The 57,428-nt window shown below is 58.5% G+C and carries 50 protein-coding genes (2 of these 50 cut by a window edge); 17 read left to right on the top strand and 33 right to left on the bottom strand.

From position 1 onward, the window contains the following. On the top strand, positions 1-764 hold the end of the coding sequence (locus F1C16_RS11755) for a carbohydrate-binding protein (RefSeq protein ID WP_185280841.1). It extends 2,728 nt beyond the left edge of the window; the window shows 764 of its 3,492 coding nt (coding positions 2,729-3,492); its start codon lies off the left edge, out of view; its stop codon occupies positions 762-764. 80 nt (positions 765-844) lie between these two features. Here F1C16_RS11755 and F1C16_RS11750 read toward each other — a convergent pair whose 3' ends face one another. The 9 genes from F1C16_RS11750 to F1C16_RS11710 form a co-directional block, all read right to left on the bottom strand. Then, the gene (locus F1C16_RS11750; RefSeq protein WP_185280840.1) at positions 845-2,182 is read right to left on the bottom strand and encodes a discoidin domain-containing protein; all 1,338 of its coding nucleotides are present in this window, start codon (positions 2,180-2,182) and stop codon (positions 845-847) included. 393 nt (positions 2,183-2,575) lie between these two features. Beyond that, entirely contained in the window at positions 2,576-2,965 is a 390-nt protein-coding gene (locus F1C16_RS11745) for a VOC family protein (protein WP_185280839.1), read from the bottom strand. Positions 2,966-3,022: 57 nt separating this feature from the next. Continuing rightward, the gene (locus F1C16_RS11740; protein WP_243900330.1) at positions 3,023-3,433 is read right to left on the bottom strand and encodes a DUF983 domain-containing protein; all 411 of its coding nucleotides are present in this window, start codon (positions 3,431-3,433) and stop codon (positions 3,023-3,025) included. Between the two features lie 153 nt (positions 3,434-3,586). Then, entirely contained in the window at positions 3,587-4,456 is an 870-nt protein-coding gene (locus tag F1C16_RS11735) for a helix-turn-helix transcriptional regulator (protein ID WP_185280838.1), read from the bottom strand. A 49-nt stretch (positions 4,457-4,505) separates the two neighbouring features. After that, positions 4,506-5,210 (bottom strand): DUF421 domain-containing protein, encoded by a 705-nt coding sequence (locus F1C16_RS11730; protein WP_185280837.1) that lies wholly within the window; start codon positions 5,208-5,210, stop codon positions 4,506-4,508. Between the two features lie 89 nt (positions 5,211-5,299). Beyond that, positions 5,300-6,253: an aldo/keto reductase gene (locus F1C16_RS11725; RefSeq protein ID WP_185280836.1), complete on the bottom strand. Its 954-nt coding sequence runs from the start codon at positions 6,251-6,253 to the stop codon at positions 5,300-5,302. Positions 6,254-6,330: 77 nt separating this feature from the next. Further along, positions 6,331-6,618 (bottom strand): barstar family protein, encoded by a 288-nt coding sequence (locus F1C16_RS11720; protein ID WP_185280835.1) that lies wholly within the window; start codon positions 6,616-6,618, stop codon positions 6,331-6,333. 68 nt (positions 6,619-6,686) lie between these two features. Continuing rightward, positions 6,687-8,036, bottom strand: coding sequence for an alpha-amylase family glycosyl hydrolase (locus F1C16_RS11715; protein ID WP_185280834.1), 1,350 nt, complete (start codon positions 8,034-8,036; stop codon positions 6,687-6,689). Between the two features lie 226 nt (positions 8,037-8,262). Further along, positions 8,263-9,753 carry an alpha-amylase family glycosyl hydrolase gene (locus F1C16_RS11710; RefSeq protein ID WP_185280833.1) on the bottom strand — a complete coding sequence of 497 codons (1,491 nt, stop codon included), beginning with the start codon at positions 9,751-9,753 and terminating at the stop codon, positions 8,263-8,265. A gap of 190 nt (positions 9,754-9,943) precedes the next feature. On the opposite strand from F1C16_RS11710, the gene F1C16_RS11705 reads away from it, so the two are divergent. Continuing rightward, positions 9,944-11,941 carry a M1 family metallopeptidase gene (locus tag F1C16_RS11705; RefSeq protein ID WP_185280832.1) on the top strand — a complete coding sequence of 666 codons (1,998 nt, stop codon included), beginning with the start codon at positions 9,944-9,946 and terminating at the stop codon, positions 11,939-11,941. Positions 11,942-12,013: 72 nt separating this feature from the next. Here the strand turns inward: F1C16_RS11705 and F1C16_RS11700 are convergent, their stop codons facing one another. Then, entirely contained in the window at positions 12,014-12,454 is a 441-nt protein-coding gene (locus F1C16_RS11700) for a hypothetical protein (protein ID WP_185280831.1), read from the bottom strand. A gap of 158 nt (positions 12,455-12,612) precedes the next feature. Between F1C16_RS11700 and F1C16_RS11695 the strand changes: the two genes are divergently transcribed. Further along, on the top strand, positions 12,613-12,948 hold the full coding sequence (locus F1C16_RS11695) for a hypothetical protein (protein WP_185280830.1): 336 nt from the start codon (positions 12,613-12,615) through the stop codon (positions 12,946-12,948). Between the two features lie 199 nt (positions 12,949-13,147). On the opposite strand, the gene F1C16_RS11690 is transcribed toward F1C16_RS11695, so the two are convergent. After that, entirely contained in the window at positions 13,148-13,375 is a 228-nt protein-coding gene (locus F1C16_RS11690; RefSeq protein ID WP_185280829.1) for a hypothetical protein, read from the bottom strand. A gap of 280 nt (positions 13,376-13,655) precedes the next feature. Further along, positions 13,656-15,401 (bottom strand): gamma-glutamyltransferase, encoded by a 1,746-nt coding sequence (ggt, locus tag F1C16_RS11685; RefSeq protein ID WP_258048887.1) that lies wholly within the window; start codon positions 15,399-15,401, stop codon positions 13,656-13,658. A 143-nt stretch (positions 15,402-15,544) separates the two neighbouring features. Between ggt and F1C16_RS11680 the strand changes: the two genes are divergently transcribed. Beyond that, positions 15,545-15,973: a hypothetical protein gene (locus tag F1C16_RS11680; RefSeq protein ID WP_185280828.1), complete on the top strand. Its 429-nt coding sequence runs from the start codon at positions 15,545-15,547 to the stop codon at positions 15,971-15,973. A gap of 73 nt (positions 15,974-16,046) precedes the next feature. Further along, a complete protein-coding gene (locus F1C16_RS11675) occupies positions 16,047-18,104 on the top strand; it encodes an alpha amylase C-terminal domain-containing protein (RefSeq protein WP_185280827.1) in 2,058 nt (685 codons plus the stop codon). Between the two features lie 175 nt (positions 18,105-18,279). Here the strand turns inward: F1C16_RS11675 and F1C16_RS11670 are convergent, their stop codons facing one another. Both F1C16_RS11670 and F1C16_RS11665 read right to left on the bottom strand, forming a co-directional pair. Then, on the bottom strand, positions 18,280-18,732 hold the full coding sequence (locus tag F1C16_RS11670; protein WP_185280826.1) for a YdeI/OmpD-associated family protein: 453 nt from the start codon (positions 18,730-18,732) through the stop codon (positions 18,280-18,282). A 49-nt stretch (positions 18,733-18,781) separates the two neighbouring features. Continuing rightward, positions 18,782-20,383 (bottom strand): family 43 glycosylhydrolase, encoded by a 1,602-nt coding sequence (locus tag F1C16_RS11665; protein ID WP_185280825.1) that lies wholly within the window; start codon positions 20,381-20,383, stop codon positions 18,782-18,784. Positions 20,384-20,684: 301 nt separating this feature from the next. On the opposite strand from F1C16_RS11665, the gene F1C16_RS11660 reads away from it, so the two are divergent. Further along, on the top strand, positions 20,685-21,083 hold the full coding sequence (locus F1C16_RS11660; RefSeq protein ID WP_185280824.1) for a hypothetical protein: 399 nt from the start codon (positions 20,685-20,687) through the stop codon (positions 21,081-21,083). 73 nt (positions 21,084-21,156) lie between these two features. Here F1C16_RS11660 and F1C16_RS11655 read toward each other — a convergent pair whose 3' ends face one another. After that, complete coding sequence (locus F1C16_RS11655) at positions 21,157-22,074, bottom strand: glycosyltransferase (RefSeq protein WP_185280823.1); 918 nt, start codon at positions 22,072-22,074, stop codon at positions 21,157-21,159. A gap of 205 nt (positions 22,075-22,279) precedes the next feature. Here F1C16_RS11655 and F1C16_RS11650 point away from each other — a divergent pair, with 205 nt between their 5' ends. Further along, positions 22,280-24,715 carry a glycoside hydrolase family 31 protein gene (locus F1C16_RS11650; protein ID WP_258048886.1) on the top strand — a complete coding sequence of 812 codons (2,436 nt, stop codon included), beginning with the start codon at positions 22,280-22,282 and terminating at the stop codon, positions 24,713-24,715. A gap of 52 nt (positions 24,716-24,767) precedes the next feature. Here the strand turns inward: F1C16_RS11650 and F1C16_RS11645 are convergent, their stop codons facing one another. After that, a complete protein-coding gene (locus F1C16_RS11645) occupies positions 24,768-25,586 on the bottom strand; it encodes an oxygenase MpaB family protein (protein WP_185280822.1) in 819 nt (272 codons plus the stop codon). Between the two features lie 153 nt (positions 25,587-25,739). Here F1C16_RS11645 and F1C16_RS11640 point away from each other — a divergent pair, with 153 nt between their 5' ends. Next, complete coding sequence (locus F1C16_RS11640) at positions 25,740-26,060, top strand: DUF2809 domain-containing protein (RefSeq protein ID WP_258048885.1); 321 nt, start codon at positions 25,740-25,742, stop codon at positions 26,058-26,060. 169 nt (positions 26,061-26,229) lie between these two features. Here F1C16_RS11640 and F1C16_RS11635 read toward each other — a convergent pair whose 3' ends face one another. Next, positions 26,230-28,443 carry a xanthine dehydrogenase family protein molybdopterin-binding subunit gene (locus tag F1C16_RS11635; RefSeq protein ID WP_185280820.1) on the bottom strand — a complete coding sequence of 738 codons (2,214 nt, stop codon included), beginning with the start codon at positions 28,441-28,443 and terminating at the stop codon, positions 26,230-26,232. A gap of 208 nt (positions 28,444-28,651) precedes the next feature. Here F1C16_RS11635 and F1C16_RS11630 point away from each other — a divergent pair, with 208 nt between their 5' ends. Beyond that, positions 28,652-29,515, top strand: coding sequence for an aldo/keto reductase (locus F1C16_RS11630; protein WP_185280819.1), 864 nt, complete (start codon positions 28,652-28,654; stop codon positions 29,513-29,515). 172 nt (positions 29,516-29,687) lie between these two features. On the opposite strand, the gene F1C16_RS11625 is transcribed toward F1C16_RS11630, so the two are convergent. From F1C16_RS11625 to F1C16_RS11615, 3 genes are all read right to left on the bottom strand, one after another. Beyond that, a complete protein-coding gene (locus tag F1C16_RS11625) occupies positions 29,688-30,653 on the bottom strand; it encodes a T9SS type A sorting domain-containing protein (protein WP_185280818.1) in 966 nt (321 codons plus the stop codon). Positions 30,654-30,765: 112 nt separating this feature from the next. Next, a complete protein-coding gene (locus F1C16_RS11620; protein WP_185280817.1) occupies positions 30,766-31,617 on the bottom strand; it encodes a rhomboid family intramembrane serine protease in 852 nt (283 codons plus the stop codon). A 9-nt stretch (positions 31,618-31,626) separates the two neighbouring features. Further along, positions 31,627-32,721, bottom strand: a complete 1,095-nt coding sequence (locus tag F1C16_RS11615) for a hypothetical protein (RefSeq protein ID WP_185280816.1) — start codon at positions 32,719-32,721, stop codon at positions 31,627-31,629. 159 nt (positions 32,722-32,880) lie between these two features. Between F1C16_RS11615 and F1C16_RS11610 the strand changes: the two genes are divergently transcribed. From F1C16_RS11610 to F1C16_RS11595, 4 genes are all read left to right on the top strand, one after another. Beyond that, positions 32,881-33,189, top strand: coding sequence for a hypothetical protein (locus F1C16_RS11610; RefSeq protein ID WP_185280815.1), 309 nt, complete (start codon positions 32,881-32,883; stop codon positions 33,187-33,189). A 36-nt stretch (positions 33,190-33,225) separates the two neighbouring features. Beyond that, positions 33,226-33,606, top strand: a complete 381-nt coding sequence (locus F1C16_RS11605; RefSeq protein ID WP_185280814.1) for a hypothetical protein — start codon at positions 33,226-33,228, stop codon at positions 33,604-33,606. A gap of 12 nt (positions 33,607-33,618) precedes the next feature. Further along, positions 33,619-33,870, top strand: coding sequence for a hypothetical protein (locus F1C16_RS11600; RefSeq protein ID WP_185280813.1), 252 nt, complete (start codon positions 33,619-33,621; stop codon positions 33,868-33,870). Positions 33,871-33,957: 87 nt separating this feature from the next. Then, entirely contained in the window at positions 33,958-35,271 is a 1,314-nt protein-coding gene (locus F1C16_RS11595; protein ID WP_185280812.1) for a serine hydrolase, read from the top strand. Positions 35,272-35,396: 125 nt separating this feature from the next. Here the strand turns inward: F1C16_RS11595 and F1C16_RS11590 are convergent, their stop codons facing one another. Beyond that, entirely contained in the window at positions 35,397-37,589 is a 2,193-nt protein-coding gene (locus F1C16_RS11590) for a TonB-dependent receptor domain-containing protein (protein WP_185280811.1), read from the bottom strand. Positions 37,590-37,661: 72 nt separating this feature from the next. Next, entirely contained in the window at positions 37,662-38,045 is a 384-nt protein-coding gene (locus tag F1C16_RS11585) for a DUF6660 family protein (RefSeq protein WP_185280810.1), read from the bottom strand. Between the two features lie 331 nt (positions 38,046-38,376). Here F1C16_RS11585 and F1C16_RS11580 point away from each other — a divergent pair, with 331 nt between their 5' ends. The 3 genes from F1C16_RS11580 to F1C16_RS11570 all read left to right on the top strand — a co-directional run bounded on the left by F1C16_RS11580 (position 38,377) and on the right by F1C16_RS11570 (position 43,007). After that, entirely contained in the window at positions 38,377-40,914 is a 2,538-nt protein-coding gene (locus F1C16_RS11580; RefSeq protein ID WP_185280809.1) for a PIG-L family deacetylase, read from the top strand. A 240-nt stretch (positions 40,915-41,154) separates the two neighbouring features. Continuing rightward, a complete protein-coding gene (locus F1C16_RS11575) occupies positions 41,155-41,304 on the top strand; it encodes a hypothetical protein (protein WP_185280808.1) in 150 nt (49 codons plus the stop codon). Continuing rightward, a complete protein-coding gene (locus F1C16_RS11570; protein ID WP_185280807.1) occupies positions 41,301-43,007 on the top strand; it encodes a sodium:solute symporter in 1,707 nt (568 codons plus the stop codon). The genes F1C16_RS11575 and F1C16_RS11570 overlap by 4 nt, the downstream gene beginning before the upstream one ends. A gap of 216 nt (positions 43,008-43,223) precedes the next feature. On the opposite strand, the gene F1C16_RS11565 is transcribed toward F1C16_RS11570, so the two are convergent. From F1C16_RS11565 to F1C16_RS11515, 11 genes are all read right to left on the bottom strand, one after another. After that, the gene (locus F1C16_RS11565; RefSeq protein WP_185280806.1) at positions 43,224-44,102 is read right to left on the bottom strand and encodes a DUF2911 domain-containing protein; all 879 of its coding nucleotides are present in this window, start codon (positions 44,100-44,102) and stop codon (positions 43,224-43,226) included. 180 nt (positions 44,103-44,282) lie between these two features. After that, positions 44,283-44,816 carry a hypothetical protein gene (locus F1C16_RS11560; RefSeq protein WP_185280805.1) on the bottom strand — a complete coding sequence of 178 codons (534 nt, stop codon included), beginning with the start codon at positions 44,814-44,816 and terminating at the stop codon, positions 44,283-44,285. A gap of 188 nt (positions 44,817-45,004) precedes the next feature. Then, positions 45,005-46,831, bottom strand: coding sequence for an ABC transporter ATP-binding protein (locus tag F1C16_RS11555; RefSeq protein WP_185280804.1), 1,827 nt, complete (start codon positions 46,829-46,831; stop codon positions 45,005-45,007). Positions 46,832-47,042: 211 nt separating this feature from the next. Next, positions 47,043-47,522, bottom strand: coding sequence for an energy transducer TonB (locus F1C16_RS11550; RefSeq protein ID WP_185280803.1), 480 nt, complete (start codon positions 47,520-47,522; stop codon positions 47,043-47,045). Between the two features lie 67 nt (positions 47,523-47,589). Continuing rightward, positions 47,590-49,074 (bottom strand): sodium:solute symporter, encoded by a 1,485-nt coding sequence (locus F1C16_RS11545; protein WP_185280802.1) that lies wholly within the window; start codon positions 49,072-49,074, stop codon positions 47,590-47,592. 115 nt (positions 49,075-49,189) lie between these two features. Next, a complete protein-coding gene (locus F1C16_RS11540) occupies positions 49,190-50,695 on the bottom strand; it encodes a TolC family protein (RefSeq protein WP_258048884.1) in 1,506 nt (501 codons plus the stop codon). A gap of 21 nt (positions 50,696-50,716) precedes the next feature. Further along, on the bottom strand, positions 50,717-52,099 hold the full coding sequence (locus F1C16_RS11535) for an HlyD family secretion protein (protein ID WP_185280800.1): 1,383 nt from the start codon (positions 52,097-52,099) through the stop codon (positions 50,717-50,719). After that, entirely contained in the window at positions 52,092-53,111 is a 1,020-nt protein-coding gene (locus F1C16_RS11530) for an ABC transporter transmembrane domain-containing protein (RefSeq protein ID WP_185280799.1), read from the bottom strand. Before F1C16_RS11530 ends, F1C16_RS11535 begins: the two co-directional genes overlap by 8 nt. Before the next feature lie 310 nt (positions 53,112-53,421). Beyond that, positions 53,422-54,441 (bottom strand): MBL fold metallo-hydrolase, encoded by a 1,020-nt coding sequence (locus tag F1C16_RS11525; protein WP_185280798.1) that lies wholly within the window; start codon positions 54,439-54,441, stop codon positions 53,422-53,424. 128 nt (positions 54,442-54,569) lie between these two features. After that, complete coding sequence (locus tag F1C16_RS11520) at positions 54,570-55,154, bottom strand: hypothetical protein (RefSeq protein WP_185280797.1); 585 nt, start codon at positions 55,152-55,154, stop codon at positions 54,570-54,572. Between the two features lie 157 nt (positions 55,155-55,311). After that, the gene (locus tag F1C16_RS11515; RefSeq protein WP_185284309.1) at positions 55,312-56,739 is read right to left on the bottom strand and encodes a Glu/Leu/Phe/Val dehydrogenase; all 1,428 of its coding nucleotides are present in this window, start codon (positions 56,737-56,739) and stop codon (positions 55,312-55,314) included. Between the two features lie 475 nt (positions 56,740-57,214). On the opposite strand from F1C16_RS11515, the gene F1C16_RS11510 reads away from it, so the two are divergent. Next, positions 57,215-57,428 carry the beginning of a PA14 domain-containing protein gene (locus tag F1C16_RS11510; RefSeq protein ID WP_185280796.1) on the top strand. It continues 1,103 nt past the right edge of the window, so 214 of the gene's 1,317 nt are visible here — the first part of the coding sequence; it begins with the start codon at positions 57,215-57,217; its stop codon lies off the right edge, out of view.

The following is a 57,428-nucleotide window of genomic DNA, read 5'->3' as shown; positions in this document are numbered from 1 at the left end:
GCTACGACGGGACGGGCGACGTGAAAGCCACCACCGGCGAGGCGCTGCAAGCTTTTGATGCTCAGTTTATCATCAATAAAGTAGAAGTTATTACTAACCTGATTCCGGGCAAAATCAAGGCGGCCAACTTCACCGTCAACAGTGGCCTCGAAACCGAAAATAGCTCCGACACCGACGGCGGCCTCAACGTGGGCCACGCCGACCCCGGCGACTACCTGGAGTACGTGGTGCGCGTAAACCAGTCGGGCATGTACCAGGTAGACTACCGCGTGGCCAGCGAGTCGACGGCGGGGGCGGTGAAGCTCCAGTTGATGGACAGCGGCACGGCGCAAGACCTGCACACGGCCGCGTTTGCCGTCACGGGGGGCTGGCAAACCTGGCGCACCTTCACGGCGCCTACCCTGGTGCCGCTTACCGCCGGGCGCCACGTGCTGCGCGTGCTGATGCAGACCAGCTCCTTCAACCTGAACTGGCTGGAATTCAAGTATCAATCAACGCTTAGCAACAAAACCGCACAGGCTGCGGCTATCCTGTCAGTGTATCCCAATCCCAGCCGCGGCAGCTTCCGGGTGCGGTTCGAAGACGGCCGGCAGCAGCCTACCCGCGTGGTGGTGCGCGACCTCACAGGTAGGGAAATGCTTGTGCAGGTTCCGCCCAAAAACGCTTCCGAAATGACCGTACGGCACACCCTCGCGAAGGGAGTATACCTGCTCGAAGCTGAACTGCCGAACCGCAGCGTAGTGCAGAAATTGATAGTAGAGTAAGCTACCTCTTGCCAATGAAACACAGAAAAGCCCGCTACCAACCAATGGTAGCGGGCTTTTCTGTTTGCTAGACCAGCAGCTTACTGTTTCACCACTCTGGTTTGATACACCACGCCGGTAGCATTGCGCAGGGCCAGAAAGTAGATACCAGTAGGGTAGGCGCGCAGATCCAATACCAAGTTGTTCTGGCCGTATTCTTCCGCCACCGTGCGCTGGGCTACGGCTTTGCCTTGGGCATCGTATACGTGCAGCACAACCGGGGTAGGGGCGGTGGTGGTCCAGGCCAGGCGAGCCTCTTCTGTGGTAGGATTGGGGTAGACGCTGTAGGTAACAGCTGCAACAGCTTTCTGGCGAGTTACTTGCGTGGCTATTACTGGGCTGTACGTAGTGGTGCCGTCGGTGTCGGTTTGGAGCAGGCGGTAGTACACTAGGCCCGTTGGGGCGTTGGTATCCAGGTATTGGTAGGTGCGCGAGGTAGAGGTGGTGCCGGCACCGCGCTGGTAGCCAATACGTTTGAATTCAGTGCCGTTTGCGGAGCGTTGCACCTCAAAACCCTGGTTGTCTTTCTCGGTGGCCGTGGTCCAGCGCAGTTGCACGCCGTTGTGGCTTGCCGCCGCCGTGAAAGACATTAGCGTGACGGGTAGGGGAACCAAGGCGGCGCCGTTACCGGAACCATATACCGCAAACTCGTAGAGCGAATAGCCATACTGAGTGGTGCGGGCGGTGCCGTACATCCGTACGTAGCGGCCCTGCACGCTGAGGCCAGCATAATCGTTGAGGAGGCTGGTGTTGCCGGTCACCTTCCGTACGGTAGTCCAGGTGGTGGCATCGTTGGATACCTGCACCAGAAAGTCTTTGCCGGCTGCAGTTTCCCAGATTAGCTTGATTTCGTTGATGGTATATACTTGGCCCAAGTCCACGTACAGCCAGCCTGGGTCGATGCCGTGGGTACTTTCCCAGCGTGTGTTGTCTTTCTCATCAAATGCGTTGGCTGTGGTGTTGTTGCCGAGGGTAGAGGAGGCAGTGCCAGGCTTCCCAAAGGCTAGATTGGATACATTATACACCCCAATCTCAAACAGCGAATAGCCATATAGCTCTTGGCTGCGGGCGGTGCCGTATACCCGCACGTAACGGGCCATGGCATGCAGCGCCGAAAAGTCGTTTACCAGTTCCGTATTGCCGGTGATAGTACGGATTGTTGTCCAGTTAGTCCCATTATTGGATATCTGAAGAAGGTAGTCTTTAGCATAGGCTCCTTCCCAATTCAATTTCACCCGATCAAATGAAACGATAGAGCCCAGGTCTACATAAATCCATTCCGGATCGTGCTTAAACTGGCTCGACCACCGCGTATTTAACTTACCGTCGGTGGCCGCAGAAGCGGGGTAGCTTGCTTCGTTTTCGAAAGACGAAGCCATAGTAGGCTGATTCAGAGCAAGGTTTACTACAGTCTGAGCACGGGTGCTTCCAGCTAAGATAACAAAGAAAAGTACTGCTAGTAAACGCTGGGTGAAATGCTGCATAACAACGGGTAGAAGAAATACTAATTGGATGCAGCAAAGGTAGAATGCGTATTAATGTATGTACATCTATTTCGGCGAATGTTCAGTTGTGCACGATAAAATGAATAGTAGACTATCTATACGCTATTATTCCTAAAAAGAGAAATAGAAATATAGTAGAGCGGAATATTTTCTTAGCCTGCGCTGAGACAAGAGTATTACAATGAAATATTGCTATATCACCCCACGCAAAAAAGCCAACGAGCGCGCGGCTGTTGGCTTCTGCTGCTAAGACCAGTAGTGGAAAATCTACCCCTCGTACAACTCCAGAGGTAGGCCGTCGGGGTCGGCGAAGAACGTGAAGCGCCGCCCGGTAAACTCGTCTACCCGAATGGGCTCGGTCTGGACGTTGTGCTGCATCAGGTGCGCCACGGCCGCATCCAGATCGGCTACGGCGAAGGCCAAGTGGCGCAGGCCCGCCGCCTCGGGCCGACTGGGGCGGGGCGGCGGGGTAGGAAACGAAAACAACTCGATAATGTATTGCCCATCCAGCAGCAAATCCAGCTTCCAAGAGTCGCGCGCCTCGCGGTACACCTCGCGCTCTACCTGCAAGCCTAGCACCTGCGTATAAAAGTGCTTCGAGACGGGGTAATTGGTGCAGATAATGGCAATGTGATGGACGCGTTGCAGCGCAAGCATAGGCTGTGCTTTTTTACGGTAGGGTTTTGTTTAAGCAACTGCTAGTGAAAGGTTTTGCTAGCCGCGCCGCCGCACGGGCGCGTGGTTGGCCCAATCAGGGTCGTAGCTGATGCCGCCAAACAGGTAGAGCATGAAGGTGCGGGAGTAGCGCAGGCTGAGCGGAGACAGCACCACCGTCACCAAAGCCACCGCCGACACATACACCCACGTGTCGGGGTCGCCGGCGAGGTAGTAGAGCAGCACGCCCACTATCAACATAATGCCCGTGCTGAAGGCAAAGCTGATGTACATAGCGCCCCAGTAGAAACCAGTTTCTGGTTCGTAGGCCTGCCCACACACGGGGCAGCGTTCGGGCATATCGGTGAAGTGCGAAAGATTGTAGGCGCCGTGCGTAAACAGCGGCCCCTGGTGGCAGCGTGGGCAGCGCTGAGCAAGCGAAGCAAGAACAGACGATTGGATAGGTTGCATAGGGCAGCAGGAAAAAAGAACGCGCAATAGCCATTCTACGCGCAATAAGAAGCTGTGGCTGGTTCTTGTAAGAAGAGTACCCCACAACAGGTGCAAAAGTACCTTGCCCGGCCCGAGTCTGCACGGACTACTTGCGGGCAACTACAGGACAAATCAACGGGTCCGCCGAAAGACTTCGGGCGTTTGGCCGCTGTATTTGCGGAAGTATCGGCTGAAGTAAGAGGCATCTTCGAAGCCCAAGGCTGCTGCTACCTGTGCCACCGACTGCGCCGAGTGCGTGAGTAGACGCTGTGCTTCCATCACTACCCGTTCGTGAATGAGAGAGCTAGCTGTTTTATTGAGTCGCTGTCGGCACACGGCGTTCAGGTGGTTGGCCGTGAGGTGCAGCAAGTGAGCGTAGGCGTGCACGGTGCGGTGCGTGCGAAAGTGCTGGTTGAGTAGGCGGCCAAATTCCCGGATTTGTGCTTCGCTGTGGCTGAGGGTAGGCAGAGCGGTATCGGGCTGGGCGTAGTGGCGGGTAGCCAGCTCTAGCAACAAGTGCAGGTAGGAACGAACTACTTCAGCCTGATTGGAATGGGCAGTGGTATTTTCTGCCAGCAGTCGGGCAAACAGCGGGTATAGCTCGGTTTCGTTGGGAACCAGGTAGAGAACGGGCAGCTGTGCGGGAGTGAAAAAAGGGTAATTAAACAGCTGATTCTCCGGATACCGAAACAGGTAGAAATCAGCCGTGAAAAAAACAATAATGCCCTGCACATCGGCAGATAGGTGCCAGCGGTGCACTTGGCCGGGCGCTATAAAAAACAAACTCCCCGGCCGCAGGTCGTACGTAACCAAATCGATGGTGTGCGTGCCGTGGCCGGCCGTTACGTATAGCAGCAGGTAGAAATCGTGGGCATGGGCTGTGGCAACGTGAGGAAAGTTGGCAACGTGTGTCTGTAGGTGCTCCACGTAATAGGGTCGCTGCACAGGTATGCCTGGAAAAGAAGCCAACCCCAGCACGGGAAGCGTTGTCGACAATTTCATGGGTGCAAGGTAGACTGGCGGCGCTATAGTAACGTAGCGGCCTAATTGCCTATGTCTCTCGCTGGCGGGTGCAGGCGGGTACCCAGCAGTTCTGGTGGCAGCCGGTGCAAACGGATGTAGCCGCCGGCAGCTCCACAACACGGCCGCATTCGGTGCAGGCATAGCTGCCGGGCTCCGTTACGTGTGCTTGCGCTGTTTTCAGCACCTCGGGCCAAATAGGTAGGCCAGGGCGCACGGGTTCGGTGGTGGGATAGAAAAAGACGCTGATTTCGCCGGTAGCCTCCATATACATTTTGCGCACCTGCCCCAGGTGCTCTACCTGCCGCTGGCGCAGCTCACCAAACAGCTCCTTATAGGTAAGGTTGTGCTTGCGAAACTCCTCTATGTCAATCACGCCGTCCTCAATCAGGCAGATGGTAGCACCTTCCAGCCAGTTGCTGAACTTTACCGACTTCTCGGTTATCCGGTTGAAAATCAGGTACAATGTGGGCACTACCACGAACACCACCGCCACGTGCAGCAGGGGCACATCTTGGTAGAACATGGCGTCGCCGCCGGCCGAGCCCAGGGCCAGAATGATGCTCAGCTCAAAGATGGACAACTGCCGCACGCCGCGCCTACCCGTTACGCGCAGAGCACCCAGCACCAGAAGGTAGGTGATGACGCAGCGCAACACAACTTCCCACAAAAAAGCCGGCGGCGCATCCTCGGACCACAACATGCGGTGCCAATCGAAAGGAGTAATCTGCTCCATAATAAACAAGCAAATAGCTACAAAACCCAACGGCCCGAACCACGCACGTGCGGATTCGGGCCGTTGGGTAGGGCTACTACGTAAACTCCTCAGTAAGCGCTGGCGTCGGTCAGGATTTTTACGTCGTCGGGGCTGAGCGTGAGGATGGTCGCCTTCATAATGTCACGCACCTGCTCCATGTTGGTAGCACTGGCAATGGGGGCCGTGAGGCCGGGTTGGGCCATAATCCAGGCGAGGGCCACCTGGGCCTGGGTGGCGTGGTGGCGTTCGGCTACCTCATCCAGAGCGGCCAGCACCTTGAAACCCCGGTCGTTCAGGTATTTCTTGCCGATGCCGCCACCGCGCTGGCTTTTCTGCAAGTCGTCTTCTGAGCGGTATTTGCCCGTGAGGAAGCCCGAAGCCAGGCCGTAATACGGAATCACGCCGATGCCGAACTCCTGCACCACAGGCAGCAATTGCTTCTCGAAGTCTTCCCGGTCGTAGAGGTTGTACTCGGGTTGCAGCGACTCGTAGCGGGGTAAGCCCTGGTCGGTGCTGGCTTGCAGGGCCGCACGCAGGCGCTCAGCCGAGAAGTTGCTGGCCCCAATGGCCCGGATTTTCCCTTCCTGAATCAGCTCGGCGTAGGCCTGCAAGGGCTCCTCTACGGGCAGCGTCTCGTCGTCTTTGTGCGACTGGTACAGGTCGATGTAGTCGGTTTGGAGGCGGCGCAGCGAGGCTTCCACCGACTTCTTAATGTAATCTTTGGCCAGGCCCTGGGAGCCGTCGCCCATCTGCATCCCTACCTTGGTGGCGATAATGATGTCGTCGCGGCGGTGGCGTTGTTGCAGCCACTTGCCAAGTATGGTTTCCGACTCGCCGCCCTGGTGGCCAGGCACCCACGCCGAGTACACGTTGGCCGTATCGATGGCGTTGCCGCCCTCGCCCACAAACGTGTCGAGTACGCGGAAAGAAGTTTGTTCATCGGCGGTCCAGCCAAATACGTTGCTGCCCAGCACCAGCGGGGCGATATACAGGCCAGAGCGGCCCAGTTCGCGTTTTTCCATGAGAAAGATTGAAAGAATAAGTGGGTAGGAACCGGGTAGGGCTCCGGGTAGTAGTACCCGATAGGCGAGCAATAAGTTTAGGCCGACGGGTCCAGCTCTATGCGCTTGCCGGGCACGTAGTCGTTGTAATCAGCCACTACCTGCCGCAGGATTTCCATGTCCCGCGGGCAGGCCGCGGCGAAGTCCTGCCAGTGCTGCAAGGTGAGTATGATGGGCATATCAGCAATGGCCACAATACTGTCCCAGAAGGCATCCCAGCTGACACCGTACCAGTCTTCAAACGCCAATTCCCGCTTGAAAAACATATGCAAATCGGCCTTGGTGGTGAGGCCGCGGAGGTCGAGGGTGAGGTGGGGAACGGGCATGGGCGGGTGGGTAGTTTCAGGATGTAGAGACGCATACTTGCGTCTCTACAGGGTATACAAATGACTTTTTACGCTACGTACTCCAGCACCCGCCAGCCGTGAGCTTCCACCGTCAGCGCCCTACCCGGCAACAGCTCCTCCGTGAGGCCGCTGAACACGTCGTACCAGGCATTGGTTACAGTGTCGGGTAGTTCCCATTCCAGCGGGGTAGGGGTGCTGTTTACCACCACCAGCACAGCCGCTTCTCCATGCCGACGCACAAAAGCATACGCCGTGTCCGGCGCCGGCAGCCGCTCGAATCGGCTTTCGCGCACGCCGTTGTGAAGCGCTGGGTGACGCTTTTTAAGCTGGAGTAGCGTGGTGTAGAAGGCCTGCAATGGGTAGTCATTCCAGTCAATGGTATCCCTGTCGAAGAAGGCGAGACGCTTGTTCAGGGCGGCTTCCTGACCGGTGTAGACCAGCGGCATACCCGGTAGCAGGGTGCACAGCACGGCGAAGGGTAGGGCGTTTTCGCCCAGGCGCTCGTACTCGGTGCCGTCCCAGCTGTTCACGTCGTGGTTGCTGGTGAAGTGCATCAGATACACATTACGCGGGTATTTGGCCCGTTCGGCGGCGAGGTAGGCATCTACCTCGCGCAGCGGTTGCTTGCCCTCAGCCACGTGGTCGAGGAAATAGTGGAGGCGCAGACCAAAGGTCATGTCAAAGGCGCGCTCTAGCAGGCGGGTGTTGCTGTTGAAGTTCTCCCAGGTTTGCCCGCCCGAGGGGTACAGCTCGTCCCACTCGGCCAGCATAAATACGGGTTTCACCTGATCCAGCTCCTGGCGGGCAGCATCCCAGAAATCGGTAGGCACTAGTCCGGCCACGTCGCAGCGGTAGCCGTCGATGTCGGCCTCGCGCACCCAGTAGAGCAGGGCGTCGGTCATATAGCGGCGCAGTTCCTGGCTGTGGTAGTCCAGGTCTACCACGTCTTCCCAATCAGGAATGGGCGGCACCATTTGGCCGTTTTCGTCTTTGGTGAACCACTCGGGGTGCTCGGTTACCAGCGGGTTGTCCCAACTGGTATGGTTGGCTACCCAGTCCAGAATCACGTGCATGTCCAGGCGGTGCGCTTCTTCTACCACATGGCGCAAATCATCCAGCGTACCGAACTCCGGATTCACCGCGAAGTAGTCACGCACGGCGTATTGGCTGCCCAGCGTGCCCTTGCGGTGCAACTCCCCAATCGGGTGAATCGGCATGAGCCACACAATGCCAACGCCCATTGCCGCCAGGCGCGGCAGGTGCTCGGCAAACGCCCGAAACGTGCCTTCGGGCGTGTACTGGCGCACGTTTACTTCGTAAATGCTGGCGTGCGCAGCCCACTCGGGGTGTTGAACCTGAAATAAATGCTCGTGCGGATGCGGGGTGAAATCGTGCATGAAAACAACGTTGACGGAAACGAAACGTACCGTCCTATACGCAAGAGCAGCCCGGAGGTCCGGTTCGGTCTGATTGTTTGCGCCTGCCGGTCCGACGCCATAGGCGTCCGACCGGCAGGCGTCGCTGACGTTGCTCCAACCTCCTGCTGACGCCTACTCCCCGCGGCGCAGGTATCAGCAACGGCAACCGGTCCGACGCCCTAGGCGTCCGACCGGCAACACCGTTTTACTCCTGTGCTGCCGCTTCCATCAGCTCATATACCTGGTACCCATGCGGCGTGAGCGAGACGCGGCTGCGGGCGCCCAGACGCAACGTCCGCTCACTGAAGATTTCGCGGTAGGTTCCTGCGGGCACCTGGGGTAGGCCAAACGCCTGCTCCTGGTCGGAGGGATTCACGCAGACCACCACCGTGGCGGTGCTTGGTGCACGGCTGCCGGTGCGACGCGCAGTAGCGGGCGTATCCGGGGTTGTAGTGGCCGAGTCGGTAGAGACCGTCTGGCCCTGGCGATAGAACGTATACACGCCAGCCGGCGTGGACAGGCGCTCGAAGGTAGCGCACGGGTCACCGTTGGTGAGGGCTGCGCTACGCTTTTTGAGTTGCAATAGCTTGGTGTAGAAGTCGCCCAGAGGGTAGGCGTTCCAGTCGATCTGGTCTTTGTCGAAGAACTTCAGGCGCCGTTCAAAGCCCGCTTCCTGCCCGCTATACACCATCGGAATGCCGGGTAGGGTAGTGGTGAGCACGGCCATAGCCAGCGCGTTTTCGCCCAGGCGTTCATACTCGGTGCCGTCCCAGCTGTTCACGTCATGGCTGCTGGTGAAATTCATCAGATAGATGCCCGCCGGGTATTTGGCGCGCTCCGCTTGCCGATAGGCGTCGATGGCCGCCACGGGCTGTTTGCCCTGGGCGATGCTGTCGAGCAAGTAGTGCAGGCGCAGGGCGTATGTGGCATCGAAAGCCTGTTCGAGCAGGTGGGTGTTGGGCGTGAACTCGCCGGCTTTCAGGAAGGGCGGGTGGTGCAGCTCGTCCCACTCGGCCAGCATAAATACGGGCTGAATTTTCTCCAGCTCCCGGCGCGTGTCGTTCCAGAAATCGGTGGGCACCAGGCCAGCCACATCGCACCGGAAGCCGTCGAACCCAGCGGTTTTCACCCAGTAGGTCATTGTTTCGGTCATATACTGGCGCAACTCCGGCTTGCTATAGTCGAGGTCGATAACGTCCTGCCAATCGGCTACGGGCGCCACAAACTGCCCTTGCGCATCTTTGGTGAACCACTCGGGATGTTGTTGGGCCAACTCGCTGTCCCAGCTGGTATGGTTGGCTACCCAGTCCAGAATCACGTGCATGCCCAGCCGGTGCGCTTCCTGAATTAGGTGCTGCAAATCAGCCATCGTACCTAATTCGGAGTTCACGGCGCGGTAGTCCTGGATAGAGTAGGGGCTGCCCAACGTGCCCTTGCGTTTTTCCACCCCGATGGGCTGCACTGGCATCAGCCACAAAATCCCTACCCCCATTTGCTGCAAGCGGGGCAAATGCGCCTCAAACGCCCGAAATGTGCCCGCAGGCGTGTACTGCCGCACATTCACCTGGTAGATGCTGGCGTGGGCCGCCCAGGCCGGGTGCTGAATGGTATAGGGTGCCGGCAGCGGCGGGCAGGTAGGGTTGGACTGACAAGCCACGAGAAACAGGCTTACAAACAGCAGAAGGCAGAAACGCATGCCGAAAAATAGTGCTTTTCGGATGTTATATGGTAATAGCGGGAGGCGTAAACAAAACTTTTATGTCTCCCGTGCAATCTGAAGGCTAGATGTGAGTCGTTCATAAAAACAACAGGATGCCGATGCACCTTAGCCGGCGCCTTTCAACATCATGACCCTTTCACCACCCTATACCTCCATCCTTAACTGAATGCGTAAACTTCGTTTTCTAGTAGCCGCTGCCGTTGGCCTCACGGCTGCTACTACCCAGGCCCAGGTTCAAACCCCCAACGCCGGCACCTACGACGCCCACACGCTGTTTTCGCCGCTGTTTCAGAACGACCCCGGCACCGCCTACCGCACGGGCGGCGGCCAGCCCGGCGCTTCCTACTGGCAAAACGCGGCCAGCTACCAGATCAGCGCTACGCTGGACGAAAAGCAGGAGCGAGTCAACGGCTCCGTCACCATCACCTATACCAACAACAGCCCCAGCGCCCTACCTTTCGTGTGGGTGCAACTCGATCAGAACCTGTTTAAGCGCACCTCCCGCGGCGCCCTGACGACGCCCATCCGCGGGGCCCGCAACGGCGCCCGCTTCGGCAACGCGGCCGATGAGCCCGCCGGTGGCGAAAGCCTCCAAACGGTGCGCATTGAGCTGCACGGCAAGAAAAGCACGGCCAAGTACGTGGTGACGGACACGCGCATGCAGATTCAGCTGCCCGAGGTCCTGAAGCCCAACGGCGATAAGCTGCGCATCAGCATCGACTACTCGTTCTACATCCCGGAGTACGGCTCCGACCGTCTGGGTCGTAAGCAGACGCCCAACGGCCAGATTTACGAAATAGCGCAGTGGTACCCGCGCATGGCCGTGTACGACGATGTGGAGGGCTGGAACACGCTGCCCTACCTCGGCGCGGGCGAGTTCTACCTCGAATACGGTGACTTCGACTATACCATCAACGTGCCCGCCAATTACATCGTGGGCGGCTCAGGCGAGTTGGTAAACCCCAAAGAAGTGCTGACCTCGACCCAACAGCAGCGCTTGCAACAGGCCACCAACTCCGACAAAACCGTGATGGTGCGCACCCCCGCCGAGGTGACGCAACCCAGCTCGCGTCCGGCCGGCAAAAACGGCCGCCTGACGTGGCACTTCCGCTGCCAGCAGGCCCGCGACGTGGCCTGGGCCGCCTCGCCGGCCTTCGTGTGGGACGCAGCCCGCATGAACCTGCCTAGCGGCAAGAAGTCGCTGGCTATGTCGCTCTACCCGCCCGAGGTGGCCGCCGATTCGGCCTGGGGGCGCTCCACGGAGTACGTGAAGCACAGCATCGAATACAACTCCAAGCAGTGGTTTGAATACACCTACCCCGTAGCGACCAACGTGGCGGGCATTGTGGGCGGCATGGAGTATCCGGGCATCGTGTTTTGCAGCGCCAACTCGAAGGGCGGCCGCCTGTGGAGCGTGACCGACCACGAGTTTGGCCACAACTGGTTTCCGATGATTGTGGGCTCCAACGAGCGCAAGTACCCATGGATGGACGAGGGCTTCAACACCTTCATCAACATCTACAGCACCCGCAACTTCAACAACGGCGAGTACAAGCCCAACAGCGACAGCGCCAAGTATATTCTGCCCTACCTGCTCCGGGTGCCCGATGCCGATGTGCCCTACACGGCACCCGACGTCACGCAATCCCAATATCTGGGCTTTGCGGCCTACTCCAAGCCGGCCTTCGGGCTGGTGCTGCTGCGCGAGGCCATCTTGGGGCCGGAGCGGTTCGACTACGCGTTTCGCACCTACATCAAGCGTTGGGCTTTCAAGCACCCTACCCCCAAAGACTTCTTCCGGACCATGGAAGACGTGGGCGGTGAAGATTTAGGCTGGTTTTGGAAGGAGTGGTTCCTGGAAAACTGGCTGCTCGACCAGGCCATTACCACCGTCAGCTACGTGAACCAGGACCCTGCCCAGGGTGCCCTCATCACCATCGAAAACAAGGACCGCGCCGCCATGCCGGTGTTTGTGGCCGTGCGTGAAAGCAATGGCAAGGTAGGGCGCGTGAAGCTACCCGTGGAAGTGTGGCAACGCGGCGGCACCTGGACGTTCCGTTACCCCTCCACCTCGCCCCTGGCTCTGGTGCTCCTCAACCCCGACAACCTACTGCCTGACGCGAACCCCAACAACAATTACTGGCTGCCGATGGAGCTTAAATAAGCTGATAGCTACTAGCTGTTGGCTGTTAGCTTTTTGTTCGATGGGAAGCTAACAGCCAACAACTAATAGTTATTAACCTTTCTTACTGAGCTCATAGCCGATAATGGCTGGCACATAAAACGTGACATCGGCCGCAAACTTGGCCAGCAGCACACCCCCGGCGAAGTTGCCTACCCACAGCGGCATGTAGTATAGGAGGGTAGGGCGAATCAGGAAGCTGTCGAGCACTTCGGCCACACCAAACTCAATCACCAGCGCCCGCAGGTTGCGTAGCAAATCCGAGGTAGTGTAGGTATGGCCAGTGGCCTGCAAGCGGCGCTGGGTGGTGCGCACGTCGCGGGCCAGAATCAGGCCGAAGTAGGCCACGTTGCCGGCCCAGGTGGCGGCGAGAGCAGCCGTGAGGCGTTGCTGAGTGAGCGTATAGGCCAGGGCCGCGCCCAGCAGCGTGGCTACCACCGAGGCCAGCTCGGCCGGCAGGTAGCGCCGCAACCACTCGCGTACGTGCTGCCGCATAGGGTAGGAGGTAAGCCAGCGCCGAAAAGGCCGTCTGGCGGGTCAGAATTGGTGGTCGAAGATAATGCTCCTATCTTGCCGGCTCAATTGGCGGCCTGTAACAGCCACCGTAAAGCGCCCGTAGAAAAACCGTTTTTCCTTCTTCAATTTCCCTGCTCATGTCTGTTACCTCCGATATCGAAAACACCATTGCCGCCATGGACAACGATCTGCACCGCGTGGACGCCACCGGTCTGCTCGACCAGTGGATCAACCGCCTGCAAGGTTTCGACGGCAAAATCAGCGCGTCGATGGTCGACGAAATGCGTCACCTGCGCGGCATGATTGGTGGCTCTACCAGCAGCGACATCACCAAAATTGCTGATTCCCTGCAAAACCTCTCCAACCTCACCGCCCAAGCTGCCTACGACGGCCACGGCTTCGAGTACGATGCCCTGCGTCACCTCAACCAGAAGCTGGCCTCCGCCGCCGGCCAGATCCGCACCGGGTTGTAGAGAGTGTTAAGTGTTGAAATTTGGATGTTGAGTTAGGCGCAAGAGCCTTTTCGACTTCAACGAAACCCGCCTGTCCTCCTGAGCAGAGCGAAGGACCTTATGCCAGTTGAACGACCATCGTACGAACGATTCGTTCCACCATAAGAAGATCCTTCGCTCTGCTCAGGATGACAGGCGGGTTTCGTTGGTTTACAACCTGTTAGTTTACAGCCACGCGCAGCTTGAACTCTCTGGTTAGGCCAGCTTCCGTGCGCAGATTGTGCGAGATGCGCAGCTTGTAAACTCCATCCTTCGGGGTAGAAACAGAAACTGTAGTGCCAAATGGCCCATTTGCTTCTCCATCGGGCTGAATCACCTGCGCGAAGCGGATATTCGGCAGTGAGTCTGGCGCCAGCAGCGTGGCAGAAAGCTTGCGTTTGCCCTGCACCGGAATACTGGCTATAAATTTCTGATTGACCGTTTTTTAACTCTCCCAACACGGTCACTGAGCTGTCGTTGGCCGGGAACGTAACTTGAACCGTGCTATCGGCGCGGGCGTCGATGACAGCTGAGGTAGGGGCCGTTTCGGGTGCCGGCGGGGTGGTATTTTCGGCTGATACGGTGGCGGTTTCGGAATTTGTGCTGCACGCCGCCAAGCAGAGGCCGAAGCCCAGGTACATCCATTTACTCATTGCTTTTCAGGTAGTAGGATAGATGAAAGAGTTTGGCTAATACCCCGCGGCCGTATCATCGCCCCGCGGGTCGGCACCGCCTTCCAGGCGGCCGTCGGGAAGCACCCGAATGGCCTCCACGCGGCCCCAGGCGGCGCGAGGTGCCAGTTTGTAGCCGTGGGCGCGGAGCGTATCGGCCGCGGCCGGAATCAGGGCGTCTTGCTCCACATCTATCTGGTCGGGGAGCCACTGGTGGTGCAGGCGCGGCGCGGCTACAGCCTGCTGCGGATTGAAACCGTAGTCCACCACGTTCAGAATGGTTTGCAACACGCTGGTAATGATAGTGCTGCCACCGGGGGTGCCCACCACCAGCTTCAACTGCCCATTTTGGGTGAGAATGGCCGGCGTCATGCTGGACAACATGCGCTTGCCGGGCTGAATGGCGTTGGCCGTGCCGCCCACCAGGCCGTAGGCGTTGGGCGTGCCGGCCTTGCTGCTGAAATCGTCCATTTCGTTGTTTAGAATAAAGCCTGCACCGGCTACTACCACCTTGCTACCATAGGCGCCATTGAGGGTAGTAGTGCAGGACACAGCATTGCCTTGGGCATCTACAATATTGTAGTGCGTAGTCTGGTCCGACTCGTAGCCGGGTAGACCCGCGCCGGCCTGCACCTGGGCGCTAGGGGTAGCCCGCACGGGTAGGGTAGTGGCCATGCGCTGCCGGTTGTAAGCGGAATCTAAAAGCTGTGTTACGGGCACGCGGCCGAAGTCCGGGTCGCCCAGGTAGGTGGCGCGGTCGGCGTACACGCGCCGTTCGGCCTCTGTTACCACGTGCACCTCTTGGGGCGTGTGCCAGCCCATGCGGCCCAAGTCGTAGGGCTGTAGCATTTGCAGCATTTGGAGCAGCGCCACGCCGCCGCTGCTGGGCGGCGGAAATGTTAGTACGTCGTAGCCGCGGTACTGGCCGTGCAGGGGCGTGCGCCACTTGGGTTGATAATCGGCTAAGTCTTGCTTGGTGATTAGGCCCTTGCCGCGCTGCATTTCAGCCACCACCAAATCGGCGGTCTGGCCTTGGTAGAAACCGGCGCGGCCCTGGTCGCGGATGCGGATGAGCGTTTGGGCCAGGTCGGGGTACTTGATGATGTCGCCCTCGGCCCAGGTGCCGCTGGTCTTAATGTACGCCGCATTGGGCGTGAACTTCGCAAACTCGGCGCGGGTGCGGTTGAGGCCAGCAGCTTCTTTAGTAGTCAGGCGCAGGCCATTGGTGGCTAGATCGATAGCCGGCTGCACTACTTCGCGCCAGGGCAGTTTGCCCAGCTTCTGGTGCAGCGCCTCCATGCCAGCTACCGTGCCGGGTACGCCTACCGCCAGGTGGCCCAAGGTGCTGCGGTTGGGCACCACGTTGCCCTGCGCATCGAGATACATATCGCGGGTAGCGGCGGCCGGCGCGGTTTCCCGGAAGTCGAGGGCGCCTTCCTGGCCATCGGCTCCGTGGTAGAGCAGGAAGCCGCCGCCGCCAATGTTGCCAGCCACGGGTAGGGCCACGGCGAGGGCAAACTGCACGGCCACAGCCGCATCGTAGGCATTGCCTCCCTTCCGCAAAATCTCAACCCCAATGCGCGTGGCCTCCGGGTGTGCCGATACCACCATGGCTTTATCCGTGACAACCGGCGAAACAGCGGGCGGACGAGCCGCCAACGACAGCGGCGCTATGGCCACGGTAGGCGTAGTAAACGGGGTAGTACGGCTGGTAGAACAAGCTGTTAGCGCGGCCAGCGCCAACGGGAGCAAACGAATTTTCATGCAGGCAAGGTAAGAGATGACCAGAGGTTGTCCTACTGCCGGAGGTAGGAAAAGGTGCAATGCCGCCCAGATAACTTGCTAGAGAAATAGTTTGCCAACTATATTTATTGCGTCAAATAAGTTACATAGTAATGAATAGGTATATGTGTTCTGATGAATTAGAATATATCCGGGAGGTACCGGGCCTGAAAGTAAGTTATGACCAAACAAACCAGTGGCTGTATGCCGATTGGTACGGCGAGCATACCCCTGAGTCTTCGGCCGTTGCATGCCAGCTAATGTTGGAAGTGGCACAGGAAAGGCGCTGCGCTAAAATCCTGAACGATAATTCCAACATCACCCACAGTACCGCTCGGATTACGGACGTAGGTTGGCAATGGATGCGTGACATCTACGCCTCTGGGGTGTACTATTTTGTGTGGGTGAGCCCAACGTCAGCCATGGACGAACAGATGCGTGAAAATGCGCTGCGTTCCAGCGGCCGCCCCTTTGTGGTGACGTTCCCGGACCTTGCTTCGGCGTGTAGCTGGTTGCTTCGGCAAGTGGTTTCCAAGGAGCAAGTAGGCGAGTAAGAAAGGCACGCGGCCAACCGTACGCGCCGCAATTCGTTGGTAGTCGTAGCTTTGCTATTCAACCCTTTCTGCCATGACCACCACCGAAACGACCGAGTCTACGCCCGCTGCGCCTACCCTGCCAATTGTTGCGCAAGACCCCTGGCTGACGCCCTATGAGCCGGTACTGCTGGCTCGCCAGGAGCGCCTGCGCCAGCGCCTGCACGAGATTGAGGCCCAGTGCGAATCGCTGAGCAAGTTTGCTCAGGCACACGAGCGCCTGGGTCTCAACTACGACGGCCGTCGCCGCGGCTATTGGTACCGCGAGTGGGCCCCCGCGGCCGAGGCGCTCTACCTCGTGGGCGACTTCAACGGCTGGGACCGGCAGGCCACACCCCTACAGAAAGGGCCAGATGGTGTGTGGGAACGGTTCTTTCCCGACCGCGAGTACCGCGACCGGCTCACCCACGGCAGCCGCTATAAAGTGCACGTGGTCACTTGGCGCGAGGCTAAAGACCGCCTGCCTGCCTACCTGCGCCGAGCCGTGCAGGACGAGGAAACCAAGGATTTCGCCGCCCAAATATGGCGCCCCGAGCAGCCCTTCCAGTGGACTGACCAGAAGTTTCGGGTGTCGAACTACGTGCGGGAGCCGTTTATTTACGAATGCCACGTAGGCATGGCCACCGAGGAAGGCCGCATTGGCACCTACCTAGAGTTTGCTGATACAGTATTGCCTCGTGTGCAAGCGCTAGGCTATAACTGCATTCAGCTGATGGCCGTGATGGAGCACCCCTACTACGGCTCGTTTGGGTACCACGTGGCCAACTTTTTTGGGGTGTCGTCGCGGTTTGGTACGCCCGAGGAGCTGAAGCATTTGGTAAACGAAGCGCACCGCCGGGGCATTGCCGTGCTGCTGGATGTGGTGCATTCCCACGCCGTGAAAAACGAGGCCGAGGGCCTGGCGAACTTCGATGGCTCCGGCGGGCAGTACTTCCACCAGGGCAGCCGGGGCGAGCATCCGGGATGGGATTCCCGCCTGTTCGACTACGGCAAACCCGAGGTGCAGCAGTTCTTGCTCAGTAACTTACGCTATTGGTTGGAGGAGTTTCACTTCGACGGTTTCCGGTTCGATGGAGTCACCAGCATGCTCTACCATCACCACGGCGAGGGGGTAGGCTTTGGCGACTACAGCCAGTATTTTGGGCCAGAGGTAGATGATGATGCCGTGCTTTACCTGCAACTGGCGGCCTCGCTGGTGCGAGAGCTGAAGCGAAGTGCTCTTTTGATTGCCGAGGACATGAGCGGCATGCCCGGCCTGTGCCGGCCCATTCCAGAGGGTGGCATCGGGTTCGACTACCGCCTGGCCATGGGCATTCCCGATTACTGGATCAAGCTGCTCAAGCACACCCGCGACGAGGACTGGAATCTGCATGACCTCTGGTACACGCTCACCAACCGTCGTCTGGGCGAGAAAACGGTAGCTTATGCCGAAAGCCACGACCAAGCCCTGGTAGGCGACAAAACGCTGGCCCATTGGCTGATGGATGCTGCTATCTACACCCACATGCAGAAAGACGACCCTGATCCCATTGTGGCGCGGGGCATGGCCCTGCATAAGCTCATTCGGATGACTACCCTAGCCTTGGGCGGCGAGGCCTACCTCAACTTCATCGGCAATGAGTTTGGGCATCCGGAGTGGGTCGATTTTCCGCGGGCCGGCAACAACTGGAGCCACCACTATGCCCGCCGGCAATGGTCGCTGGCTAATAATCCTGACCTGAAATTCCAATACCTGCAAGCTTTCGACGAGGCGATGGTAGGGCTGGCCCGCACCGAGCGCCTGCTGGCTGCCGGTCCTGCCCGCGAGCTGAACATCGACACCACCAACCAAGTACTGGCCTTCGAGCGGGGCGGATTGGTATTCGTGTTCAACTTCCACATCAACAACAGCGTGCCCGACTACCGTTTCTACGTGCCCGAGCCCGGCCGCTACCGCCTACTACTCAACTCCGACGACGCCCGTTTCGACGGCTTCAATCGCATCAACGACGACGGCATCTACTTCACCCAGCCCGACGAGGAAAGCACCGGCCAGCAGCTGAGCATCTACGCCATCAACCGCGCCGTGCTCGTCTTCAAGCGTGAGGATTAGAGGTATGGGTGTGAGGGTGGTAATAGAAGTAATAGAACGCCTGTCATCCTGAGCACAGCGAAGGACCTTATCACGCGTGAACGACCGACGTAGCAACGACTCGTTCTGCGGGTATAAGGTCCTTCGCTGTGCTCAGGATGACAGGCGTTCTATTACTACCCTCACACCCATATCCTTAGTCAAACCGATCCAGGATTTCTTGGATGCGCTGGCGGCGGGCGTCTGCCGATTTGGCCCGGCCTACCCACTGACTTAGCTCCTTGCGTTCGGGGTAGGGCAGCTCGTTGAACTGCGCTTGCAGGCCCGTGCTGCGGAGCGCCTGGGCCAGGGGCTTGGGAAGCTCCAGGGTTTCTTCCGTGTCGGGGCGGAGTACTACGTGTACGATTTCAGGCCAGTTTTTGTCGATGGCTCTGCGCACTTCCTTGGGTACGCGCAACTCGTGCTGACCCGCATCGGCGGGCGTCAGCGACAGGCGAATCGGGAAGCCGTCGATGGTGCCGATGATGGCAAACGGGCCTTTGGCGCCATACACCTCGGCCACGCTAAAGGGTAGTAGCAAGTATACGCCGCCGTCGGTGTCGTGCAGCTCCAGGGCGGCCTCAAAGGATTGTTCCAGGGAAGAAGTCATGGACAAAGATACGGGGGGCCGACTGAATCCAGTCGGCCCCCCGTTTTCCTTAGCGCTGATTGCGAATTGTGAAATGATCGAACGCCACCGTCACATCGGTAGGTCCCTGCGCCAGCAGCCCTACCCGGATGCCCCGGTCCCACGGTGGCAGGTAGGTACCGTTGATAGCGAAGCTGTCCAGCGGCATCGGCTCCCAGGTCACGCCATTCAGGCTGTAGGAGAAGCGGTAGCGTTGTCCTCCCCACGCCTCCACGCGCAGCCCTAGGTTGCGGTTTGGCTCCACAGCTACTTCCGTCAGGCACTGCGAAACGCCATTTTTAACGTGCCAGAGCTGTAGTTTGTCGTTGCTAGCCATCAAGGCCAGGGCATTGTGCGGGTCGCCTACTGCCGTAAGGCCGGCAAACGTACCGATGGGTAGCACAGCCGCATTGAGAGCCGTAGTAGCCTTGTAGGTAGCCGCGTAGGTGCGTTGGGCCACCAGGGCGCCCAACTCATCGGGGCAGGCTTGCAACAACAACTGCCCGTCGCCAATGCCCACCACGGGCTTCTTGCCAATGGGCCACTGCCATGTTTCGGCCAGGTGGTTGCCGGCAAACGTGTCGGTGAGGTTTAGGCGGCTTACGTTTTGTAGCGGAGCGGCTTGCGGGCTGTTGCCCTCAAACTCCGGCCAGCCCTCGGCATTCCAGCTGAACTCGCTGAGAATGCCCTGCCGGCCCACAAACTCGTGGCTGCTGGCGTGATAGGCGTGGTGCAGCAGAAACCAACGGCCGTCGTACTCGGCTACCGTGCCGTGGCCGGGACAGCTCCATACCTTGTTTTTCTTCAGAATGGGGTTCTGCGGGCATTTCTCCCACGGCCCCAGCAGCTGGCGGGCACGGGCCACGCCCGTAGCATAGGTGCAGCCGCTGCCGCAGCAGCCGTTGCCGGCGTAGAACATATAGAAATACCCATCGTGTTGGGCAAAGGCCGAGCCTTCTACCAGGTTGCCTTCCCAGGGCACATCGTTGCGAAATAGCTCCACCGGCGCGTCGCCCAGCAGGGCCGTGCGCTCCTCGTTCAGGCGCTGGGCCCACAAGGGGGTAGGGTTGCCGTAGGCGTTGGCGTCTTCCTTCCACACCAAGTACAACTCGCCGTTTTCATCCCGAATCGGAAAGCCGTCGATAGAACCCTGGGCCTGGCCTACCAGTGGGCCATGGTCGAGGTAGGGACCGGCGGGGTCGTCGGCCGAGGCCATGGCTACGCACAGCGGGCCACCCTTCTGGCGGGCAGTATAGCAGATGTATGTTTTGCCGTCTTCGTAGCTGATTTCGGGTGCCCAGAAACTGGCTTCGGCCCACTCTGGCTTATCAGCAAACACGTGGCTGACCAACTCCCAGTCCACTAGGTTGGTCGATTTGAATAAGGGAAAAACAGGACCCCACTCGGCCGAGGTAGCGCTGGCCCAGTACATGTCCCCGATTTTAGTAACGGTCGGGTCCGGGAAGTCGCCGGGGAGTACTACGTTGGCGTAGGTGGTGCGCGGCTCGGTGGCCACGGGTGGCGCTACGCTGAGGGTAGGGGTAGAGTCGGTAGGCACCTGCCCCCGGCACTCCGCCGAATAATCGGATGGCAGAGCCAACGGACGGGCTTCATTTTCGAAAGCAAAAGACACGATGAGAGGAGGCTAGGGTGGAAGCCATATACCTGACTGCAACCGGTAACTTCAAAAAGTCCAACCGCATCAGGACTGCTCAGGGAGGGGTTGAGCAGGTAGTACGCATAGGCAATAGCGTCTACCCTGCTAGTAATAGCAAAGCCTATACCAGCAGTAAGGCCAGTGTGGCTCTGCTGGGTATCTTCATTACTTAAAACGCAGATAGTAAAAAGGTTATACTAAGTGAATTAATGAGATTGCAAGCAACATCAGACCCTGCGAGGCGTATTAAGAATTATATATATTGTGACTGTGCGCCATGGAATTACAACCCTTATTCGAAACCCCTAATTTTACAATTGCGCACGATGATTTGCACCACTGGCTCTACATATCCTGGCGCGGCGAATATGACTGCACGGCAGTCATTACGGGCTGTATCCTTATTCTACGGCACATAGAGCTGACCAAATCGCAGAAAATTCTGAACGACAGCAGCCAGGTGCTAGACGGTTGGAATGAAGTGACCCGTTGGGTAGGAGAGTCGTTTTTTCAGGAGCTCGCTAACCATGGTGTACGGGCCGTGGCTTGGGTGAAGGCGGAAGACTGGCCGGCCAAGGCTGCCATCAACGAAGCCATGCAGTATGTGTCTCAACCCCTGGCCGATACCTTTGATGATACTGTGGCGGCCTGTCGCTGGCTGGAAAATATCCGGTGAAACACACCTTATCTATACACAAAAAGCCCGGCTGATGCATGTCAGCCAGGCTTTTTGCGTGGAGAAAAACAAGTTATACGGTTGCTAGAACCACATCTTCCAATACTTGGCGTAGGCCTTCGGTCAGGCTATCGGGTTGGAGGTGTACGCGCTGGGTAGGGAGGCCGTACTTGGTGATGAGACGCTCCTGCAGCTCGGCAGTAGCAGCCAGCACCAAGTCGGCGCGGCGCAGGGCCAGGCGCTCCAGCTCCATAATCCAGCCCCGATCGAGGGGGGTGTCGCGGTCGGCGGCCAGCGTGTGCACATGCAGCACTAGCGGGTGGCCCGTGAGCTGCCGGATTTCCAAACCAGCCAGCCAAGCGGGCCAGTCGGCGGCGTAGGTCACGGCAAACTGTTCCTGCAACGCCAGACGGGTAGCAAAGCGGGCGTACTGAATCACCCGAAAGTTCAGGTCACCACCGTCGCCGGCGTGGGCGCTCAGCACGGCCAGCGCCTCGGAGGGAGCCGAGCGCTCAGCAGATGCTGGCGCAGAAGTGGGCACTGTTTCCACATCTTCCTTTCCCTGATCCAAATCGTTGGCTTCGGCGGCGTCAGGCTCGCCACCGGTAGCGGCAAATGCATCGGCATCCAGCAAAGCCGATGCAGAGTCGGTAAGGGCCGAATCGGTGGCGGGCGCAAAGGGCTGCGCTACTTCATCAATAGAATGCTCGGCACCCACGTATGGAAAGCTAGGGTAGGCCACCGGGGTAAGCTGCTCAGAAGGTAGGTAGGCATCGGCGGCGTTGAGCTCGGCCAGCGTCAGGTTGCCAATGCCGGTGACGTGTGCCTCGGCGGGCAATTCCGTGTCGCTGGCCGGCAAATGCGGCAGCAGCACCGCCAATTGCGTGTAGGGGGCCAGTGCCCGCGCCAGCTCCAGGGTGTCGGGAGTAGCCACATCTCCGGTCGGATAGGCGTTGTCCCAGCCCAGCAGCAATACCTTCAGATTGTTCATTTTCATAAGCAGCAGAAACCGGATTAGACCGGCACTAGGGTAGATAAAGCCAGTACAGATGACCATCGACCTGCTTTTAGGCAGGCCTGGCCTAATGTTAGATAAAATTCGGGGGAATCAGTTTTACCTTGCGAACTTATGCAGATGGCACCAGCTTTGCCACGCTTTTTTTTGATTCTCTTCTCCCGACCCCGCAACGGCCTTTATGTTTCAGGAAAATAATTACATGGTAAACGACCTGGCGGCACGCGCGCGCCAGGAATTTCGTCCGGGACAGGTAGTAGCGTGCGAGCAACAAGGCAGCGATTTTTTGTTTACCTGCGACAACGGCGTACGGTTGCGCTTGCACGTCATTAATGACAAAATTCTGCGCTTTCGCTACGCCACCGACGGCCAGTTTGCGCCCGATTTCAGCTACGCCCTGCCACCCGACCAAACCCGCACGGCGCCCGAGCTGCTGGAGTTCCGCGAGAAGTCCGACCACTACCGCATCACCACGGCCCGCCTGATTTGCGTGCTAGGCAAAGAAAACCTGCACACCCGCATCCTGGACCGCTCCGGCACGGTGCTCTGCGAGGACGATAAGGGATTTCACTGGCAGTACAACGACGACACCGGCAACGACCTGGTGCTCATGAGCAAGCAGGTGCAGAGTGGCGTGTGCTACTACGGCCTCGGCGACAAGCCCGCCAACATGAACCTGCGCGGCTCGCGCTTCACCAACTGGGGCACCGACACCTACGGCTACGTGAAGGGCTCCGACCCGCTCTACAAGAACATTCCGTTTTACTTGGAGCTGCAACAGAAAATCGCCCACGGCATTTTCTTCGACAACACCTTCAAGAGCTACTTCGACTTTGCCGCTGAGCGGGCTGATGTAACCAGTTTTTGGGCCGATGGTGGTGAGATGAACTACTACTTCATCTACGGTCCTACCTTGTTGGAAGTCAGCCAGGAGTATACGCGCCTCACGGGGCCGCCCGAGCTGCCCCCGCTGTGGGCGCTGGGCTACCACCAGTGCAAGTGGAGCTACTTTCCCGAGCAGAAGTTCCGCGACATCGCGCAGGGCTTCCGGGAGCGGCAGATTCCATGCGACGCGCTCTACCTCGACATCGACTACATGGACGGCTACCGGTGCTTCACCTGGTCGCCTACCCACTTCCCCGAGCCCGCCAAGATGGTGCGGGAGCTGGCTGAGGATGGCTTTAAAACCGTGGTCATCATCGACCCCGGCATCAAAATCGACCCCAGCTACGAGGTATACACCGAGGCGCTGGAGAAGGACTACTTCTGTCGCCGTGCCGATGGGCCGCTGATGAAGGGCTCGGTGTGGCCCGGCCTCTGCAACTTCCCTGACTACACGCGCCCCGCCGTGCGCGAGTGGTGGGCGGGCTTGTTCAAGGGCTTAATTCAGGATATTGGGGTGAAGGGCGTGTGGAATGACATGAACGAGCCGGCTGTATTCGAAACTGGCACCTTCCCCAATGATGTGCGCTTTGATTACGACGGTCACGCAGGTTCGCACCGCAAGGCGCACAACGTGTATGGCATGCAGATGGCCCGCGCCACCAACGCCGGCGTGAAGCGCTTTGCTTACCCCAACCGGCCCTTCACCATCACGCGCTCCACCTATTCTGGCGGGCAGCGCTACTCCTCCGGCTGGACCGGCGACAACCTGGCTTCCTGGGAGCACCTGTGGCTGGCTAATATTCAGTGCCAGCGTCTGAGTATCAGTGGGTTTTCGTTTATTGGCAGTGATGTAGGGGGCTTTATCGATACGCCCGACGGTGAGTTGTACGCCCGCTGGATTGCGCTGGCGGCCTTCCACCCGTTCTTCCGCACGCACAGTTCCGGCGACCACGGCGACCAGGAGCCCTGGAGCTTCGGCGACCAGGTGACGGACCTGGCGCGTCACTTTATTTCGCTGCGCTACCGCTTGCTGCCCTACATGTACACCGCCTTCTGGCAGTACGTGCAGGAGGGCACACCCATGTTGCGCCCGTTGGTATTCCTCGATCAGAATGACACCAACACCTACCTGCGCATGGCCGAGTTTGCCCTCGGCGACAACCTGCTGGTGTGCCCCATCACCACGCCCGGCGTAGACGGCCGCTGGATGTACCTCCCCACCGGCGACTGGTACTACTGGTGGACCGACGAAGTAAAAGCTGGCGGCGCCGAAGTGTGGGCCGTAGCCAACCTCGACCGAATTCCGCTGTTTGTGAAAGCCGGCGCCGTGGTGCCGTTGGCGCCCGTATTGCAGTACGTGGGCCAAGCGCCCATCGAGCAACTGACGTTGCACGTGTACTTCAAAAACGGCACTGCCGAAAGCGTACACTACGACGATGGCGGCGAGGGCTACGCCTACCAGGAAGCCGGCCAGCAAACCGTGCGCCGCTTCACAGTAGCCGGCTCGGCGCAGGGCCTGCTGCTCACGCAAGCCATCGAAGGCCCTTACCAGCCCAGCTATACTACTTATCAGGTGGTATTCCACGGCCTGCCCACGGCAACCGTGCAGGTAGAGGCTGATGGTAATACGTTGGCTTTAAGTGACTACGCCGCCGAAAGCAACGCTACCCTACCCAGTATGATAGTGGATGCCAGCTTCGGCGAAATCGTGGTGAAGCTGGCGGCGGAGTAACGCCTAGCATCTGCCGGACCGGCAAGCGTCATCTGTATCGCAAGGCCCGCTATCAACCGATGGCGGGCCTTGTTGCGTGTGGTGCCGGTCGGAACGACAACGTGGTGGCCACAGGTGCGGCATCAAGCGCCAGAATTTGTGCTTGGTAGGCGGCCGGCAGCAGCAACGACCGAAGCCAGCGCCCCAGCGCTACCCGTTGGGCCAGACGGTAGGCGGGTAGGGAGATGCGTAGCCAAGCCGCGTTGGGTAGCGATAGTAGCGTGCGCACATGGGGCGGCACTACCAGGCGTTGGCCAGCCAGTACCAATTGGTACCGAAAAGTCCCGAGGTGCTTGCGGTATTGACGGTATAGGTCGGTGGTGTAGGCGCTGTGTGCCAGGTCGTTGGCTAGGTGATACTCCCGGGTAGGAAGCCAGGAGGCATAGGTATACGGAAGCTCTGGGATGCCCATGCGCTGGCCCACGCGGCAGAATACCGTCACTACCTCGTCCTTTTCCGCTTCCGTCATAGGCCGTTCCAGCACTTCAAAGGCCCGGATGGAGTAGTGAATCAGCATGAACAACACGTCGCGGTAGGCCCAGTCGGGGATGGCTATGCCCCGGTTTTGCTCCACCGCGCCGTGAATGGCGGCAATGGTATCGATGGCCCGCTCGGCGGCGTGGCGTTCCGCGAATACAATCTTGCGGGCGTACTCCACCGTCGAAAACAGTCGGCCCAGCGGGTCGGAGGGTAGGCGGCCAGTGAAGTACAGCCAATCTACGGCCTTGTTGAGCGCAAACTCGGCTGCTGCCCCGGCAAAAATGAACAGAATCGTGTCGCCTTTTCCCCAGATGCGGCGCACAATGGAATCCGGCGCAACAAAATAATCCATAGCGTATTTTTTGATATTTAAAGTACTTTGTAATGCAAAGTTAAGTTACATTTGTGAGAACTTCACTACGTAGTGGTTATGAAAGCTGCCCGCCGTTGGCCGATTTATCTGTTGATCCTATTTTTTACCCTTGTGCTCGGGTTAAGTTCCCGCGTGTTTTCTTCCTCGCTACCAACATGGATAGCGGCCTATGCGGGCGACACGCTATGGGCGCTACTGGTTTTCTGGCTGGTAGGACTACTCCGGCCTAACTGGCCCAGTGAGCGAGTGGCTGCCGTAGTGTTAGGGTTTGCATTCGGCATCGAAATCAGTCAGCTCTATCAGGCACCTTGGTTAAACGCTGTTCGGGCTACTACGCTGGGCAGTCTGGTGCTAGGCCACAGCTTCTTGTGGAGCGATTTGGTGTGTTATAGTGTGGGTATATTGGTAGGCTACCTGTTGGAAAGAAGAGAATTGTTATCTGCCAAAAGCTAAACAAAGCAGGTAGTGGATGGCGCGGGGCTGTGCACCGTGCCGACTATGCGCAGGCTTCTAGCCTGCCCGTCAGAACAATTTACTAAGCTAATCCCAACGGCGCGGACGACAGCAGGCCAGAGGCCTGCCCATAGTCGGCACGGGGCACAACCCCGCGCTATCCGCACTATCACAGCAGCTTATCAGCCGTGATGGGCAACTCCCGCACGCGCGTGCCGGTTGCGTGAAATACGGCATTGGCTATGGCGGCGGTAAAGCCTACCAAGCCGATTTCGCCCATGCCTTTGGCGCCGATGGGCGTCAGGTAGGGGTCGGGTTGGTTGAGCAGGATAACGTCGATATCCGGGATGTCGGCGTTGGTGGGCACGTGGTACTCGGCCAGGTTATGGTTCACAAAGCGACCTATTCGGTGGTCGAGCACAGCCTCTTCCAGCAGCGCCAGCCCAATGCCCCACACCACGGCACCGTAGGCCTGACTGAGGGCCGTGCGGTGGTTGAGCACCCGCCCCGTATCCAGCGCCGACACCACCCGCACTACCCGCACTTCGCCGGTGTGTGGGTGCACATGCACCTCCACAAAATGCGCCGCGAAGGACTTGCCGGAGTGGGTCGGCTGCTTGGGCTTCGATTCCAAAGTAGCCTCAATGGCTGGCAAATGGCTTCGCTGCAACAACTCAGGGTAGGAAATACAAACGGTCGGATCATGCACATGACGGATGCAACCCTCCGCAAACACCAACTCGGCTGGCGTGAGCTGTTGGAAGGTAGGGTCGGGAAGTTGCATGAGTAACCCTTGTAACTGTAGCTTCAGGGCCGTGCACACCTCATGCACCGCCGAGCCCACCGACACCGCCGTGAGCGAGCCAAACTGCCCCGGCGCATTGGGAAAAGCCGCGTCGCCCAGCTCAAACCGAATGTGCTCCGGGGCTAGGCCCAAGGCTTCAGCGGCAATCTGTGTCATAATAGTTGCCGTGCCGGGGCCTACGTCGGCGGTGCCGCTTTGTATTAGCAAGGAGCCATCGGCACTGAGGCGGGCGTGAGCCGATGCAGCCGCCCGCGAAGCGTGGTAGATGCCCATGCTCATGCCCCAGCCCACCAGCCATTCGCCCTGGCGCATGCTGCGTGGCTCCGGGTTGCGCTGCTCCCATCCAAACCGCTCGGCACCCTGCTGATAGCAAGCGCGCAGGCCATTGCTCGACCACGGCTTGTCTTTTTCGGGGTCGGTTTCGGCGAAGTTGTGCAGGCGCAGGGCCAGCGGGTCCATGCCCAACTTGTAGGCCAGCTCGTCCATGGCCGATTCCAGGGCGAAGGAGCCGCTGGTTTCGCCGGGGCCGCGGGTCCAGCAGGGCGTGCTCATATCTAGCGGCACTACTCGGTAGGTGGCATCCAAGTTGGGACAGCGGTAAGCGGCTTTGGTGGGGTGCACCATGCGCTCGGCAAATGTTTCGTAGCGTGACGTCATGCCGTGGCCTTCGTGGGTGATGCCTACCAGCGTGCCGTCGGGTAGGGCGCCCAGCCCTACCTTCTGTACCGACTCTGGCCGGTAGCCTACCATGTTGAACTCCTGGTTCCGGGCCAGCATCACCTTCACCGGACGATCAATCAATAGGGCACCCAGAATGGCGGCTACCTCATGCGGCCAGATCCGCGACGACCCTCCAAACGCCCCGCCTACAAACGGTGAGTGTACATGCACTTTCTCGATGGGCAGCTGAAACATGCGCATCAGATCCTTCTGCGCCAGCTTGGCGCCCTGGGTTTTGTTGTACACAGTCAGCTCATCGCCCCGCCACACGGCAATGGCCGCGTGCGTTTCCATGGGGTTGTGCACCTGAATGGGCGTTTGGTACGTCTGCTCCACCTGCACGGGCGCGGTGCGGTAGGCATGGCGTTGGCCGCGGATGTAGTCGGGTTCCTGCTCGGGCGTGATACCGTGGGGTAGGTGCTCCGTCAGGTCGGTTTCGGCAGGTTCGGTGGCGTAAGTCACGCGCACTAGTGCGGCGGCGCACTGCGCCTGTTCCAGCGTATCGGCCATGACCAAGGCCACGGGCTGGTTGCTGAACTGAATCTGGTCATTGTAAAACACCCGTACCTCCTGGCCTTCCACCCGCGGGTTGTGATTGTGCTCTTTGCTGAGGTAGCCCGGCACGGTGGGCGCGTTCTGGTGCGTCATGATGGCCCGCACGCCCGGTACCCGAGCCGCTTGCCGGGTATCGATTTCCTGAATGCGACCCTTGGCAATGGCGCTAGTGACCAGCACGCCGTGCAGGCAATCGGGCACTATATGCTCGGCGGCGTAGCGGGCGGCTCCGGTTACTTTCAGGCGGGCGTCCACGCGGCGGTGGGGTAGACCCAGGTAGGTGGGGGAAAGTTGCGCTTCCATACTCAACAGACAAGTGCCCGATTACTAGCCGCAGCTACTGCTGCCGAAGGTGGGCACCGTTGCCCTGTGTACGGCAGGGCACTCAGCACGTTGAACAGGATTTCGGGCTTTCCCGCTCTATTTCAACCATTAGCACCTTCTCCTGTTATCAGACTACCCCGCTCCGCGGCGGGCACACGTTCCATCCTTTCCACCTACTACCTTTCTCATGGCAAACGACACCACTTCCCCGGCTACCTTCTCGCTGGCCGGCGACAAAACCATTAACCGCATGGGCTACGGCGCCATGCGCATCACCGGCGAAGGCATCTGGGGCCCACCTAAGGACCACGACGAAGCTATCCGCGTTCTGAAAAAGGCCGTGGAGCTGGGTGTCAACTTCATCGACACGGCCGACAGTTACGGCCCCAACGTATCGGAGGAGCTGATTGCCGAGGCCCTGTATCCCTACCCCGCCGACCTGGTGATTGCTACCAAAGGCGGCCTGTTGCGCACTGGCCCTAACCAGTGGCCCGTAAATGCCCACCCCGACCACCTGCGCGAGGCATTGGAAGGCAGCCTGAAGCGCCTGCGCCTGGAGCAGATTGAGCTGTACCAGCTGCACCGCGTCGATTCGGAGGTACCCTTTGAAGATACGCTGGCCTTCCTGAAAAAAGCGCAGGAAGACGGCCTGATCAAGCACATCGGCCTCTCGGAGGTGACGGTAGAGCAGATCAAGCAGGCCCAGGATGTGGTTAAGATCGTATCAGTACAAAATATGTACAGTGTCGACAACCGCAAGTGGGAGAAGGAACTGGAGTACTGCCAGGAGCAGAACATTGCCTTCATTCCGTGGTACCCCCTGAACGGCGGTAACATGGAGGTGATGGACAAGCTTACCAGCATCGGCAAGCAGTATGACGCTACCCCACAACAAGTGGCCCTAAGCTGGCTGCTCCACCGCGCCCCTAACATCCTCCTAATTCCGGGCACCTCCAAAGTGAATCACTTGGAAGAAAACGTGAAAGCCGCCGATATCAAGTTGTCGGAAGCAGATATGCAGGAATTGAATAAGCTAGGCACGGCTGAGTAAGCGGCTGAGGTAGATTCAAAACAACCCCGCCTGTCATCCTGAGCTTGCGAAGGACTTTCTCACGTGAGAACGATTGTCGAAACAACGACTTGTTCAAGCGTGAGAAGGTCCTTCGCAAGCTCAGGATGACAGGCGGGGTTTTATGTGCTGTGCTTTAAATCAACCTCGACGGCTACTCCACCACCAGCTTCTGCACCACCGTGCGGCCGTCGGAGGTGTCGAGGCGGAGCGTGTAGAGGCCGGCGGCTTGCCCACGCAGGTCAATGGTGCGCGGGGCGGCGGTGGGGGTGCCCGCGGCGGCCGTACGTACCACACGGCCGGTTATATCCAGCACCGAATAAGGCGCAGCCCGGAGCGCCGGCTCATCAGCTTGCAGCGCAAACACACCGCTGGCGCTGGGGTTGGGGTACACGTTCAGGCTGCGCGTGTCTAGGGCCGTGCGGTTGGAGGTGGCCACGCCTACCATAGCTATGTTGTCGATGAGTAAGGTAGTGCCCGCCGTGAGCGACGAGGTGGGAGGAACGGTCGTGATGGAAACGTTACTGCCCGATGCAAAGCCAATGTGAATGGAGTCGGGCGCAGCAGATGAAGTGTACACCAGCGGCACCGTAGCCAGCGTGTAGTTGTCGGCGATGGTAGTAAATATTAGTCGGCCAGTGGCAATAGGTTCCTGCCTTCCATTCACGGTGCGGGTAAGCTGCACTTCGGCGGCAGGCCTGTCGTTCGCAACGTTGGTGCCCGCGAGCTTGTAGTAGAACTGCATGCTGGCCGACCGGGTCGTGAAGGGCAGGCCGCCCGGATACATAGAATTGGCGTTGAGTTTGTTGCCGAGAGCCAGTATGCCCGGCGCGACGATGTTACCTAGCACAGGAACGTTCACCGTCTTCGACTCTAGTCTGGCCGCAAAAGTACCCTGCTGGAAATCGGTGCTTTTCGTGACAGTACCGGTTTTAACGGATATGAGGGCCCCAAGGGGCGAGGCCGCAACAGCATCATCGGTATTCAGCCAGTTGGTGGGCGCTTCCACGTCGTTGCGCGTAGCCCAGGTATCGAGGTTACCGTTGGGAATAGTCTGGGCCGATGCTTGCCCAAGGGTAAGGCCGAGCGCAAGCGGCAAGAAGGGTAGGAATGTTTTCATAAAAAGGTGTTAGGGTAGGGAGTGAGTAGGCAGAAAGATAGTTCGTCAAATATAGCTAAACATACTATATATAAAAGTAATATATAGTGTTTAATTGCTGCAAATGAACGAATTACGTCTTCTGTAGGCGCTGACGCAAGAACCCCGCGGCGTATAGCCCACCCAGCAACAACCCCGTTAGCAAACCACCCGCGTGGGCCGCGTGGTCGATGTGGGCGTCGGTGCTGCCGGCCACGCTACTCACCAGAAAATAGAGCAGAAAGAACAGCATGGTGAGTCGCTCGCGGCGCTCCAGCGGCAACGCCTGCGTGAGCAGCAGCGCCAACTGCACCCCATACAGCCCAAATATCGACCCCGACGCCCCCACCGAATTGACGCCGCCGGTGTGCCACGCCAGGCTAGCCAGGCTGCCGCCTACCCCGCATACCAGATAGGCCAGCAGCAGCCGACGGCCGCCCAGCAGCGGCTCGGCCAGCGTGCCCAGCAATAGCAAGGAGCTGGCATTGAGCAGTAAATGGCCGGGGCCGCTGTGTACGAAACAACTGGTGAGCAGCCGCCACGGCTGCCCCGGTAGCGTGAGCGGCGAGTAATTGCTACCCCAGGCCACCAATGCCGCCCCGCTCGGATGCACCGCCGACACACCGGCTAGCACCATCAGCAGAAAGACCAGCAAATTCAAATCAAGCAGTAACGGCGTGGCCCAGTGGCTGCGCGTGGGCCAGAATACGGCCCGTAGCAGCCGCAGCGCTACCGGCGCTTCGGGTAAGGCAGGGGGTAGGGATGGGCGGCGCCGCGCCGATGTTGGCGTTTCGGTTGGTACCAGGCCACGGCGTTGCAGCTCCTGGGTGGCGGCGTGCACCAGGGCGGCGGGGTAGCGCTCGGGGTGCTGGGCCAGGTAAAACAGCTCCGCCTCGGAAGTCGCCGCCAGCGGGGTAGGAGAATCAGCAGGCGGCGTATCAGACATGAGAAAGCGCTAAGGGTGAGGAGCATGGGTGAAAATGAGCACCGCGCCATCGTGGGCGCGGGGACCGTAAGCCTGCGTGGCTACCCGCGGCCGCAACACCAGCACCGAGTCAATTTCCGTGGACGACAGCTCGGCTACCGGCGCGGGTAGCCCGTCGGAGAGTGGGTCGCTGGCGAGTGGCCTGTTGTGTAACAGATAAAGCGGATTGGTGTTGGGATAGCGCGTAGGCACGGTCTGGCTGCGCACTACATCGGGGGAGGAGCGCAGTGGCAGTAGGGGCAGTTGTTTGGGGAGGCGAGAGGCCAGCACCTGGTAGCGCACGGCGTAGGCGGCGGTATCGCCTTGCTGAATTTCGCGGGTAATGAGAGAATCGCCCCCATTGAAACCATACGTCAGCAAACCAAGCACTGCATTGCGGCGCTTGTGCCCCAGCAGCATGGCTTCCAGCCGTTGCTGCATCACGGGCCGAAGCTTCAAGTCGTACTCAGCCGCGTGCGTCAGGCGGCCCCACTGCTCCTGAATCAGATTAATCTTGCCCAGCAGGGTAGGATCGGGGGTAGGGCGCTGACTGGTGCGGGTGAGCAGCCAGGCCGTTTGGTACTCGGCCGTCCAATAGCGCGCTACCATCTGTTGGTAGTTGTTGCGGGCGATGGAGTCGCGCCACTCGGCGGCGGGCACCGTGGCAGCGGCTTTCCGCACCCGTTCCTGCGCCAGCGACTCGAAGTTGGGCATCATGTCGTCGTCGGTAGCGGGCTGCTCTACCACGCTGGCAGGCAGCGATATGGGTCGCTCCGTCGAAAGGGTAGGGTCGGCGGCATCGGCATCGGTAGACTGTAGCGCCCACGCGCCAAGCAGCACAACCGCTACTAGCCCGCCACCAAGTAGCAGCCCACGAGCCGAGTTTGAGCGCTCCGGCTCCGGGGCGTACTCCAAAAGCGACGCCGAGGTGGCGCCCTCAGCTATTTCCGGTAAGGCCAGGCCGCGTCGCCGCAATTCTTGCTGGGCCGTACGCACAATATCGGGATGGTAAAGGGCGGGATGGCTGGCGAGAAAGCGCAGAGCGTCGTCGGTTTTCTCGGTAAAGGAATCGGAGCCGGTAGACATAAAACCAGAATAGCGAAACGTAAAAGGCTAGAAGAAAAGAAAGCTTAGGAAAAGGCGCAAGAAAAACCATGCCTCAACCGCCCGGCCCGCCACCCGTATAGCTAAGTGCAGGCAGCTGCGGTCGCCTGCACTTCTTTCCACTCAGACTTTCCTACCCTTATGGCTCAGCATCCCACGCCCCCGCTCGACGAAGAAACCGAAGACGCCCTCCGCGCCCGCGAATTTCAGCCCGATAGCCGCATGGCGGCCGGCAACAGCAGCGAGGCCCTCACCGGCAACAACGGCGACGACAACTCCGGCAGCGGCGGCACCGAAGGTGGCCACGAAATAACTGGTAAAAAGGTAGCCACCAGCACCGAGTACGACAAGCCCGGCAACGCCGACGAAGGCGATGTAGGCGGCAGCACCACTAGCAGCGGTTCTGCTTCCGGCAGCGCCGGCACCGGTATCGGGCAAGTCAACCTGTAATTCCCACTCATTCTTTCACCCTTTCCACCCCACCCCATGAGCGACAACCAAAATAACCAGCCCGATAATCAGAAGCCCAACGATGGCACCCGTGCCGAGCGCCCGGAAAACGAGCGTGGCGTAGGCTCGCAACAGCAGGGCAACGCGCCCCAGACTTCGCCGGCTTCGGATAGCAGCGGCAACCACGGTGGTAACCGTGGCGGCGACCAACACGCCGATACCAGCGGTGCCAAAGGCAGCAGCGGCGCCGGCGCCCAACTCAGCGCTGACCAAAAAAACCAAGGTGGCGGCTCTGATGCTGAAGAAGCTGATCAAACCCAGAACACTACTGACTACAAGTCGGACTACGGTACTGGCAATGCCGCCCCTAGCCCCGCCAACGACGGTGGCACCATCGACGACGAAAACAACAGCTAACTCACTCTCCCTATGAATACTCCATCCATTCCTTCCGAACAAGACGAAGAAAAAGGCCGCATCGATTCTTCAAACGCCAAAAACGCTGATGCGACTATTGCGGACGGTTCCGGCGACGGTGCCCAACAAAACATGAACTCCTCTGAGCTCGCCAAAAACAGCCCCGAAGCGGCAACCGAAAGCACCCAGGAAAACATGGGCGACGGCAGCGGTATCCGCGGCGACTACGGCGACAGCAGCCAGACCAACGGCAAAGAAGGCTAAAACTGAGTGGCGTTCGAGTGCATACGCTCGAATAGATAGCTCTACAAAACAGCGCGCATCCAGCGCGGAAGTGTATCTTCCGGCTCGATGCGCGCCGTTTTTTTATACCTGCTTTGTACACTGCTGACGGGTAGGGTAGCCTTTGCGCAGCCCGGTAACCCCCTGCGCCACCTATTGCGGGCCGATACGGTGCGGTTTGGCCGCATACTGCGCAACCCGGCCGCCTACCGGGTGCAGGTGCTCTACACGCAGATTCGGCGCGATGCGCATGGACGGCCGCACTTCCGCAGCTACGGCTACCGCGTGCGGCCGCGGGAATACTTTTATCCGGCCAGCACTGTGAAGCTGCCGGTGGTAGCTGTGGCACTGGAGAAAATCAACGGTATCAACCACATACAGAAAGAGCAATTGTCCTATCCGCTCACCCGCGAATCACCCTTACAGATTGATTCTGCTTTTGCGGGGCAAACGCGGGTAGTAGCCGACAGTAGCGCCCGTAACGGTCAGCCTACCCTGGGTAATTACATGCGTAAGGTTCTGTTGGTGAGTGATAACGAGGCATACAATCGGTTATATGAATTCGTAGGGCAGGGAGAGGTAATCCGAGCCTTGCGCAACCACGGGTTGCGCCATACGCGCATCATTAGCCGGCTGGCGGTAGGCGACCAGGAGCCTGGTTCGCGGCACACCAACCCGTTCACGTTTTTCACCGATAGCACCCGGCGCCAAGTGCTGTACCACCAGCCGTCTTCCTACCATTCGGGCGCGTTGCCCCCGCTGCGGGCCACGCGCCTACACGTGGGTCACGCCTGGCAGGATGGCAACCAGCGCATCAACCAGCCCTTCGACTTTACCAACAAAAACTTTTTCCCCCTGCGCGAGCAGCAGCAGGTGCTGCGCGCCTTGCTGTTTCCGGAGGCCGTGCCCCGCCGCCAGCGCTTCAATGGGCTGCGCGCCGCCGACTACCAGTTTCTGCGGCGCTACCTGTCGCTGCTGCCCCGGCAGAGTCGGTACCCTGCCTACGACTCTCTGGCCTACCCCGACAACTACGCAAAATTCCTGCTGGCTGGTGGCCCACCCGCTGCACTGCCGGCGGGCGTGCGCATCTACAACAAAACAGGACAGGCGTACGGCTTTCTGATCGACAACGCCTATATCACCGATGAAGCGCACGGCGTGGAATTCCTGCTCAGCGCCGTCATCTACGTCAACGCCGACGGCGTGCTCAACGACGACCACTACGACTACGATACCATCGGCTTTCCTTTTCTGCGCGACCTGGGTAGGGCAGTGTACGAGTGGGAAGTACGGCGGAAGCAACCAGCACGCCCGTATCTGCGCCGTCGCTTTTCTTACGAAAGCCCTTCCTACGGTTCTGCGCCGCCTGAAAACACTTGTTGAAGCTGTTTAGGAAATAGGCTAGGCCGTCATGCTTCGACAGACTCAGCATGACGGCCTAGCCTATTTCCTAAACAGCTTCATTGCCTCCAGTGCCACAACCACAAAAGGAAGCGCTGTCACGCTTCCTATAAAAACAGCTTGATGCCGCCGTTGGCTACTAGCCCTTCCAGCGGTGCCCACACCTCCCGGAAAGACGGCTGGTTGACGGGCGGTAGCACAACGGACTCGTAGCGATTCTGCCGAATGTTAAGCAGGTTTTCAAAGTTGAGGAACACGCTGAAATGCTTCCAGCGCCGCTCGCCCATGGCGCCCAGCAACCAGTAGGAAGGCGACTCCTCGCCCGTCGACAGCGGCTTGCGGCCGATGTAGTAGGCTTCCAGCCCTACCCTGAACTTACCTTCCTGTTCGTACACGCCCACCAAGTTCACGCGGTGCTTGGCCGTTAGCGGAACGGCGCTGTTGCGATTAGCGCCGCTGTACTTGCGGCGGGTGTCTACCAGGCTATACCCGGCGTAGAGCTGGAAATCCTCGTAGCCGATGCGGACGTTAGTTTCCAGCCCCCGGCTGCTAATCGGGCCGTCAGCGTTGGCAAACTGATAGGTAGCCGTGCCCGCTCCCGGCGTGATAATAGCCGGAATATCAAGCACTAGCGCGTGGTTGAGCTGGGTGTAAAAGAACAGTTGATTAACGGACACATCCAGCACTTCAAACAGAGTAGTGTGGTAGTTTACATCGAAGTTGCCGCCGCGGGACGTTTCGGCCTGGGCGGCGTTTTGGTTGATGGGCAGCACGTTGCGGAAGCCCACGCTTTCGGCATCTTCAGTGAACAGGGTAGGGGCTTTATAACCCAATCCGCCGCCGAGGCGAGAAGTCAGGTGCTCCGACAACCGGAACAGCGCCGACACCCGAGGTAGGGCAAAGAAGCCGAAGCGGTTGTGGTAGTCGCCACGCAGGCCGGTTTCCAGCGTCAGCCAGGGCCGCACGCGGTAGTTGTTTTGCAGAAAGGCGCCTACCGTGGTGTACTGATAGTTGCGCCCCAGCGCGGCCCCGCGCTCTGTGAATTGCTCCGTCCAGAGGTTGCCGCCGCCAATCCACTCGGCCCGCTCGCCGGTGTGCGTGTAGCTGGCTTCGCTGAAACTGGCCACCTGCTGCCCGGCAAAGCGGTACCCCGGCTGCGTGATGGTGCGGTTGAAGTAGCTCACGCTGTTTTTCACCGTGAGTATGGAGCGGGCAAAACGCTTGTCGAATTGCAACTGCGACGAAGCCCGGTCGGAGCGGTTGCGCTCGAAGTAACGGTGTTGGCTGTCGGCGTCGCCGTCCAGCACCTGCATGTCGCCGCCGATGCGGTTTTCCCAGTTGCCCATCGCGCCTACCGTTAGGGTAGCCGTGGGCGTGAGGTAGAAATACAGCCGCGGGTTGAACGTGTACCGCTCGTAGTGCGGAATGGCCGAAAAGCCGGTGTTGCCGGGGTCGTATTCCTTCTGCGTGTTGCGGGCGGCAAACAGCGTGACGCCTACCTTCTGGCCTTTCTGCGCCCAGAAGCCACTGAGGTCGAGGCCGCCGGCAGTAGTGCCGTTGGCCATAAAGCTCAACTCCCGCTCGGCAGTAGGGCGCTTGGTAACTAGGTTGACCAGCCCCGCAATGGCCCCGCCGCCATAAAGTGTAGACGCCGAGCCTTTGATCACCTCAATCTGGCGCAGGTTCAAGGGCGGAATTTGCAAAATGCTCAAGCCCGCTGCAAAGCCCGTATACAGCGGAAAGCCATCCTGCAACAGCTGCGTATAGCGCCCATCCAGCCCCTGAATGCGAATGGTAGCGCTGGCCGATACAGCCGAGGTCTGCTGCACCTGAATGCCGGTGCTTTCGTTGAGCTGCATGCGAATATCGCCGGGCCGCATGTTGGCTTTTTCTTCCAGCTCCTCGCCCGTAATGGCCTCGATGCGGGTAGGGATATCGTCGATGCTACGGTTGCTACGGGTGGAGGTCACCACCACTTCTTCCAGCACCTCGCCTTCTACGGCTACCAGTTGCACCACCAGCGAGTCGCCGGGCAGGGGGAGGGTCAGGCTATCGGTTTGGGGTTGGTAGCCAATGGAAGAGTAGGTAAGCGCGTAGCGGCCCGGCGCCGGCACGGGTAGGGCCAGTCGTCCGTCCGTATTGGTTGCGGCGCCGATGTTGCCCGGTAGGAGTCGGGCTGTGGCCCCGATGAGCGGTTTGCCGGTTTCGGCATCCCGGATAGAAACCCGGAGGGTGTCTTGCCCCCAGGCGATGGGCACAGTGAAGAGTGTCAGCCCCAGCGACACAAAGAAAAATTTCATGAAAATGAGTGAATAGCGTAGCCAATAGCCACCCAAACCGCCAAAAAGGCCGGGTAGCAACCATCGGAAAAACTACGCTACGCGGGGCGGCTGCCAGATGCGCCCTGGCACCTCCAGCGCGTGCGGCGCTTGGTAAGTAGACCGCACCGCTTCAGCAAGCGGAGAGGGTAGGGGGCGTGCGGCCACAGGCGGTACAAGCTGCGGCACCGTGAAGCCGGGGCACGCCGTGCACAGACAAAACGGCGAGCAACTCTCCGTGTGCGTGTGGTCGTCGTGGTCGGGGGCAGAAGACTGGGCGGTGGTGGTTGACTCGTCTTGGCAGACATCCCCACAGGGTAGGCCAGCCAGCACCAACACGTACATCGCCAGGAAAAAGGCCCACAGCTTCATGCAGCAAAGGTAGTCGTTAGGTAGGTTAGTTATGTCAGAAGCTGCCAGCACGATGTAGAGACGCATATTTGCGTCTCGTCGTTGCTGCTATTGAAGCTGTTTAGAAAGTTAAAAGATTAACTATTGAACGCCAGATTAAGCATGACCGCCTGACGACTCTCCAAACAGCTTCATTGGTTATCCAACAACGAGATTATCGGCACGATGTCGTTGCTGCTATCGATTGTTCGACGATAAGACGCAAGTATGCGTCTCTACACTGGGTTGTTACCTGTTATAAGCAGCTTCTTATGGTCAACCTGCGTCCCTCAGCAGCTTGCAGCCACATAACCCCAAACCCCACAGCCGGCTTTCGTGTTGACCGGTATCTTTAAGGCCAAGTTCCTGATTCCTCTCTATGCTTCTATCCCGATTTCGCGCCGCGCTGCTTGCAGTTCTTCTTGCTTCTGGTGCAGCGCCTAGTGCGAAAGCCCAAGCTCCCAAAACCTGGTCTTCCTCAGAAATCCTGCTGGGTCTGAAAAAGCTGAACGTCCTCGGCTCGGCCATGTACATCGCCGCCCACCCCGACGACGAAAACACGCGCTTCCTAGCCTACCTCGCCAACGGCCGCCTGCTGGAAACCAGCTACCTCAGCTGCACCCGAGGCGACGGCGGCCAGGACCTCATCGGCCCCGAAATCCGGGAGCAGCTGGGCCTGATTCGCACGCAGGAGCTGCTGGCCGCCCGCCGCATCGACGGGGCGCACCAGTTTTTCACCCGCGCCAATGATTTCGGCTTCTCCAAAACCTCACAGGAAACCTTCACCATCTGGGACAAGGAGCAGGTATTGGCCGATATGGTGTGGGTGATTCGGCAGCGCCGGCCCGACGTGCTGTTCACCCGCTTCCCCCCCGACGCCCGCGCCGGCCACGGCCACCACCAGGCCAGTGCCATCCTGGCCGCCGAAGCCTTCGACGCGGCCGGGGACCCCAAACGCTTCCCCGAGCAGCTGAAATACGTGCAGCCCTGGCAGCCCAAGCGCCTGCTCTGGAATACCGGCAGCTACTTCACGCGCCCCGGCGAAGACCTGAGCGGCTATCTGAAAGTGGATGCCGGCGGCTATAATGCCTTGCTGGGTAGGAGCTACGGCGAAATTGCCGCCGAAAGCCGCTCCCAACACCGTAGCCAGGGCTTTGGCTCGGCCGCTCAGCGGGGAGAGGCGCTGGAATATCTGCAACCTGTAAAAGGCGACAAGGCCAAAACCGACCCCTTTGAGGGCATCGACCAGACCTGGAACCGCGTGCCTGGTGGTGCGGCGGTAGGAAAGCTGGTAGAGAAGGTGATTAAGGAGTATGATGCGTCAAATCCAGCGGCTAGTGTGGCGGGGTTGCTGAAGGTGCGCAATGAACTGCAACGTTTACCTAACGCAACATTCTGGCGAGAGGATAAGTCGGCGGAATTAGAAAAATTAATTCAAGCTAGTTTAGGGCTTTACCTAGAGGCTGCCGTCGCACAGCCGCAAGTAGCATCGGGAGAAGCCATTCCCATTAATATTACTGTATTAAACCGCCGGCCCATCGGTAATTCGAAAGGAACGCTTGTAGTGTTGAAGTCTATTAAGACAACACCGGCTGTTAAAGTGGATACCGCCGCTGATCGTGCTCTAGCACGTGAGCAGCCTTTGCTAATACAATATAATGTGCAGCTCCCCGCATCAGCACCATTGACCCAACCTTACTGGCTGCGCGAACCAGCATCAATAGGTATGTATACTGTGTCGGAGCAGAAGCTGCGTGGTCAGCCGGAAAATTCCCCAGCTGCCTCCGTTAAAATAAAAGTTGGGGTGAATGCCATCGAGGGAATACGATTCGTTAGTGACACAATTAGCTTTACCATTCCCGTTCAATACAAACACACCGACCCCGTCCTGGGCGAGCGGTACCAGCCGCTAGCCGTAGTGCCGCCCGTGGCAGTGAACATTGCTGGTAAGGCCTACGTCTTCGCTGATAATCAGCCCAAAACAGTGCCCGTAACGCTCGTTGCCGGTAAAGACAACGTGCGTGGTAACCTTACGCTGCAAGTACCCGCCGGCTGGCAGGTGGAGCCGGCCAGCGTGCCCTTCGAGCTGAAAGCAAAAGGCGCTGAGCAGTTGGTACAGTTTCAGGTGAAGCCCACCAGTAGCACGAACAGCGAAGGTCAGCTGCGCGCCGCAGCTACCGTAGACGGCCAAGCCTACACCCGCGGCTTGCAGACGATTGCCTACCCGCACATCCCTACCCAAACGCTGTTCCCCGAAGCAGTAGCCCCGCTGGTGCGCGTCGACTTGGCCAAGAAGGGCAACAACATCGGCTACATCATGGGCGCCGGCGACGAGGTGCCCGAGGCGCTGCGGCAGATTGGCTACACTGTTTCCCTACTCAACGCCGATGAGGTGACGCCCGAAACCCTGCGCCGCTTCGATGCGGTGCTGCTGGGCGTGCGCGCCTACAACACCGTGGAGCGCCTGCGCGTGGCCCAGCCTACGCTGCTCGACTACGTGAAAAATGGCGGCAACCTCATCGTGCAGTACGTAGTGAGCCGCGGCGTGCTGCTGCCCGAAATCGGCCCCTACCCCCTCACACTCTCCAATGACCGCGTGACGGTAGAAAACGCACCCGTCAAGTTTCTCAACCCCAAAGCGCCCATCCTCAACACGCCCAACAAAATCACCGCGAAAGATTTTGAAGGCTGGGTGCAGGAGCAGGGCCTCTACTACCCCAGCAAGTGGGATAGTCATTACCAAACCGTCATCAGCAGCCACGACCCCGGCGAGACGGACAAGGAAAGCGCCATCCTCGTCGCCGACTACGGCAAGGGCCACTACATCTACACTGGCCTCTCGCTGTTCCGCGAGCTGCCCGCCGGCGTGCCCGGCGCCTACCGCATTCTGGCCAACATGATTTCGTTGGGGAAGTAGGGTAGGAGGAAGAGAACGAAACTCCCCTCCTCAGATGAGGAGGGGACATTTTCGCAAAGCGAAAATTGGGGTGGTTGACGTCGTTGCTGATGTTGTTTGAGCTGCGCCATTTGTCATCCTGAGCCGTTCGTCATCCTGAGCTTGCGAAGGATCTTCTCACGCTAGAACGATTGACGTAACAACGACTCGTCCCAACGTGAGAAGGTCCTTCGCAAGCTCAGGATGACAGGCACTTTTCACATGGATACCCGTTACTTTGCCAGAATGCGTGAGGAAATGACAAAAACAGAACAAGAAACCACCAACTGGCGGGCGTGGTACTGGCTGGTACTAGGCGCCCTGGCGGTCGAAATCGGCTTTTTCGCCTACTTAACTAACCTCTTCGCTTGAGTCTGCTCGATTGGTTGGTGCTAGGTGGCACCTTGCTATTTATTGTGGGCTACGGCACCTGGCGCACGCGCACGGCCGGCCGCACCCTCGACGGCTATTTGCTGGGCGGGCGACAGGCCAGTTGGTGGGGTATCGGGCTGAGTATCATTGCCACGCAGGCTTCGGCCATTACGTTTCTTAGCACGCCCGGCCAGGCCTACGCCGATGGCATGCGCTTCATTCAGTTCTACTTTGGGCTGCCGGTAGCCATGGTGCTCATCGCCATTTTCGCGGTGCCCATCTTCCACCGGTTGCAGGTGTTCACGGCCTACGAGTACCTGGAAGGCCGCTTCGACAGGCGCACACGCACCTTGGCCGCAGTGCTGTTTCTGGTGCAGCGTGGTCTCAGCAACGGCCTTTCGCTCTACGCGCCCGCGCTGGTGCTATCGGCAGTGCTGGGCTGGGATATCTCTTTGACGGTGTGGATGATTGGCGGCATGATGATTCTCTACACCGTAACGGGTGGTAGCCGGGCGGTGGCCGTCACGCAGCAGTTTCAGGTGGGCGTTATCTTCACGGGCATGGTGGTGGCGGGCTACCTATTGGTGCACTACTTGCCAGCGGAGGTAGGGTTTTCGGAAGCCATGCAGCTGGCCGGCCACCAGGGCAAGCTGAACCTGGTTGATTTTAGCTTCGACTTCAAAGACCGCTATAATTTCTGGTCGGGTATGACGGGCGGTTTGTTTCTGGCCCTGTCCTACTTCGGCACCGACCAAAGCCAGGTGCAGCGCTACCTGGCCGGCCGCAGCCAGCGCGAAAGCCGCCTGGGCCTGCTCCTCAACGGCCTCGTGAAAGTGCCCATGCAGTTTGGCATCCTGCTGATCGGCGTGCTATTGTTTGTGTTCTACCAGTTCAACCCGGCGCCGCTCACCTTCAACCGCCCCGTGCTGGATGAGGCTGCCCGTAACCCTACCTACGCGCCCGCCCTGCGCCAGCTGCAAACCGAGCGCACCCAACTGGCCACGGCCCGGCGCAAGGCTTCCCAGCAACTCGTGCGCGCCTACGCCACTCGCAACCCCGAGCAAATAGCCGCTGCCGAAACCCACCGCCAGGCCGTAGATGCCGCTGTGCAGGGGCTACAGAGCCGCACCCAAACCCTACTGAAACAAGCGGCACCCGCTGCCAAAGCGCAGGAAGCAGACTTCGTATTTATCACCTTCGTGCTGAACTACTTGCCGCACGGGCTGGTGGGTTTGTTGCTGGCCGTGGTGCTATCGGCGGCTATGGGTTCGGCGGCGGGTGGCCTTAATGCGCTGGCGTCTACCACCGTGGTAGACCTCTACCGCCCCGCCTACCCCGGCGCCAATGAGGTACGGTGTGTGCGTGTATCGCGCTGGGCTACAGTGGCGTGGGGCGTGTTGGGCATCGGCTTCGCCCTATTCGCCGCCCGCCTCGAAAACCTGATTCAAGCCGTGAATATCCTGGGCTCTCTGTTCTATGGCGCGATGCTGGGGCTATTTATGGTCGCATTTTTTCTGCCGAAGATTCAGGCAAAGGCGGCCTTCTGGGCTACAGTGGTAGGCCAGATAGCCGTGCTGGTGCTGTTCAATACCACCGATATCGGGTATCTGTGGTTTAACATAATTGGGTGCGGGTTGGTGGTGCTGGTAGCCTTGGTAGTGCAACGGATGGCCTCACCTCCCGTTCCTCTCTCCCACGGGTAGGAGGAGCTAGACATGAGCCGTTAAACGCAGCCACCTCAGCTAATGCGTCGCTAATTGCCAGGTAATCAAAATAAAATAGAAGCCAACTGCGCGAGCGGTTGGCTTCTATTTGAATGTTTCCAGTGGCAGTCACGACGAAACAAGCCGAAGCAACTGGGTTGAATGATCTACGTCTGACTTCCTCTCTCCTTAGGGAGGGAGCCGCGGAGTGAGGACCTACTTTTTCGCCTCAGCAATCAGGGCGTCGTTCATTTTTACGTATTCCGTGTTTTTAGCTTCGGCAGCCAACTTTTTCGACTGCTCGGCGGAGGCGAGGGCAGCTTTCTTATCCTTCATCTTTAGCTCCAGCTTGGCTTGCGTGTGCAGGTTCCAGAACTTGGGGTCGGTGGCGTTAGCCTTCTTTAGCCATGTGAGAGCCTGCTTGTTGTCCTTGTTGTTGTCGATGTAGTAAACAGCAGCAGCGGCGAGGTCACCGGCCGAGGGGGTAGCGTTGTTGATGACCTTGTCATTGATCTGAGCCATCACCTTGGTATCCACATCAGTCTTGATGCCGAACTTCACGCCTACCGATTCCCACTGCATATCCACGTTGGCAGTGGCAGGCGTCAGGTCCACGAAGTTCATTGTGAAGGTTTCCTGCTTAGTACCAAGGCGGTAGGGCTTCACCATAAACTTGGCCACATCGTCCTCATCCTTGAAGCCGGCCACATCGGCACCACGCTTGATGTCCTTGCTCAGTACAATGGTCCAGGAGTCTTTACCAGGCACCGAGTAAATGCCGTATTCGCCAGCGGCCACCTTTTTGCCTTCCACAGTCACATCGTCCGAAAACTTAATTTTAGTGGTGGCATTAGCGCCCGTGCGCCAGCGCTGACCGTAGGGTAGCAGCGTACCGTAGATGGAACGGCCTTTCACGCCGGGGCGCGAGTAAGTGATGGTAACATCCGTAAGGCCTACGCGCTGGGTAATGGTGCTAGTAGGGCTAGCAGCAGGTGTGCTAATCTGGGCTTGAGCAGCAGCGCTCAGCAGTAAACCCGTGGCAAAAAACGTGGCGCCCGCCACGCGGGTAGCTTTTGAAAGAGTAGTGGCAATCATAGAGAAATGAAAAGCAAATTGGAATGGGGCAAAAGTAGCGAAAACGAGCGCATCCGGCTGCGTGGTAGCAGAATAAGTAGAAACACAGTATGTTGTGTTTCTTCGTTTCTGACGTTGGGTAACCAGACTACTATTGGTCGTTCAACAACGCGACATAAACTGTTGTGTCTCCACGCTGCGTTAGGTCAGTTGCCGCAAGGATATACTGTGCTGCACCAATAGCGCTTCCACAGCTGCTGGGGTAGCGGGTGCTATCAGGCAGCGCAGATCGAGGTAGTAGCAGGCGGCTTGGGTAGGATAGAGCAAGAGCCAATCGGGACCTACCCGCACGGCGCGGCGTATAGCATTCCAGGGCGTCCGAAACTCGCCGACCGCGCTATTGCCTTGCAAGGCTTCATCGGTGAGCGTAAAGTCTGCTGGTTGTTGCAGCACCGGGTTTTGCGCGTAACCGCGCCGTAGTTGTCGGCGCACCAACGCGGCCCGCAGCAGCCCATACGCCACGCCCACTACCAATAGAGCCGGCGTCGACCAGGTGGTGATGTGGCCCCGCGTGTTCATTAGCTCCATCACTAAACTTGCTGTCAGCAACGCCAGCCCTACCCCCAGAATCCAGTGGTTGCGCCGGGTAGCAGGCGCTGCTCGCCACAGCCGAAAGTTCACCGCCACAAACTCATCGGCCGACATAGTGACGTGGGAGAACTGGATGGGTGGCATGAGGGCAGGGTAGGGAGAGAGCGGCAAGATAGAGCGTCACTCCGAACTGGTTGAGGAGTCTCGCGTGCTGACGAAAGGTACTAACTCACATGAGCGCACGAGATTCTTACTGATAGTCGGAATCACGAACCACTACTAGCACGCGAGATTTCTCACTGCGTTCGAAATGACGTTTCAGATTAAATGAGCTAGCTCAATTCAAACTGCAATTTCAACAAGTTAGCATACAGGCCATTATCATAATGTGCCAGCTCCTCGTGCGTGCCTTGTTCTACAATCTGGCCGCCATCAATTACCAGGATTTTGTCGGCTTTGCGGATGGTGGAGAGGCGGTGGGCGATGATGATGCTGGTGCGGCCTACCATCAGCTCGTCCATGGCGCTTTGCACTAGCTTCTCGCTTTCGGAGTCGAGGGCGGAAGTGGCTTCGTCTAGGATGAGGATAGCCGGGTTTTTCAGGATGGCGCGGGCAATAGCAATGCGCTGACGCTGCCCGCCCGAGAGCTTGATGCCCCGCTCGCCTACTAATGTATCCAGCCCCTCCGGGAACGACTCGATGAACATCCACGCATTGGCCTGCTTGGCCGCCCGGATGATTTCGGCGTCGGTAGCCGAGGTGTCGCCGTAGGCAATGTTTTCGCGGATGGTACCGCCGAACAGGATGGTTTCCTGGGGCACAATGCCAATGTGGCGGCGCAGCTCCGTGAGGTCGAGTAGGGCAGCATCGCGGCCATCAATCAGGATTTTGCCGCCGCTCAGCTCGTAAAACTGCATCAGCAACTGCACAATGGTGCTCTTGCCGGCGCCCGAGGGGCCTACCAGCGCCACTTTCTCGCCGGCCTGAATGTCGAAACTGATATCCTTGAGTACGGCCAGGTCGGGGCGGGTAGGGTAGCGAAAGGCCACGTGCTGGTACTCGATGTCGCCGCGAATCTGGAGGGGCGTGGCACCGGGGAGGTGGGTAGGCTCAGCGGGCTCGTCCAGGATTTCGAGGATGCGCTCCGAGGAGCCCAGCGTGCTTTGCACCTTGCCGTACAGCTCGCCCAGCCCGGCCACCGAAGCACCGATGAAGATGGTATAGAGGGCAAACTGCGTGAGGTCGCCAATGGTCATCTGGCCCGATTGCACCAGCGTGGCCGCGCGCCATAGCACTAGCACAATACCACCAAACAGCCCCACAATAACAAATGACACAAACCCGCCGCGGTAGAGGTTGCTCTGTAAAGCGGCCTTCACCGTGCGCGTAAGCGAGCTGGTATAACGGCCGGTTTCAAACTGTTCGTTGGTGAAGGCCTTCACCGTGTTGATGCCTTGCAAGGTTTCTTCCACAATCACGTTGGTTTTGGCCAACTCGTCCTGCGTCACCTTAGCCAACACCCGAATTTTGCGCCCGAACACCATCGCCAGCACCACAATGGGCGGAAACGTGAGCAGCATAAACATCGACAGCTTCACCGACACCACCATGATAAACACGATGCCCGCCAGCAGCGTCGTCACTTGCCGAAACAACTCGGCCAGCGTCAGCGAAAATGAATCCTGAATCACGCTCACATCGGAAGTGATGCGCGAGGTGATGGCGCCTACCCGGTTGCGCTCGAAATAGGGGATGGGTAGGGTTACGAACTTCTGGTAGAGCGCCTGTCGGATGTCGCGCACGGTGAACTCGCTCACCTGCGTGAAAAACCAAATGCGCCCAAACGAGAACATGCCCTGCAACAGAATCAGCGCCGCAAAGCCCAGGGCAATCTGGTTGATGGAAACCACGGTGCCGTTGGGGAGAGTCACCGGGTGGCCGCTGGCGGTATCGGCTAGCTTGCCGATAATCCAGGGGAAAGCCATGGTGGTGGCACTGGACAGCGTGAGCAGCACCAGACCAATGATGAACTTGGTGCGGTAGGGCAACGTGAAACGGAAAATGCGCAGCCCCTGCCGAAAGCTCTCCTTATTCAGTTTCACCTTCGGCGCATCGCTGCCGACGTCGTTGCCGCTGGTATTCAATCCACTTCGAGCCATTGTGTATGTATTACTATCCGAGAGCCAAAGAAAAGTGTTGTCGTGCGTGCTGCACCTCCTGTCATCCTGAGCTTGCGAAGGACCTTATGCCAGTTGAACGAGTCGTTGGTACGATGGTCGTTCTACCGTGAGAAGGTCCTTCGCTGCGCTCAGGATGACAGAAGGCATAGCATTACAGGTAGTTTTCTTTAGCGTTAATCATCTTAATTGCTTATTCAAATTTCGTTTTGCCCTGCTCTACCTTCAGGTTCTTGGAGTTGCCGAAGGGCACAGGCACACGCACCAACACTGCTACCGGCTGGCCCTTGCGAGTGGCCGGCTGCCAGGCGGGCATAAGGGCCAACACGCGCAGGGCCTCGGCGTCGCAGGCGGGCGAGAGACTTTGCACCACGGTTGGGTTTTGCAGCTTGCCATCGGCCGCCACAGTGGCCTGTACCACCACATCGCCCGCCACGTTGCTGACGCGTGCCGCCTCCGGATACTTGACCTGTTGCTGAAAAAAAGCACTTAGGGCCTCGGTGCCGCCCGGAAACTGTGGGGCCACATCGGGGCGGTTAGCGGCGGGGGCGCGCTGAGCCTGCATCCGACCAGCGCGCAACTCAGTGGGCTGTTTGGGCGACGGGGTAGGGGTTTGGGCCTGCGCCATAATACCCGCAAGAAACAGCAGGCAGATGAAGAACAGATGTTTCATAGCGGAGGGGTAGTCCAAAATATAGCTTCAGACCAGCGCACAAAGGTACGCTACCCCTCAACAACCTCTACACCGCAGGGTTCAATTCGCGAGTAGCGGCGGGCCGGGAAATTAGCAGCAGGCCGATAAACGTGAGGATACCGTTGAGTATCAGGATTTCAAACCCAAACTCGTAGTCCCACCACGCTTTGGAATTGGCGTTGATAAACCACGTGACGAGCGGGGCCGCGAAGCACACGGGCAGTACCAGCCGGTCGTGCAGGCCGCGGCCGGTGAAGATGCCAAACGAGTAGAGCCCCAGCAGCGGCCCATAGGTGTAGCCCGCCGCCTTGAACACGGCCGTAATCACGCTTTGGTCGTTGATGGCCCGGAAAATCAGGATAATCACAATCAATACCAGCGAGAAGCCAAAGTGCGTGAGCTGGCGCACCTGCTTCTGCTTGCGCTCGTCGTACTGCTTGATATCCAGCATATCCACGCAGAAGGAGGTCGTGAGGGCCGTCAGGGCCGAGTCGGCGGAGGCGTAGGTGACGGCAATGATGCCCAGGATGAACACCACGCCCGCAAACAAGGAGAAATGGTTGGTAGCCAGCAGCGGAAACACGTTGTCGCCGATGACTTTGCCGGTAACCGGGTTGGTGGGTAGGGCAATGCCCTTGGCGGCGGCAAACTGGTAGAGCAGCACGCCCAGCGACAGGAAAAACACGTTCACAATAACAATGGCAATCGTGAACCAGAACATGTTTTTCTGGGCGTCTTGGAGGTTGCGGCAGCTCAGGTTTTTCTGCATCAGGTCTTGGTCGAGGCCAGTCATCACGATGGTGATGAAGGCGCCCGAGGCAAACTGCTTCCAGAAAAACTTGTCGTCTTTGGGGTCGGAGAAGTAGATCTGCGACATGGCGCTTTCCTTCACCGTTTTCACCAGGCCGGCAAAGCCCAGGTTCAGCTCGTCGGCCATCAGGTAGATGCTAACGCCCACGCATACCAGCATGGCTAGGGTTTGGAAGGTGTCAGTCCAGAGAATGGTTTTGAGGCCGCCGCGGAAGGTATACAGGTAAATCAGCAGAATACTAACCGATACGGTAACGGCAAACGGCACGCCCAGCCCATCGAACACGGCAAATTGCAGCACGCCCGCCACCAGAAACAGCCGGAACGCCGCGCCTACCGCCCTGGAAATCAAGAAGAAAAAAGCGCCCGTCTTGTAGCTCCAGAACCCAAACCGCTGCTCCAGGTAGGTGTAGATAGACACCAACTGCAAGCGGTAGTAAAGTGGCATCAGCACGGTGCCAATTACCAAGTAACCTATCGTATAGCCCAGTACCACAGCCATGTAGCTCCAGGCCTGCCCCTGCACCATGCCCGGAATGGAGATGAACGTGACGCCCGACAGCGAGGTGCCAATCATGGCAAACGCCACCATGTACCAGGGGGCATTGCGGTTGGCAATAAAAAACGATTCGCTGGTGGCCTTGCGTGACGTGAGGATCGAAATGATGACGAGCACCACGAAGTAGCCCGCAATCAGGCTCAGGATGAGGGTAGGGGACATGGACTTTAGCTGTTAGCTTTTGGCTGTTAGCTGATAGCGCCGATGTGAAGGTCGACAGCTACAACAAGAACCTCAAAGCTAACAGCTAGCAGCCAAAAGCTAACAGCTACTCATCCTACTCATTGCCCAGTGTGCGCGTGCCGGCATAGTAATACAGCTCGGCCAGCGACTTTTCGTAGTTGGCGCGCATACTTTCCTGCTTGAGACGCAGCTCAATGAGCTTGCTTTCGCGGGCGTTGATGAGAAAAATCGTGCTTTCGCCCAACTCAAACTTTTGCAGTTCAGCCTGCAGCAAAATCCGCTGATTGACAATGGCTTGCTCCTGCACGGCCAATTGACGTTCGTAGGCCTTGAGGGTGTTGTACTTGGCGCTGACCTGGTTGGCAATCATGCGGCGGCTGTTCTGCTGCTCCAGCGTGGCATCCTGCACCTTGATGCGGGTTTGCCAGAGCTTGCCGCGCTCCTTGCGTAGGAACAGCGGGAAGGCAAAGTCTACCCCTACCTTGTAATTGTCGCGGCCGAAGTCGTAGTAGCCGGGCACCTCGGGGCGGTAGAAGTCGCCGCGACTGAGCAAATAGCCACTCACGTTCACGGTGGGCTTCAGCAATTCGCGGCGGTAGCGTACCTCCACGCCCAACTGCCGAATTTTGGCGTCGAGCTTGAGTAAGGTAGGGTGGCGGTTGGCCGCAAAATCCTGGAGCTGCTCATACGTCAGACTGTCGACTGTGCGCATGGTAGGCAGCTGCGGCACAGCATAGGCGGGCAACTCCGCAGGTTGGCCGTCTTTGGTCCAAAGGTAATTCGATAAGAGCAAGCCAGCGTTCTGCTGCTCCACCTGCAACTGCGCGAATTGTACCAAGCGGTCCTGCACCGTAATCTGTGCCTCCACCGAGTCGATGGGGGCTTGGTCGCCCAGTTGGGCGCGGCGGCTGGTACCCTGGAAGCGGGTTTCGGCCAGCTCTACCCCCTCCTGAATGAGCAGCATTTGCTGGTAGTTGAAGTACCAGTTCCAGTACGCCTGCGTTGCCTCCAACCAGATAGCGTTGATCTGCTTCACCTGATCGGCCTCGGCGGCATCCACCATAATTTTGGCCTGGCGCAGTGTGCTGCGGCGTGCGTCTATCAACAGGCCCTGCCCAAGCGGCACCGACAGGCCGGCAATGGCCAGGCCGTTGAGCGGCGTGCGGTGCTCGGGGTTCACGTAGGTGCCCACCATGCGGTCGTAGCCTACCTTCAGGTCGATACCGCCCGGCCATAGGGGTACCTTCAGCTCATTTGCCCAGTTGTTGTAGTAATCGGTGCCGCCAAACAGCTTGCGGTCAAAGCCCGAGCCCAGCTTGGGGTCGAAGCCGCCGCGGGCCTGCTGCACCTGCGAGCGGGCATCTTCGCTGAGCAGCGCGGCCTGCTTCACCACGGGGTGGTAGGCAAACACCAGCTCTGCCAAATCTTGCAGCGAGAAAATACGGGCCGTATCCACGGGTGGCCGGTCCTGCGCTAGTTGTTTGGTTTGCAGGGGCGCAGGCTCCAGCCCCGGCGCCTGGGTAGGGAGGCGGGGCGTCTGGGCCAGCGCGGCAAGGGTAGGCAGCAGGATAGCTAGGGGCGTGAGCCAACTAGTCAGCACAAAAAAACGCATCCTCATTTCCTACTTCTTTTCGACTTTTACAGGCGAGTCGGGTTGTGGCTCAGCCTGTAAGCTAGGTGGGAAGCCGTTGAGCTGTCGCCAGATTTCGTACCATACGGGCACCGAATCCAGAATCACCCAACCGTATACGCCCGAGCCCAGGCGTAGCTGGGTAGGCCACTTATGGTCGTCGTCGTTGCGGTGTTCGGGGTGAGGCTCGGGGCGCACCAGCAGGCGGTACTTGCCGTTGGTGCTGCTCACCACGTCAATCACCGTCACCACGCCGCCAAAGGTACCTACAGCCACCGAGGGCCAGCCCGAAAACTGCACTGCCGGCCAGCCATCAAACTGAATTCGCACCTGCCTACCCCGCTGAATCAGCGGTACATCCATGGGGCGCACATACAGCTCGGCGGCCAATACCGGCGCTTCGGGCTGCAACGTAGCAATAGACTCGCCTTCCTTGATAGTTTCGCCGATGCCCGCCTTGAGCGTACGCACCACATAGCCAGTTTGCGGGGCGCGCACTACGTATAAGCCACGGCGTACCTCTACGTTGGCAATCTTGTTGCGCAAGGAAGCTACTTCCCCCTCCGACGACGCCCGGCTCGACACAGCCGAGCTACGATCCGACAAGGTTTTGGCTAGGTCCTGTCCGTACTTGGCGCGCAGGTTACTCAGCTCGATAATGGCATTAGCCAACGACTGGCGCGAGTTCAGCAGCTTGTTGCGCTGGGCCGTTACCTTGGCTAGGTCTTCCTGTAATTTCAGGCGGCGCGTTTCAATGTCGGTGAGGGAAAACAAGCCGTTTTGGTAGCCATTCTCGTAGCGGGCCAGACGGGCTTTGGCAATGTCATAGGAGTTGGTCACGGCCACTAGGTCAGCGCTGTCGCTGGCAACGTAGTTGCGGGCCTGTTCCACCTTGTTGCGGGCCGATTCCAGTTGCACGTTCAGGGTAGTGCGCAGGGCGGCTAGCTGCTGGTCGGTGGCTTCAATTTTGGCGGTGTTGGCCGTCACGTTGCCGCGCTTGGCCGCCAGCTGTTCAGTTAGGCGTTCGGGCAGGTTAGGGTCAAAATACTCGTCTTTAATTTCAGAAATAGTCAGGATGGTATCGCCTTTGCGCACAAATTGGCCCTCGCGCACGGCCCAGTGCTCAATACGGCCCGCAATCTGGTTTTGCACCGTTTGGGGGCGGTCTTGGGGGCGTAGGGTGGTAAGCGTGCCGGTGCCCTCAATGGTCTGGCGCCAGGGTAAGAACAGGATAATCAGGAAGATGATACCCACGGCCAGCATCACGCGGCCCAGCGTACGGCTGCCGTGCGGCACCAGTAGCTCTTTCTGAGAGCGTTGGGGCTGCTCCTGCCATACCGCCTCGTCTACGTTTTGGTTGGATAGGTTAAGCATGGGTTCCCTCCGTCTTTTTCTCGTCCATGGGTAGGTCGGTCACGGCGGCTAGTTTCTCTACCCCCGTTAGCATGTCAAACACGGTACTCACGCCAGTCATTAGTTTTTCAATAGATCCGCTGATCTGCACAATCAGCACCTCGGCTGCCACGAACTGGCCCAGCGTCATCTGCCGCGACACCACGAACAGCGTGCCGGCAATCAGCAAGCCAGCCGTGAGCACCGTGCGTAGGGCCACGCCCCAGCCGTAGTAACTTTTCAGCACCCGGAAGTGGTCGTTGCGGGCGTTCAGGTAATCGGCCGTCAGCTCGTCGGTGCGCGTGAGGGCACGCTGCTGTTCTTCCTTGCTGTGCCGAAACTGGGGCAGCTCGCGGGCTACCTGCTCCAGCCAGTCCACTGTTTCGTACTTATGCGCTGATTCTTCAATGCTGGTGCGCAAGGCCCGGCGGTAATTCATGATGTAGATGAACACCAGCATAATGATGGTGAACAGCCCAAACGCAATAAAAATGGGGTGGTAAAAAGCCAGCACAATCACCCCAAACAAGATCTGAAAGCCCGCAAACATCAAGTCAATCAGAAACTTCGTGAGGCTTTTCTGCACCGTTAGAATGTCGAAAAAGCGGTTCACCAGCTCCGGCGGATTTTCACCTTCCAGGGCTTCGGGCTTGATGCGGGGTAAGCGATACGCAAACTCGATAGCGGCCTTCGCATACAGACGTTGCTCGATGGCCTCTACCAAGGTCATCTGCCCAATCAGCAAAATGCCGCCCAGTAGTACGCCCAGCACCACTACCCCAATCAGGATATAGGTAGAGCTGAACACGGCCCCCGTCGAAACGAGGTTGAACACGGCCTGGGTGCCCAGGGGTAGGGTGAGGCCAATGAGGCCCGTTAGAATAGCAAAAAACAGAATGTAGCGAATCGTGTCGCGTTCTGTGTCGAGCATGCGCGTAAGGCGCTGCCAAGGGGTAGGAGGCGGGAGGCTGGTTGAATGAGACTTAGAAGCCATGGAAAAAATTAAGAAAAGAGCGGGCTACCTGAAAACACGTAGCTGGTGCGGCACATTCTCCGCATAGTTGGCTGCGTCACAGCCAGCAATGAGTAGTCTATTTACAGCCGCTACCCAGCAGCTCATGTTTTACAGGCATTAGGTAGAAGCATGCTCACTTACGAATGCCAAATTTACGGTGCTTATTGGGAAAAGTCATATTAATTTGCATTAAAATGATATTAAAAGCTATGATTAATTATAAATATTGTATTTCCTACTTAACTCAAAAGATAGATGTTGAGAGTTGAGAAGCACGGCAATAAATAGCCTAAAGCCATTCCTGCCAGGGCATCACCTCGCCTACCGCGGGCGCATGCAGCTCGGCACGGAGCATGCCACCGGCCGCTATTTCTTCTAGCAGGCGCAGGGGCTCCGAAGCCGGCTCGTCGCTCAGGTCGAAGGTGCCGTAGTGCATGGGCACCACGTGGCCGGCGCGTACTATGTTAGTGGCTTTGGCGGCCTCGTGGGGATTGGTATGACTCATCTCCATCATAAAGGGCGGCTTGTAGGCGCCAATGGGCATAAGCACAATGTCTAGGGGACCAAACTGCTTCTCAATGGCCTCAAAATGACCGGCAAGCGACGTGTCGCCGGCGAAATACAGGGTGCTGCCTCCGGGCATGCGAATGAGAAAGGACCCCCACAAGACCTTATTTAGGTCAAACACTCCCCGGCGATGCCAGTGCGAAGCAGGCAAATAAAAGATTTCCAGCGGCGCCTCGGGGCCCAGGTCGTACTGCTGCCACCAGCCGGCCTCCTGCACCGCCAAGGTAGGGGCCATGCCGCGCAGTAGCGGCGCCATGCTCAAGGCCGAGAGCACCTGCATCTGCAGGTTCTGACGGGCCAGCAGCTTCACGGAGGCCTCGTCGAGGTGGTCGCGGTGGCCGTGGCTGAGCAGCAGGAAGTCGATGTTCGTCAGGTCCTCGGGGCGGCAGGGTAGGGGGTGGCGGCGTTGCAGCCCGAAGGAGGAAAACAACACCGGATCGGTGAGCAGCGTGATGCCGCCTACCCGCAGCACAAACGAAGCGTGCCCCAGCCACACCAGCCCGTCCGTGTCACTGCGCAGAAACTCTGTGCAGTCTACCACCGCCGGCGCCCAGGTGTCGGCTTTCTTCTCCGCTTTCTGTGGGTTTTCGGTTAGAAATTTCCACCGAAATACGTTGGCAAAACTAGGTTCGTACAGCTCTTCACCATTGCAGTATTCCTGGCCAATCATCTTATTGCCAGGGTAGTTAGGTAGAACGGTCAGCAGCTTTTCGTTGCGATGATAGGTAGGGTGTGAGGACATGGGAGGAGGGTAGAGAAGGCAAGAGTAAACACAACCGCCGCGCCCCGGAATGTTCCCGGAGCGCGGCGGTGGAAGGTAAAGCTAAACGAATCAAAGGCTTACGTCGCCTTTATTGAAGCCTTTATGTATCAGAAACCAAAGCCAGGACCATACAGCGGCGCGTAGCCCACACCACTTGCCATGCGCACCCCACCTGACACCGTCAGGTTTTCGGTGAGGCGGTAGTCGGCGCGCATGCTCATGCCCTGACCCATGCTGCCAAAGCCCGCGTAGGGGTTAACAGTAGGCGACATATCTTTCCAGGCCGTGCCCGTGAGGGCCAGGCGCGGGCTTACGAGGTAGGTGCCGCCGCCGTAGATAAAGTAGCGGTTGCTAGCGGTGAAACTAGTAGTAGATAGGGCGTCGGCAGGGGTAGCAGGCTGCGTAATTCCGGCGTAATAAGCCGGATTAATAAACGAACGCATGTACGTCATGCCGCCGAACACGAAAAAACGCTTGCCCAACTGATGCGTCACCCGCGGGCTGATGTGCATGGCCGAGCCCAACCCACCCGCGAAGGTCGTACCGATATTTAGCTGATAGGAGGTACGGTTAGCCTGTAAGCCAATCAACGGTGCTTCTACCTCGGCGGCCATCGGAACCACCATAGGCGTTTGGGCCAGCAGCGGGCTAGCCGATAGAAAAGCTATAGCGAAGGGTAGGGTACGTAGCATCGATAGTAGAAGGGAAAGCCCGTATGTTTAGTTTCGACAAGATACGCAACTGCGGCGCAAACCGGCGAATATTTTACGCAAAACGGGCCGCCACGCGTAGCATGACGGCCTGTTTCTCAAGTAAGTAGCCAAAGGTAAGCGGGCAAATCCCTTCGGTTTATGGGAAGATGCCAAGTGCTTGGTAGCTCACGCCAATCTTCTCAATGGCCGCGTAGAAGGCCGCCGTGCGCAGATCTGTAATGCCTGGCACCTCGTCCATCACCGCCCGAATTTCACGGTAAGCGGTAATCATAGTGTCTTCCAGTCCCGAATGCACTAGGTCAATTTCGTCGGCCCCGTGGATGATGAGCGCGCGTTCCCGTTCGCTCACCGTTTTGCCGGTGGTTTGCTCAATGGTCATCACCAAGCGCTTTAGCGAGGCTTCTTCGGCCCGCTTGCCCATGCGCCCAAAGCGCACATTCGACAGGTTTTTCAGCCACTCGAAGTAGGAAACCGTCACGCCACCGGCGTTCAGGTAGAGGTCGGGTAGGATAACTACGCCACGTTCCAGCAGAATCTTTTCGGCCTCCTGGGTGGTAGGGCCGTTGGCACCTTCGGCAATTATCTTGGCCTTGATGTTCTTGGCATTGCCCTCGTGAATCTGGTTTTCCAACGCGGCTGGCAGCAGCACGTCGCACTCGTACTCCAGCAGTTGCAATGAGTCCTCAAAGTTCTTCGCATCAGGATGGAAATCGAGAATGGAGCCCGTAACGGAGCGGTGCTTGAACACTTCCTCCACATCTAGGCCTGCCGGGTTGTATAGGCCGCCTTCGCGCTCGGCAATGCCCACAATCAGGGCACCTTCGCGCTGGCAAAAATGCGCCGCGTGGTAGCCCACGTTGCCTAAGCCCTGCACGATAATGCGTTTGCCTGCCATGCCGCTGGTCATGCCTAGCTTTTTCAGCAGCGGCTCATCTTCAAGCAGCTCCCGTAGGCCATAGAAAATACCTAGGCCCGTGGCTTCCGTCCTGCCCCTGATGCCGCCCTGGCCCACGGGCTTACCCGTTACACAGCCCAGCGCGCTGGTGTCGCCATACTTAAAGGTGAGGTAGGTATCGGCAATCCAAGCCATTTCGCGGCTGCTGGTACCATAATCGGGCGCTGGCACGTCCATGCCCGGCCCAATCAAGTTCTTTTTAATCAGCTCACTGGCATAGCGGCGCGTCACGCGCTCCAGCGTTTGCACAGAGCTAGTACGCGGGTTGATCTTCACACCACCTTTGGCACCACCAAACGGCACGTCTACCAAGGCGCACTTAAAGGTCATGAGCGTGGCCAGTGCCATCACTTCTTCCTCGTCCACGTGGATGCTGTAGCGAATACCACCCTTGCTGGGCAGCTTGTGGTGGCTATGCTGCACCCGAATGCCCTCGAACACCTGCACGTGCCCGTCTACCTCCACCGGGAAGTTTACTTTATAAATGCTGTTACAGGTCCGAATCTGGCTTATAATGCCAGGATCGAGCTTCGAGAAGCTCGCCGCGTGGTCGTAGAAGTGCAGGACGCTTTCGTAAAAGTCCTTGCCCTTCACCAAGTGGTTGCTCATGGTAAGTGTGAGTTGGTGGGAAGATAAATAAGAAGACATTATACCCGCAAACGGCCGATCAGCACCTTGCGTTGTGTGGCTGCCCGGCGCAAAGGTCGGGAGTTGCCGGATATAGGCAATCATAGTGCGGTTCAGCGCTTCCGACACGAATAGTTTCTCCTAAAGGAATCAAGAAGCCAATAATTGAAGAAACCGTCTGGGGTTTGCACTAAATAGTTAAATTGTATTTAAATACAAATAATCGGCTATAAATTATTTTTATGGAATATTAATTGAATATTTTTAAGCTGGTTGCGAGGGATAAGATGCATTATTTTGTTGGTAAAATACTATAAATGTACTTTTTGGTGAAGTTGGTATGACACAACGTATATTTTGTTGTTCGCTTTTAAGTATCTGTATGTTAACTGCTACTGGGAGCGCACATCCCCGGCCCTGGTTACCGGCAGATGAAGCAGAAAAAACCTCGCTTGTGGTGCCAGGCAATCAGACCGGGCTCACAGCGCTGTACTTCAACAGCAGTACGCTGGCGGGCAAACCAGTGCTCCAACGCCGCGATGCTGCCCCCAACTTTGATTGGGGCAAAGATGCAGCGGCCCCCACCATATCAGCCGACTACTTCTCGGTGCGGTGGCTGGGCTGGCTTATAGCCCCTACCACCGGCTCCTACTCGTTTTCTGTACGTGCCG

It is taken from the genome of Hymenobacter sp. NBH84, assembly GCF_014217645.1.
Lineage (GTDB): Bacteria > Bacteroidota > Bacteroidia > Cytophagales > Hymenobacteraceae > Hymenobacter > Hymenobacter profundi.
Note: the sequence above shows the minus strand (reverse complement) of the source record. Positions and strands in the feature narration are given on the sequence as shown.

Excerpts from the sequence above, each read along its gene's own strand:
- F1C16_RS11750 (WP_185280840.1), bottom strand. The coding sequence starts at position 2,182 with ATGGCTTCGTCTTTCGAAAACGAAGCAAGCTACCCCGCTTCTGCGGCC.
- F1C16_RS11745 (WP_185280839.1), bottom strand. The coding sequence starts at position 2,965 with ATGCTTGCGCTGCAACGCGTCCATCACATTGCCATTATCTGCACCAAT.
- F1C16_RS11740 (WP_243900330.1), bottom strand. The coding sequence starts at position 3,433 with ATGCAACCTATCCAATCGTCTGTTCTTGCTTCGCTTGCTCAGCGCTGC.
- F1C16_RS11735 (WP_185280838.1), bottom strand. The coding sequence starts at position 4,456 with ATGAAATTGTCGACAACGCTTCCCGTGCTGGGGTTGGCTTCTTTTCCA.
- F1C16_RS11730 (WP_185280837.1), bottom strand. The coding sequence starts at position 5,210 with ATGGAGCAGATTACTCCTTTCGATTGGCACCGCATGTTGTGGTCCGAG.
- F1C16_RS11725 (WP_185280836.1), bottom strand. The coding sequence starts at position 6,253 with ATGGAAAAACGCGAACTGGGCCGCTCTGGCCTGTATATCGCCCCGCTG.
- F1C16_RS11720 (WP_185280835.1), bottom strand. The coding sequence starts at position 6,618 with ATGCCCGTTCCCCACCTCACCCTCGACCTCCGCGGCCTCACCACCAAG.
- F1C16_RS11715 (WP_185280834.1), bottom strand. The coding sequence starts at position 8,036 with ATGCACGATTTCACCCCGCATCCGCACGAGCATTTATTTCAGGTTCAA.
- F1C16_RS11710 (WP_185280833.1), bottom strand. The coding sequence starts at position 9,753 with ATGCGTTTCTGCCTTCTGCTGTTTGTAAGCCTGTTTCTCGTGGCTTGT.
- F1C16_RS11705 (WP_185280832.1), top strand. The coding sequence starts at position 9,944 with ATGCGTAAACTTCGTTTTCTAGTAGCCGCTGCCGTTGGCCTCACGGCT.
- F1C16_RS11700 (WP_185280831.1), bottom strand. The coding sequence starts at position 12,454 with ATGCGGCAGCACGTACGCGAGTGGTTGCGGCGCTACCTGCCGGCCGAG.
- F1C16_RS11695 (WP_185280830.1), top strand. The coding sequence starts at position 12,613 with ATGTCTGTTACCTCCGATATCGAAAACACCATTGCCGCCATGGACAAC.
- ggt (WP_258048887.1), bottom strand. The coding sequence starts at position 15,401 with ATGAAAATTCGTTTGCTCCCGTTGGCGCTGGCCGCGCTAACAGCTTGT.
- F1C16_RS11680 (WP_185280828.1), top strand. The coding sequence starts at position 15,545 with ATGTGTTCTGATGAATTAGAATATATCCGGGAGGTACCGGGCCTGAAA.
- F1C16_RS11675 (WP_185280827.1), top strand. The coding sequence starts at position 16,047 with ATGACCACCACCGAAACGACCGAGTCTACGCCCGCTGCGCCTACCCTG.
- F1C16_RS11670 (WP_185280826.1), bottom strand. The coding sequence starts at position 18,732 with ATGACTTCTTCCCTGGAACAATCCTTTGAGGCCGCCCTGGAGCTGCAC.
- F1C16_RS11660 (WP_185280824.1), top strand. The coding sequence starts at position 20,685 with ATGGAATTACAACCCTTATTCGAAACCCCTAATTTTACAATTGCGCAC.
- F1C16_RS11655 (WP_185280823.1), bottom strand. The coding sequence starts at position 22,074 with ATGAACAATCTGAAGGTATTGCTGCTGGGCTGGGACAACGCCTATCCG.
- F1C16_RS11650 (WP_258048886.1), top strand. The coding sequence starts at position 22,280 with ATGTTTCAGGAAAATAATTACATGGTAAACGACCTGGCGGCACGCGCG.
- F1C16_RS11645 (WP_185280822.1), bottom strand. The coding sequence starts at position 25,586 with ATGGATTATTTTGTTGCGCCGGATTCCATTGTGCGCCGCATCTGGGGA.
- F1C16_RS11635 (WP_185280820.1), bottom strand. The coding sequence starts at position 28,443 with ATGGAAGCGCAACTTTCCCCCACCTACCTGGGTCTACCCCACCGCCGC.
- F1C16_RS11630 (WP_185280819.1), top strand. The coding sequence starts at position 28,652 with ATGGCAAACGACACCACTTCCCCGGCTACCTTCTCGCTGGCCGGCGAC.
- F1C16_RS11625 (WP_185280818.1), bottom strand. The coding sequence starts at position 30,653 with ATGAAAACATTCCTACCCTTCTTGCCGCTTGCGCTCGGCCTTACCCTT.
- F1C16_RS11620 (WP_185280817.1), bottom strand. The coding sequence starts at position 31,617 with ATGTCTGATACGCCGCCTGCTGATTCTCCTACCCCGCTGGCGGCGACT.
- F1C16_RS11615 (WP_185280816.1), bottom strand. The coding sequence starts at position 32,721 with ATGTCTACCGGCTCCGATTCCTTTACCGAGAAAACCGACGACGCTCTG.
- F1C16_RS11610 (WP_185280815.1), top strand. The coding sequence starts at position 32,881 with ATGGCTCAGCATCCCACGCCCCCGCTCGACGAAGAAACCGAAGACGCC.
- F1C16_RS11605 (WP_185280814.1), top strand. The coding sequence starts at position 33,226 with ATGAGCGACAACCAAAATAACCAGCCCGATAATCAGAAGCCCAACGAT.
- F1C16_RS11600 (WP_185280813.1), top strand. The coding sequence starts at position 33,619 with ATGAATACTCCATCCATTCCTTCCGAACAAGACGAAGAAAAAGGCCGC.
- F1C16_RS11595 (WP_185280812.1), top strand. The coding sequence starts at position 33,958 with ATGCGCGCCGTTTTTTTATACCTGCTTTGTACACTGCTGACGGGTAGG.
- F1C16_RS11590 (WP_185280811.1), bottom strand. The coding sequence starts at position 37,589 with ATGAAATTTTTCTTTGTGTCGCTGGGGCTGACACTCTTCACTGTGCCC.
- F1C16_RS11585 (WP_185280810.1), bottom strand. The coding sequence starts at position 38,045 with ATGCGTCTCTACATCGTGCTGGCAGCTTCTGACATAACTAACCTACCT.
- F1C16_RS11580 (WP_185280809.1), top strand. The coding sequence starts at position 38,377 with ATGCTTCTATCCCGATTTCGCGCCGCGCTGCTTGCAGTTCTTCTTGCT.
- F1C16_RS11575 (WP_185280808.1), top strand. The coding sequence starts at position 41,155 with ATGGATACCCGTTACTTTGCCAGAATGCGTGAGGAAATGACAAAAACA.
- F1C16_RS11565 (WP_185280806.1), bottom strand. The coding sequence starts at position 44,102 with ATGATTGCCACTACTCTTTCAAAAGCTACCCGCGTGGCGGGCGCCACG.
- F1C16_RS11560 (WP_185280805.1), bottom strand. The coding sequence starts at position 44,816 with ATGCCACCCATCCAGTTCTCCCACGTCACTATGTCGGCCGATGAGTTT.
- F1C16_RS11555 (WP_185280804.1), bottom strand. The coding sequence starts at position 46,831 with ATGGCTCGAAGTGGATTGAATACCAGCGGCAACGACGTCGGCAGCGAT.
- F1C16_RS11550 (WP_185280803.1), bottom strand. The coding sequence starts at position 47,522 with ATGAAACATCTGTTCTTCATCTGCCTGCTGTTTCTTGCGGGTATTATG.
- F1C16_RS11545 (WP_185280802.1), bottom strand. The coding sequence starts at position 49,074 with ATGTCCCCTACCCTCATCCTGAGCCTGATTGCGGGCTACTTCGTGGTG.
- F1C16_RS11535 (WP_185280800.1), bottom strand. The coding sequence starts at position 52,099 with ATGCTTAACCTATCCAACCAAAACGTAGACGAGGCGGTATGGCAGGAG.
- F1C16_RS11530 (WP_185280799.1), bottom strand. The coding sequence starts at position 53,111 with ATGGCTTCTAAGTCTCATTCAACCAGCCTCCCGCCTCCTACCCCTTGG.
- F1C16_RS11525 (WP_185280798.1), bottom strand. The coding sequence starts at position 54,441 with ATGTCCTCACACCCTACCTATCATCGCAACGAAAAGCTGCTGACCGTT.
- F1C16_RS11520 (WP_185280797.1), bottom strand. The coding sequence starts at position 55,154 with ATGCTACGTACCCTACCCTTCGCTATAGCTTTTCTATCGGCTAGCCCG.
- F1C16_RS11515 (WP_185284309.1), bottom strand. The coding sequence starts at position 56,739 with ATGAGCAACCACTTGGTGAAGGGCAAGGACTTTTACGAAAGCGTCCTG.